Here is a 57,134-nt window from a genome sequence, read left to right on the forward strand (position 1 = left end):
TTCGGTAAGCTCGGACACAGCTGGTTCTGCGGCCTGCCGGGTAACCCGGTGTCTGCCGCCCTGACCTTCTATCAGCTGGTGCAACCGCTGCTGGCCGCCCTTAGCGGTGACCACGCCCCGGCCCTGCCTACCCGCCAGCGCGTGCGTACCGCTTCGCGCCTGAAAAAATCGCCGGGCCGCCTCGATTTCCAGCGCGGTATCCTCGCACGCCACGAAGACGGTAGCCTGAGCGTCACGACTACCGGACACCAGGGTTCGCACATTTTCAGTTCTTTCAGTCAGGGCAACTGCTTTATCGTGCTGGAGCGCGAACGCGGTAACGTTGAAGTGGGCGAATGGGTTGAGGTTGAGCCCTTCACCCATCTGCTGGGAGGACTGTGATGGCCGAGGAGCTCAGCGACAGCGAAATGCTGCGCTACAATCGCCAGATTGTGCTGCGCGGGTTTGATTTCGACGGTCAGGAAGCGCTCAAAGCCGCGCGGGTGCTGGTGGTTGGCCTCGGCGGCCTCGGCTGCGCTGCGGCGCAGTATCTGGCGGCAAGCGGCGTTGGCGAGATGACCCTGCTCGATTTTGATACCGTGTCGCTCTCCAACCTGCAGCGCCAGACATTGCACAGCGAAGCCACCCTCGGTGAACCGAAGGTCGATTCTGCCCGCGCCTCACTGGCGCGGATTAATCCGCACGTGCAGCTTCACACCATCAATGCCCTGCTCGATGACGACGCCCTGGCCGCGCAGATTGCTGCCCACAGTCTGGTGCTCGACTGCACCGATAACGTCGCGATCCGCAATCAGCTCAATGCGCACTGCTTCCGGCATAAAATTCCGCTGGTCTCCGGCGCGGCTATCCGTATGGAAGGACAAATCAGCGTCTTTACCTGGCAGCCGGGCGATGCCTGCTACCGTTGCCTGAGCCGCCTGTTCGGCGAGAATGCGCTGACCTGCGTGGAGGCCGGGGTAATGGCGCCGCTGGTGGGGGTGATTGGCTCCCTGCAGGCGATGGAGGCCATCAAGGTGCTGAGCCACTACGGCACACCGGCGGCGGGGAAAATCGTGATGTATGACGCGATGACCTGTCAATTCCGCGAGATGAAGCTGATGCGTAACCCGGGCTGTGAAGTGTGCGGAGGTTAGCCATTAAAATAATCATCAACGGCAGACGGCAAATTGATTAAACGCAGAATATCCGTACCGAATTAACGATATCTTTCCTCCTGAAATACCCATCATTCAGGATAGATAAATGAGCGACATTATTTATTTAACGCTTGAGGGGGATATTCAGGGGGAAATTTCTGCAGATTGCGGCACGCCGAATTCCGTCGGCAACCGCTGGCAACAGGGCCATGAGGATCAGATCTTCGTGTTCAGCCTGGCGCAGGCCGTCTGCGGGCAACATGGTGGTGTTAGCCACCCTGGGCTGACGTTTTGCAAAACTCTGGATAAAAGCTCTCCGTTACTGTCAAACGCTATTAATAATAATGAAAGTCTGAAGATGACTTTTTATATTTACCGAATCAATCGATACGGTAGACTGGAAAAATATTATTTTCTCGAACTACGTGGTGCGAGGATCCAGGCTATTCAACTCAACAGCATCATGAATAATCCGGATTATGAATATATATCGGTGGATTACGATTATATTCTTTGTCGTCATCTTATCGCCGGTACCGAATTTGAGTATCTGGTCACACCGGATAATTTCTCCACCTTATTCCCGGTGGTGCAGAAGGCGCCGCTTCCCCAGGATGAACCTGAGCGTAAGGTCACCCTGGTGCTGGGGATTTTCTTCGACGGTACCGGCAATAACGCGGTAAACACCGAAAAGATGCTGGAGGCTTGCTCGGCGCAGCACTTTGATATCGATTCCCCGGATGCGGAAAGTATTCTTGCCCGAAATGCATCAGAAAAAATGGGCGTAAGCGGGATCGGCGCGACCAGCTATCTGGGGTATTACACAAATATCCACTGGTTGAATGAGTTGTACGAGCGAAACTTTGCTGAAGACGGTATCTATGTGCAGAAATCCATATATGTGGAGGGAGTTGGCACCCGGGCTGGGCAAGCAGACAGCCAGCTCAGCATGATGTTCGGCACTGACGAGACCGGGGTCATCGCCAAAACCAACGATGCGGTAGCGCAGTTAGCAACAGCGATTAATGCGGCACATAAGCTGCTAAAGGGTAAGTTTGTTGTTGAAACGCTACTGTTCGATATTTTTGGCTTCAGCCGCGGCGCGGCGGCGGCACGTCACTTCGCCAACCGCGTACAGTCGGAAGACCAGGCCATTATTGATGCCATTTCATCCGGACTCGGCGAATATCGCTACCGTGGCGCGCCGGCAGGCAGCAGCCGTTTTATCGGCATTCTGGATACCGTGGCGGCTATCGGCACCCTGACTAACGGTCTGTCGACCCACAGCGCCGACACCGGGGAGGTGAATATTCGCCTGCGCCCGGGCGTGGCGCAAAAGGTCTTTCACATCACCGCCCGGCATGAGTGTCGCTATAATTTTGCCCTCAACAGCGTCTCCCCGGCATGGCCGGAGCTGGCGCTGCCCGGGGTCCATTCCGATATCGGCGGCGGCTATCTTCCGCAGCTGCGCGAAGATCTCTTTCTCTCCTGCCCACAGGTAGAAACGCAGTTGCAAAATCAGCCGGGAACGCAGTCACGTGTTTACCGCAAGGCGCAGGAACAACTGCCCCTGCTGGAAAATGCGCTGGCTATAGGTCCCGTAGTTCGCACCCACTCCGTCACGCCGGAGGTGTGGCAGGATGATTTCGCCCCCGACACCCCATACAGCCAGATGCAAAAACGCACCTTCTCGGCTCTGACTCTGCGACACCGCACCGTCAGGTTCGACTGGTCGAAGGTGGCGCTACGGGTAATGGTCGATGCGGCGAAAGAAGCCGGGGCGCGGTTTATCGATTTTGAACACAACAAAAAATTCCGGCTACCGGATGAACTTCAATCCTTTTGCGAGCACGCCCGTGCGATGGGAAAAGCGGCCCGCCAGCATCGCGTCATCACAGATTTTACCCCTGAGGAGCTGGACATCATTGCCAGGGAGTATATCCACTGCTCAGCGAACTGGAATGCCGTGGCGCTGAACAAGAGCGGGGAATTACAGGGCGGCCCATCACTCTCGAAAACCATCGGCTTTATCAACAGGCCTGACGAAAACTGGATAAGAACGGTCTACAACATGGACGGGAAAGAAAAATGAGCAGATTTAGCATAATAGCGCTGGCGATGCTGGTTATCACCACCGGCTGCAGCACACACAAACCTCAACCTTTGCAGTCGCAACAGGCTGCCAGCGGCGACTGGACGCTGCCATATGATAAGTGGGGTTTTGGCTTTATCACGCCGTGGAAATTACCCGCAGTAGTTACCCATGCCCGTGTTATCGACACGGATGGCTATCTACATACTTTCAATACCCTTGATCCAACTTCTGAAGCCTCAGACTCTGTCGGTAAATGGTTCAACAACCCTCATGGTAGCGGTTTTCAGTTTAACAAAGTCAAAAAGCCACCCCAATATATGATCTTCTGTTGGGAATCCTACATTGACCAAAAAACCTACGAAACCAGCGCCATGTTCGCCCCGGACACCTGGCTACGAATGAAAACACCGGCTTCTGACCCTCATGCCTCGGATGACCCGGTTTGGTTTGACACTATCCTCTTCGGACTTGCCCCGGGCGGTCATGTTAAAACCTGGTTCCCTGCAAAAGGCGATTACCCTGCGCTACCCTTCACACCATTCAAGCTCACCACCCGCTCCGGCAACGAGATGACCCTGTGCAAAAACTACGTTGTACCAGGCGGCTACTACGCGTTCATCCCCGCCACGCAGGATTTTATCAAAGGTAAAACCTACCCCTACGGCAACTGGGATTAACAGGGAAAATGGCTATGAACAAGATGCTAATGCTCATGCTGCTGTTAGCGACCACCGGCTGCAGCTCGCACAAACCTCAACCTTTGCAGTCGAAACAGGCCGCCAGCGGCGACTGGTCTCTGCCATATGATAAGTGGGGTTTTTCATTTATTACCCCCAGAGATTTACCGTCAGCGGTGCTTCACGCCCGGATTATTGATACGGACGGGTATCTGTATACCTTCAACACCCTTGACATCGCCTCAAACGACCCAAATTCCGTCAAGGAATGGTCAGTCAGTGCCCACGGTTTTGGTATGCAATTTAACAGAGCCAAAAAACCACCGCAGTACATGATCTTCTGCTGGGAATCCTATATTGATCAGAAAACCTACGAAACCAGCGCCATGTTCGCACCGGACACCTGGCTGCGGATGAAAACCCCTGCCGATCATACTCGTCCCTCTGGTGCGCCAGTCTGGTACAAAACAATGGTGTTCGGCCTGTCCCCTGGCGGTAAGGTTAAAGTCTGGCTTTCCGATGTCGCCGGGCGTCCCAGCCTGGTGATTAAGCCATTCAAGCTCACCACCCGCTCCGGCAACGAGATGACCCTGTGCAAAAACTACGTTGTACCTGGCGGCTACTTCGAGTTCATCCCTGCCACGCAGGATTTTATCAAAGGTAAAACCTACCCCTACGGCAACTGGGATTAACCGTAGAGGCTTAACCTTCGGCAGGGCATCATACAGCTCAGATTCAGAGCGATGTCCGTCCGAACGCCCCCTGCCAGTCCTGCTCAAACTTTTTGACCGCCGCATCTACCGCCGGAGAAGCGATAAACTGCTGCGCCACGTCCAGCGGTAAGGTGATGGATTCACAGCCCGCCAGCAGGCAATCCAGCGCCTGACGCGGCGTTTTAAAGCTCGCGGCCAGCACTTTAGCGTGCGGAGCGTGCAGGGTTAACAGCAGCTGGAGTTCTGCCACCGTCTGAATACCGTCACCGCCCTGCGCATCCACGCGATTGACGTAAGGCGCGATATACTCCGCCCCGGCAAGCGCCGCCAGCAGCCCCTGCGCGGCACCGTAAACGGCTGTACCGAGCGTTGGGATCCCTTCGGCTTTCAGAAGCTTAATGGCTGCAAGGCCTTCAGCGGTCACCGGCACTTTGACCACCAGGTCGGGCACGATGGCCCGCAGTTTACGTGCGTCCTGCACCATACCTTCGGCGGTAGTCGCCATCACCTGAGCGAACAGCGTTCCGCTACCACCGAGCGCTTCGCGCAGTGCCGGTAACAGACTTTCCAGCGCAACCTTCCCGCTCGCAACAATGCTGGGGTTAGTGGTCACACCGGCCAGTGGAAAAATACGGGCCAGACGTTTTACTGCCGCGACATCGGAGGTATCCAGATAGAGTTCCATTATTCAGCCTCAGGTATTTTGTGAAGTGTGGGTATGGTTCAAAAGTATACGCGGGCGACCTGCCTCCTTTTTGATTTGCGTCAATTCAACTTTCATTCGAAAGTAATTTAATCTTCATACGCAAACACTGAGGTGGTTTATGATCTTCAACATTCAGCGTTACTCGACACATGACGGCCCGGGCATTCGCACCGTGGTATTCCTTAAGGGATGCTCACTGGGCTGCCGCTGGTGCCAAAACCCCGAGAGTCGCTCCACCACGCGCTCCCTGCTGTTCGACCCGCGCCTGTGTCTTGAAGGCTGCGAGCTCTGCCAACAGGCCGCACCGGAGGTCATCACCCGGGCGCTGAATGGTTTGCTTATTCACCGCGAAAAACTTAACAACGACCACTTTACCGCACTCACGGACTGTTGTCCGACCCAGGCACTGACGGTCTGCGGAGAAACGCAAAGCGTGGAACAGATTATGGCCACGGTGCTGCGTGATAAACCCTTCTACGACCGCAGCGGCGGCGGCATTACCCTTTCCGGCGGCGAGCCGTTCATGAACCCTGAACTTGCGCTGGCGCTGCTGAAAGAGAGCCACCAGCAGGGCATTCATACCGCCGTTGAGACCTGCCTGCACGTACCGTGGCGCTATATTGAACCCTGCCTGCCGTACATTGACCTGTTTCTCGCCGATCTCAAGCACGTCGATGGCGATATCTTCAAAACCTGGACCGATGGCTCAGCGAAGCGGGTGCTGGCGAATCTCAAATGCCTGGCCGATGCCGGGAAAACGCTGACCATTCGCGTGCCGCTGATCCCCGGCTTCAACGCCGACCGGGAGTCCATTACCGCTATTACTGAATTTGCCGCCAACGAGCTGCACGTTCGCGATATCCATTTTCTGCCGTATCACACCCTGGGCATGAACAAGTATCACCTGCTCGGCCAACCCTACTCCGCCCCTGACAAGCCGCTGGACAGTCCATCATTGCTGGCCTTTGCGCAAGAAGTTGCCAGCCAACACGGGCTTACCGCGACCTTACGAGGATAAACCGATGACCATTCTGACTCTCAACACCCTGACAGACCGTATCCAGGCCCATAAAAACGCGCTGGTGCACATCGTTAAGCCGCCGGTTTGTACCGAGCGTGCCCGCCATTACACCGAGGCGTATCAGCAGAATATGGACAAACCTGTCGCTGTGCGTCGCGCGCTGGCGTTAGCGCATCATCTGGCGGAACGTACCATCTGGATTAAGCACGATGAACTGATTATTGGTAATCAGGCAAGCGAAGTCCGCGCGGCTCCCATCTTCCCGGAATACACCGTCAGCTGGATTGAAAAAGAGATAGACTCCCTCTCCGACCGTCCGGGAGCCGGGTTCGCGGTAAGCGAAGAGAACAAACGTGTACTGCACGAGGTTTGCCCGTGGTGGCGTGGGCAGACGGTGCAGGACCGCTGCTACGGGATGTTTACCGATGAACAAAAAGCGCTGCTGGCGACGGGCATTATCAAGGCGGAGGGCAACATGACCTCCGGTGATGCCCACCTGGCAGTGAACTTCCCGCTGCTGCTGGAAAAAGGGCTCGACGGGCTGCGTCATAAGGTAGACGAACGTCGTGGTCGCCTTAATCTGACCGTTCTCGACGATCTTCACGGCGAGCAGTTCCTGAAGGGCATCGACATCGTGCTGGCGGCGGTGAGCGAACACATCATCCGCTTTGCCACGCTGGCACGCACGATGGCACAAAGCGAGTCGCGCGCCCAACGCCGCGACGAGCTGCTGATGATGGCTGAAAACTGCGACATCATCGCCCACCAGCCGCCTCAAACCTTCTGGCAGGCGCTGCAGCTGTGCTGGTTCATTCAGTTGATTTTGCAAATCGAATCCAACGGCCATTCGGTATCCTTTGGTCGCATGGACCAGTATCTGTATCCGTACTATCGCCGCGACGTGGAGCTGAACCAGAGCCTGAGCCGCGAGCAGAGCATTGAGCTGCTGCACAGCTGCTGGCTGAAGCTGCTGGAGGTGAATAAAATTCGCTCCGGCTCACACTCCAAAGCGTCGGCAGGCAGCCCGTTGTATCAGAACGTCACGATCGGCGGACAGAACCTGGTCAACGGCCAGCCGCAGGATGCGGTTAACCCACTCTCTTACACCATTCTGGAATCCTGTGGTCGCCTGCGTTCGACCCAGCCAAACCTCAGCGTGCGTTATCACGCTGGCATGAGCAACGACTTCCTCGACGCCTGCGTGCAGGTCATCCGCTGCGGGTTCGGGATGCCCGCCTTCAACAACGATGAAATCGTGATCCCGGAGTTTATCAAACTCGGCATTGAGCCGCAGGACGCTTACGACTATGCCGCCATCGGCTGTATCGAAACCGCCGTCGGCGGTAAGTGGGGTTACCGCTGCACCGGGATGAGCTTTATCAACTTCGCCCGCGTGATGCTGGCGTCGCTTGAGGGCGGTCGCGATGCCACCAGCGGTAAAATCTTCCTGCCGCAGGCGCAGGCGCTGTCCAAAGGGAATTTCCGCAACTTCGACGACGTACTTGCCGCCTGGGATACGCAGATCCGCTACTACACTCGTAAATCGATTGAAATTGAATACGTGGTCGACACCATGCTTGAAGAGAACGTGCACGATATTCTGTGCTCGGCGCTGGTCGACGACTGCATCGAACGGGCGAAAAGCATCAAACAGGGCGGGGCGAAATATGACTGGGTCTCCGGCCTGCAGGTGGGGATCGCCAACCTTGGCAACAGCCTGGCGTCGGTGAAAAAGCTGGTGTTCGAACAAGGAGCGATAGGTCAGCAGCAGCTGGCCGCCGCGCTGGCAGATGACTTCGAGGGGCTGACCCATGAGCAACTGCGTCAGCGCCTTATCAACGGTGCACCAAAATACGGTAACGACGACGACAGCGTCGATGCCCTGCTGGTTCGTGCTTATCAGACCTACATCGACGAGCTGAAGCAGTACCACAACCCGCGCTATGGCCGTGGTCCCATCGGGGGGAATTACTATGCCGGGACTTCTTCCATTTCCGCTAACGTCCCGTTTGGCGCCGCAACCATGGCCACACCGGACGGCCGCAAAGCGGGAACCCCGCTGGCGGAAGGCGCAAGCCCGGCTTCCGGGACCGACCATCTCGGCCCAACGGCGGTGATAGGCTCCGTCGGCAAGCTGCCGGCAGGCTCCATCCTCGGCGGCGTGCTGCTGAACCAGAAGCTGAATCCGGCGACGCTTGAGAATGAATCGGACAAACAGAAGCTGATGGTCCTGCTGCGTACTTTCTTTGAAGTGCACAAAGGCTGGCATATTCAGTACAACATCGTCTCGCGTGAAACCCTGATGGAAGCAAAAAAACATCCGGACCAGTATCGCGATCTGGTGGTGCGCGTGGCGGGCTACTCCGCCTTCTTCACCGCGCTGTCGCCAGATGCACAGGACGATATCATCGCCCGTACTGAACATACGCTTTAACCTCTGCGGCCTGATGCCCCCTCGTTCATAAGGAGAGGGGGCTTTCATTCGAAATAAATTTGTGCAGGCCGTCACATTGTCATTAGAATGTCCTGATATGCAGTGCTATCAGGAGCAGAAGTATGACCGTTAAAGTTATCGTCACTGATATGGACGGAACTTTCCTTAATGACGCCAAGAAGTACGATCGTGAACGTTTCCTGGCCCAATTCCAGCAGTTGAAGCAGCGTAATATCGAATTCGTGGTGGCCAGCGGCAACCAGTACTACCAGCTCATCTCCTTCTTCCCTGAAATCCTGAACGACATCTCTTTTGTCGCCGAGAACGGCGCGCTGGTGTTTGCTCACGGCGAACAGCTCTTTCACGGCGAGCTCACCCGCCATGAATCGCAGATCGTTATCGGTGAATTGCTAAAAGACAGCCATCTCAACTTTGTGGCCTGCGGTCTTGAGAGCGCGTACGTCAGCGACAAGGCCCCCGACGAGTTTGTCGCACTGATGTCGAAACACTATCACCGCCTGAAGCGCGTTGCCGATTATCAGGAGATTGACGATAAGCTGTTCAAATTCTCCCTTAATCTGCCGGACAGCGACATCCCGCAGCTGGTAGACAAACTCCATGTCTCCCTCGATGGCATCATGAAGCCGGTCACCAGCGGGTTTGGCTTTGTAGACTTGATTATCCCCGGTCTGCATAAGGCTAACGGTATCAGTCGTCTGCTGAAGCGCTGGCAGCTGTCACCGCAGGAGTGCGTGGCAATTGGTGACAGCGGCAACGACGCTGAAATGCTGAAGCTGGTGAAATACTCGTTTGCCATGGGTAACGCCGCCGAAGGCATCAAAGCCCTCGCCCGCTATCACACTGACGATAACAACCACGACGGCGCGCTGAATGTCATTCAGGCCGTACTCGATAACGACTCCCCCTTCGACGCCTGATCGAAAAACCGGAGCCCGGCTCCGGTTTCATTTTTTCTCTCCCTTCTGCCATCAACATCAAGTTATTTAACTTGCATTAACTTATTTTTAACTTAAAGTGTCACATGCAATCAAAATTACTTTCGAATGAAAGATAGAGGGGTTTCATCATGGCACTTACCTTTACCAGTACCACCCTGCCCGCCGACCACAAAGCAGCCATCCGACTGATGAAACAGACGCTGCGCCGCCAGATAGGTGATGTGCAGGCGGTCTTTGATAAGCTCAGCGCGCGAATTGAATCACGGCTGGCGGAAATCGATGCACTGAAAGCCAAAGGGGCTACCGTATGGCCGGAGATTGATTACCGCGAGCTGGCACAGGGAAAGGTAAGTGAGGCGCAGCGCGAAGCTATCAAACGTCGCGGCTGTGCGGTGATTAAAGGGCATTTCCCGCGTGAGCAGGCGCTGGCGTGGGATCGCTCGATGCTTGAGTACCTCGACAATAACCACTTCGACGAGGTGTATAAAGGCCCGGGCGATACCTTCTTCGGTTCGCTTGAGGCGTCGCGTCCGGAGATTTACCCGATCTACTGGTCCCAGGCGCAGATGCAGGCGCGCCAGAGCGATGAAATGGCAACGGTGCAGTCGTTCCTGAACCGTCTGTGGACTTTCGAACGCGACGACAAACGCTGGTTCGACCCGGATATCAGTGTCATTTACCCGGATCGCATTCGCCGTCGTCCGCCGGGAACCACCTCGAAAGGACTGGGTGCGCATACCGATTCCGGCGCGCTTGAGCGCTGGCTGCTGCCGGCTTACCAGCAGGTTTTTGCCAGCGTATTCAACGGCAACGTTAACGACTTCGATCCGTGGGATGCGGCGCACCGCACCGAAGTGGAAGAGTACAGCGTCGATAACACCACCAAATGCTCCGTGTTCCGCACCTTCCAGGGCTGGACGGCGCTGTCAGATATGATCCCCCATCAGGGGCTGCTGCACGTGGTACCTATCCCGGAAGCGATGGCGTATCTGCTGCTGCGCCCGCTGCTGGATGATGTGCCGGAAGATGAGCTGTGCGGCGTGGCGCCGGGGAAAGTGCTGCCGGTTTCCGAACAGTGGCACCCGCTGCTGATTAAAGCGCTGACCTCGATCCCGGCGCTCGAAGCCGGGGATTCAGTATGGTGGCACTGCGACGTTATTCACTCGGTAGCACCGGTGAAAGATCAGCTGGGCTGGGGTAACGTGATGTACATTCCGGCAGCGCCGATGTGCGAGAAAAACCTCGCCTACGCGCACAAGGTCAGAAACGCGCTGGAGCACGGGGCATCGCCGGGCGACTTCCCGCGTGAGGACTACGAGGCCAACTGGCAGGGGCGCTTTACGCTCACCGACCTGAATGCCTACGGCCGCCGCGCGCTCGGGATGGACGTTTAGTCGTCATACAAACCTTCCCGTGATACCGGGGTACGCCTGCCGCCCGGGCGTACCCGCCTTACGGAATCCCGCACCACCAGGCTGCCGTTAAGCAACAGCGTCCCCACCGGGGCGTTCGGGCGAATCAGCCGCTGCTGGAGCAGATGCACCGCCTCCGTTCCCAGCTCATCGCGCGGCACGTGCACCGCGGTCAGCGGGACGTCCTGAATCGCCGCAAGGTTGAAGCCATCGATGCTCATCACCGAAACATCCTGCGGCACGCGCAGCCCCCTGCTGTGCAGCGCATTCATCGCCCCCACCGCCATAAAATCACTCCCCACCAGCAACGCCGTCGGCAGAGTTTTTCCGGCAAGATTATCCAGCCATTCGCCCACCAGCGCTTCGGTTTCTTTGGCACTGAAGTTCGACACCAGGATCAGATCCCGCGCGCTCTGAAAACGCAGGTTATGCGTCTGCCAGGCCTCTTTGATACCGGTCAGGCGCAGCTCCATAGTGTAGCGACGCAGGCACAGCACGTTGACCACCGATCGGTGTCCCATCTCGAACAGGTAGTTTGCCGCAAACTGGCCGATGAGCCGGTGATCGGGAGCTATCGACGGCAGACGCATCTTTTCGTCACGGCAGTTAATGAGAACGCAGGGTTTCCCGACGTCCGCCGCCAGATCGTGAATATGGGTATCGTCAATTCCCAGCAGCACCGCCGCCTGGGTGTCGTTTTCATGCATACGGGTCAGAAACAGGTTAGCGTCGCTGTCGTTTTCCTCGAGCGCGCAAAAGCGCAGCCGGACCTCATGAGACGCCAGCGCTTTGTTGATGCTCTGGATAACACGGTAATAGAAGATGTCGGAGCGCTCATCAAAAGCGCGCTGAGGGGCGAACACCAGCAGGCTGTTGAGCAGCATTCTGCCTGCCGCCATCCCCTCCATCACCCCCAGCTCCCGCGCGCAGGCGAGCACTTTCTCCCGCGCGGCTGGGCTGGTATTTGCCTTCCCCGCCAGCACCCGCGACACCGTGCTGGCAGAAAGCCCGGTACGCACGGAGATTTCCGCAATTTTGAGCTTTTTGTCCATTTTGTGATCTGCCTCCAGTTTGCGGATGAAAGAATTTTCACGGTGAAAACTCCCTGATATTCACCATGAGAGTCGATATTACCCGCCATAAATTTTCACACCGTGAAAATTCTTGCATAAAAAGCGCTATTGAGCCGGTTTTTTCTGACCTACTCTGATTTGGTCCGACAACTTCCATACTAGTTATCAGGACAATTTAAACAACAACGATAATATTTTCAAATAGATAGATTAACTGGTGTGACAACTTATGGATAAGTCACCCCATCTTCCCCCTACAATTCCTGGATGGAGATGTCTATGAGTCAGGACATTAATAACACCGTCGCCGCCAGTGGTTCTCGCCGGGTGGTTAAGAACCTGCGCTGGTGGGTGCTGGTCCTCTTTTTACTTGGCGTAACCGTTAACTACATTACCCGCAATTCACTGGGGATCATTGCCCCGGAACTGAAAGACAGCCTGGGCATTACCACCGAGCAGTACTCATGGATCGTTGGCGCTTTTCAGCTGGCCTACACCCTCTTCCAGCCGCTGTGCGGTTGGCTTATTGACGTTATCGGTCTCAAGCTCGGGTTTATGATTTGCGCCACACTGTGGGCCGTGGCCTGTATCGCCCATGCGGGTGCGGGCAACTGGCTGCACCTCGCTATTCTGCGCTTCTTTATGGGCGGCGCAGAGGCGGCGGCAACGCCAGCCAACGCCAAAACCATCGGCGAGTGGTTCCCAAAATCAGAGCGTCCGATTGCCGCAGGCTGGGCAGGCGTGGGTTTCTCCATCGGTGCGATGCTGGCTCCGCCTATCATCTATTTCGCTCACGCCTCGTTTGGCTGGCAAGGTGCCTTTATGTTCACCGGCGTGCTGGCACTGCTGTGGGTGATACTGTGGTGGGCGTTCTATCACAATCCGGACAAACACCCGAATCTGGGTAAGGCTGAGCTGGACTACATCAGGCAGGATAACGAAGCGCCAGCGGTAAAACTGCCGTTCCTGACCGCGCTGAAAACCGTGGGTAAAAACAAGCGCTTCTACGGCATCGCTATTCCGGCCTTTATGGCGGAACCGGCGTGGGCGGTGCTGAGCTTCTGGGTACCGCTGTATCTGGCCAAAGAACATGGCATGGATCTCAAGCAGATTGCCATGTTCGCCTGGCTCCCTTTCCTTGCCGCCGATCTCGGTAGCGTCGCGAGCGGTTACCTGACGAAGCTGTATACCCGCCTGTTCGGTGCTTCCCGCGTCAACTCGATCGTCGCAAGCTCGGTCACCGGCGCATTCCTGATGATTTCGCTGGGAATTGTTGCCATCACCCGTGACCCCTACATCACCATCGTCCTGATCTCCATCGGCGGCTTCGGCCATCAGATCATCTCCTGCATGCTGAGCGCCCTGGTGGTGGAATCTTTCGACAAAGGCCAGATGGCAACCGTTAACGGCATGCGCGGCTCGGCTGCGTGGATCGCAAGCTTCCTGTTCTCCCTGTTAATCGGGGTTACCGCCGACAAAATTGGCTTTAACCCACTGTTCATCGCCATGGGCTTTTTTGACCTGATTGGCGCCGTATTCCTGGTTTCCTTTATCGCTGAACGTCGCGCCAAACGCGCCTGAGAGTGGATGTAAATTATGAAGACGCTTAAACACTGGACATTTGAAACGCAGTCAGCCCATCACGTTGAGCTGAAAGTCGACGGCCAGCACAGACTGTGCCTGTATATGCTGGAACAAAATCTGTTCCGCGTGCTGATTAAACGCAAAGGCGAACTGGCGCTCGACCGTACCTGGAGCATCGCCCCGGCGCAGGATGTGCCGTGGGAAGGTCGCTCCCGTGAAGACTTAAGTGGTTTTACCCTCCCCGCGTGGACGCTGGTTCAGCGGGATAACCAGTTGACGATTGCCACCGAGCAGCTGCGCGTGACCGTCCACCAGCCGCTGTGGCTGGAATGGCATTATCGTGACGAGAGCGGTGAATGGCAGTACCTGACCGGCGACCGCCCGACCAGCGCCTATCTGCTCAACGCCCACGGCGACGGCGCCGCGCACTACCTGAGCCGCCGCAAAGACGAACGTTTTTACGGCCTTGGCGAAAAAGCGGGCGATCTGCAGCGCACCGGTAAACGTTTTGAAATGCGTAATCTCGATGCCATGGGCTATAACGCGGTCAGCACCGATCCGCTGTATAAACATATTCCATTTACGATAACCCAGCGCGCCGATGTCAGCCACGGCCTGTTCTACGACAACCTCAGCAGCTGCTGGTTAGATCTGGGTAAAGAGATCGACAACTATCACACCGCCTATCGCCGCTGGCAGGCCGAAGCTGGTGACATCGACTACTACATGTTTACCGGCAAGCGCGTACTCGACGTGACCAAAACCTTTGTGCGTCTGACCGGCAAAACCTTCTTCGGGCCGAAGTGGAGCCTGGGCTACAGCGGCTCCACCATGCACTACACCGACGCGCCGGACGCACAAAATCAGCTGATGAACTTCATCCGCCTGTGCGAAGAGCATGCTATCCCGTGCGATTCGTTCCAGCTCTCCTCCGGCTACACCTCGATAAACGGCAAGCGCTACGTCTTTAACTGGAACTACGATAAAGTGCCGCAGCCGAAGGTGATGAGCCAGGCTTTCCACGATGCGGGTCTGCACCTGGCGGCGAATATCAAGCCGTGCCTGCTGCAGGATCACCCGCGCTACCACGAAGTGGCTGAGCGCGGTCTGTTTATTCGTGACTCAGAATCCGATATGCCGGAGCGCTCCAGCTTCTGGGATGACGAAGGCTCCAACCTCGACTTTACCAACCCGGAAACCGTGGCCTGGTGGCAGGAAGGCGTCACCACTCAGCTGCTGGAAATGGGGATCGACTCCACCTGGAACGACAATAACGAATTCGAGGTCTGGGACGGCGAAGCCCGCTGCCATGGCTTCGGAAATGAGATTGCCATTAAGCATATCCGCCCGGTGATGCCACTGCTGATGATGCGCGCCTCGATGGAAGCGCAGCAGCGCTTCGCACCGGAAAAACGCCCGTACCTGATTTCACGCTCCGGCTGCGCCGGGATGCAGCGCTACGTGCAAACCTGGAGCGGCGATAACCGCACCAACTGGGATACTCTGCGCTACAACACCCGCATGGGCGTTGGCATGAGCCTTTCCGGTTTGTACAACGTCGGTCATGACGTGGCGGGCTTCTCCGGTGATAAACCGGATGCCGAACTGTTCGTCCGTTGGGTGCAAAACGGCGTGATGCACCCGCGCTTCACCATTCACTCCTGGAACGACGACCAGACGGTCAACGAGCCGTGGATGTACCCGGCGATCACTCCGGCTATCCGCAGCGCGATTGAGCTGCGCTACCGCCTGCTGCCGTACCTGTACACCCTGCTGTGGCAGGCACACGCCGAGGATGAGCCAATGCTGCGCTCCACTTTCCTCGATCACGAACATGACGAGCAGACCTTCGAGGAGTGCGACGACTTCCTGCTGGGTCGCGATATTCTGGTAGCAAGCGTGGTGGAGCCAGGCCAGCGCGAGCGCCGCGTGTGGCTGCCCGCCAATGAAGCCGGCTGGTATGATTTCTACAGCCACGAGTGGTTCTCCGGCGGCCAGTGGATAACTCTCGATGCTCCGCTGGAAAAACTGCCGCTGCTGGTGCGCGCCGGTGCCGGTCTGCCGCTGAGCGAGCGTATTACCTGGGTTAATGCGAAGAAAGATGACCAACGAGAACTGCGCCTGTTCCCGCTGAAAGGCGTGGGGACAACCTCCGGGCTGCTGTTTGAAGACGATGGCGAAAGCTGGGGCTATAAAGACGGCAACGCGCTGTGGCTGGAGTGGGAAATGGCGTGCAGTGCGAATACGGTCAACCTGAAGGTGAGCACCCGCGGTGATTATGTTCCGGCGTGGAAAACGCTGCAGGTAACGCTCCCTGCAGGTGACAAGCGCAAACTGCTGATTAACGGTGTCGCCGCCGATACCTGGGTACGAAACTAAGCCGATAAATTAAGCCGATAGTTTCCATCAGTAACAAAATACGCCATGAGTGTAACTGCTCATGGCGTTTTTATTACGCCAGTTATACCCTCAAAGAGCCCTTTCCCCTGCGGATCCGAGACCATGAAAATAGTAACCGCCGTTTCCATTGCACTACTGCTTAGTTCCACAAGCGCGCTGGCATTTCAGGAAAAACCCGTACAGGAAGTTGCCGCCCAGAGCTCGCAGAAAAATACCCCGGCTCTGAGTCAGTTTTCTGATGACGATAATGATGGTGCAATTGCGCAGGCTTATGGTCCGGCGGCATTCAGTGGCACATCGGTCAGCAGCACTGTTTACCCCATGCCGGTACCACATTCTCAGCGGTAAGTGCCCGAGAAAATGGCACCAGACAGTCCCCTCTCCCTAAGGGAGAGGGTCAGGGTGAAGGGAAGTTAACCGTCGATCCCTTTGCTACGCAGATAATCTTCGTAGTTACCGGTGAAGTCCACCACGCGCTCTGGCGTAATTTCAATCACACGGGTCGCCAGCGAGCTCACAAACTCACGGTCGTGGGAAACGAAAATCAGGGTGCCCTGATACATTTCCAGCGCCATGTTCAGCGATTCGATAGATTCCATATCCAGGTGGTTGGTTGGTTCGTCCATTACCAGGATGTTTGGTTTTTCCATCATCAGCTTACCAAACAGCATGCGGCCTTTTTCACCACCGGAGAGCACTTTGGCAGGCTTTTTGATATCGTCCTGGCTGAACAGCAGACGACCCAGAATGCTGCGCACGGCCTGCTCGTCATCGCCTTCCTGCTTCCACTGGCTCATCCAGTCGAAGACGGTCAGGGAGTTTTCGAACTCATACTCATGGTCCTGCGCGTAGTAACCCACCTGCGCGTTTTCAGACCATTTCACGCTACCGTGGTCAGGCTGAAGCTCGCCCACCAGGGTTTTCAGCATGGTTGATTTACCCACGCCGTTAGCACCGATAATGGCAATCTTCTCGCCCACTTCCAGCAACAGGTTGAAGTTTTTAAACAGCGGGCCGTCCTCAAAACCTTTCGCCAGCGCTTCGACTTCCAGCGCGTTACGGAACAGTTTCTTATCCTGTTCAAAGCGGATGAACGGGTTCTGACGGCTGGAGGCTTTGACTTCGTCGAGTTTGATTTTATCAATCTGACGAGCGCGCGAGGTCGCCTGACGTGATTTAGAGGCGTTGGCACTAAAGCGGCTGACGAAGGACTGCAGGTCTGCTATCTGCGCTTTCTTCTTGGCGTTATCCGCCAGCAGACGTTCACGGGCCTGGGTTGCCGCCGTCATATACTCGTCGTAGTTGCCCGGGTAAACGCGCAGTTCACCGTAATCAAGATCCGCCATGTGGGTGCAGACCATGTTCAGGAAGTGACGGTCGTGCGAGATAATGATCATGGTGCTGTCGCGATCGTTGAGCGTCTGCTCCAGCCAGCGGATGGTGTCGATGTCCAGGTTGTTCGTCGGTTCATCGAGCAACAGGATATCCGGGTTGGAGAACAGTGCCTGCGCCAGCAGTACACGCAGCTTCCAGCCTGGAGCTACTTCGCTCATCGGGCCGTAGTGCTGTTCCACCGGAATACCTACGCCAAGCAGCAGCTCACCGGCGCGGGATTCCGCGGAGTAGCCGTCCATTTCACCGTATTTGACTTCCAGATCGGCCACCTTATAGCCGTCCTCTTCGCTCATTTCTGCGAGGCCGTAGATGCGGTCGCGCTCCTGTTTCACTTCCCAGAGCTCCGCGTGACCCATGATCACGGTATCGAGCACAGTAAACTCTTCGAAGGCGAACTGGTCCTGGCGCAGCTTACCGATGCGCTCGTTAGGATCGAGAGAGACGTTGCCCAGCGTCGGTTCGAGATCGCCGCCGAGGATTTTCATAAAGGTGGATTTGCCGCTACCGTTGGCGCCAATCAGGCCGTAACGGTTGCCGCCGCCAAATTTGACGGAGATGTTTTCGAACAGCGGCTTACTGCCGAACTGCATGGTGACGTTGCTGGAGACTAACACGCGAAATACCCTGAGAGAGATGACAAACGGCATAGTATGCCATCAACCGCACCATATTTCACGGATACGGGCATTTTCTTTCCATTATTCCGAAATGCTTCCAACCGCCCGGGGAATTGCTACAGTTGAAACAAACGTAAAAAAAATGTGATTTAGTACACATCCGAATTCCTTGTTGGCAGGAATGCACATATAATGCGCTCCCATTGATGTTTGAATTCTCAATCAACCGCCTACATGGCCCTGATACTTCGCACACATGAAAATGAAACTCTCGACACTTTTTGCGGCGGCACTCGCCGTTGTAGGCTTTTGTAATACGGCATCAGCCGTCACTTACCCACTGCCAACCGACGGTAGCCGTCTGGTGGGTGAGAACCTGGTGACCACCATTCCTGAAGGCAACACCCAGCCGCTGGAGTATTTTGCGGCGAAGTACCAGATGGGCCTGTCTAACATGCTGGAAGCTAATCCTGGCGTGGACACCTACCTGCCGAAAGGCGGCACCGTGCTGAACATTCCTCAGCAGTTGATCCTGCCGGATACCGTGCATGAAGGTATTGTCATCAACAGTGCGGAAATGCGTCTGTATTACTACCCGAAAGGCACCAATACCGTTCTGGTACTGCCAATCGGTATCGGCCAGTTAGGCAAAGATACGCCAATCAACTGGACGACTAAGGTTGAACGTAAGAAAGCGGGCCCGACCTGGACCCCAACGGCGAAAATGCACGCGGAATATGCGGCAGCCGGTGAACCGCTGCCAGCGGTTGTTCCTGCTGGCCCGGACAACCCGATGGGTCTGTACGCGCTGTATATCGGTCGCCTGTACGCTATTCACGGCACCAACGCTAACTTCGGTATCGGCCTGCGCGTGAGCCACGGCTGTGTGCGTCTGCGTAACGAAGACATCAAGTTCCTGTTCGAAAACGTACCGGTAGGTACCCGCGTGCAGTTCATTGATGAGCCAGTGAAAGCCACTACCGAGCCGGATGGCAGCCGTTATGTGGAAGTCCACAACCCGCTCTCCGTGACGGAAGCGCAGTTCACCGGCGGCGAAATCGTACCAATCACCCTGACCAAAGCGGTGCAGACGGTGACCGGTCAGTCTGACGTTGACCAGAACGTACTGAATCAGGCGATTCAGAACCGTTCCGGGATGCCGGTTCGTCTGAACTAATTCAGACAACAGAGACAAAAAAGGCGGATATTTTATCCGCCTTTTTTATTAGCCGTTATTCACAATCACAATGCCGCCGTGATCGTAGCGGTAGTGGCAATGCGCATATTCCAGCGGCGTACCGTCTTCCAGATACACCACCTGTTCCACCTCCAGCACCGGGTCGGCAGGCTCCTGCACCAGATGCGTTTTATCCAACGCTCCGGCTTTAATTGCCCGAACCACCCGATACGATCCCATGATTTTAAGCTCCAGCGTTTCCTGCACATAGCGAAACACAGAGCTCTCAAGATGACTTTTATTTAGCCCGGGTACCAGCGCCACCGGCATCACGGTCGTGTCGAGAGAAATCACCTCACCGTTGAGCAACCGCAGGCGGACAAAATCATACACCGGCGCATCGGCATCAATCATTAGCGCGGTCTGCTCCTGCTCGGAGGGGAAACGCAGTTCAAAGCGCAGTACCTCGCTGCCCACTTTCCCGAGATGCTCCCAGGTCCTGGTGGCGCCAAAATAGTCGCTGCCCGCCAGATCCCACTGCGAGAGCTGGCGGAAGTTTTTACGCACGAAGGTGCCCTGCCCCTGGCGGGTGTAGATAACCCCTTCGACAATCAGCTGACGCATCGCCTGCTGAATGGTCATCCGGCTGGTCCCAAACTCGGCCGCCAGCGCGTGCTGATCGGGTAGCGGTTCGCCATCGTGATACTGCTGGCTGATTATCCGTTTGCGGATTTCCCGCGCGATGGTGAGATACTTCGCCGCCATGCCTGTTCCTTTCGTGGTAAGTGAGCGCCCGCAGGTTACATTTCTTCGCCGTTGCTGTGAATAGCCCGCTTCAGCCAGGCGTAACTTTTCTTCGGTACGCGTTTCAGGTCTTTGAGGTCGTGGTTATCGCGGTTAACGTACACCACGCCGTAGCGTTTACGCATATCGCCCTGCGAGCTGAGAATATCGATAAGCCCCCAGCCGAGATAGCCGATAACCTCTGCGCCATCCTCCTCCATCGCCGCGCGCATCGCGTTAATATGCTCACGGTGATAGTCGATACGGTAATCATCTTCGACAGGGTTCACCCCATCCCACGCCTCAATCACCCCAATACCGTTTTCAATTGGGAATACCGGCATCCGCCAGTCGTTGTAATAGCGGGTGATGATTGTGCGGAACCCCAGCGGATCTATCTGCCAGTTCCACTCGGTGGCTTTCAGGAACGGGTTACGTTTATCACCAAACAGCATGTAGTTGTTGACCGGGGTCCCTTGCGGAATCGCATCGCTGTCCAGGGTGCGGCTGGCGTAATAGCTGAACGCCAGGTAGTCATTTTTGATGGTGGCGAGCAGCGCCAGATCTTCTTCACGGTAGATATCGTTAAAACCTTCACGCGCCACCAGCGTCAGCACTTCCGGGCTGTAGCCTTCCCCCGCATAGACCCGCAGCAGGTTCTGGTTGAAGAACTCATCTAACTGCTGCGCGCAGAGGTAATCCCGTGGTTTGCAGGTGGCCGGATACACCAGCGCATGCGCCAGCATACCGCCCATCAGCTGCCGCGGGTGCGTCTCATGCAGGTAGTGGGTGAGGTGAGCGTGGGCCATCATCACATGATGCTGGATGGCGTACATGTCGCGCAGGGTTTTGTCACCCCGCGTATAGCCGGAAATCAGAAACGCCTCCGGGCCGTGATAGAGGTTCTGCTCGTTGAAGGTCAGCCAGTATTTCACCTTGCTACCGTAGCAGTCGATCACCTTCTGCCCGTAGCGCACGAACGCCTCCATCACCCGGCGATCGGTGAAGCCGTTATACTCATTTGCCAGATGCAGCGGCATATCGAAGTGATACAGGCAAATCATCGGCTCGATACCGCGGGCAATCAACGCATCAATAAAACGGTGATAGAAAGCAATACCCTCTTCGTTAAACGCCCCATCGCCGGTCGGGCAGACGCGGCTCCAGGCAATCTGGAAGCGATAGCAGTTCATGCCCAGATCTTTCATCAAATCGAAATCTTCTTCGTAGCGATGGTAGGAATCGGTCGCCACTTTCCAGTCTGACGAATTTTCACCCGGCTCGCGAATGTCGTACACCGACATCCCTTTTCCCCCCTCGTTCCATGCCCCTTCGGTCTGCATACTGGATACTGAGTTACCCCATAAAAAATCGGCTGGCAGCTTTTTCATCACGTCGCTCCGTAATATGACTAGTCATTTAACTATAATGACTAGTCATATTAATGGCGAGCAGAAAAACAGCAAAGATCGGGATCGTTTTTTGTGAGCGCGGTTGAAAAATGGGTGAGCCGGGTGAGGCGTTAGCCACACCCGGCAGGATGGAAGGTTACTGCTACTGCTGTGCGAGCTGTTCGCGGCGATAGCCTCCCTGACGCTCCAGCATCCAGCCCGGATACTCGTTCGGCAGAGCGCTAACCGTATCCAGTTGCTTCAGTTCATCCTCAGTGAGACGAATAGCCGTTGCGGCGATATTATCCTGCAGCTGATCCGGACGTTTCACCCCAACGATAACGCTGCTGACCGCCGGCTGATGCAGCAGCCAGGCCAGCGCAATCTGCGCCACAGAAACCCCTTTGTGTTCGGCGATTCGCCGCATGACGTCGATACAGTCGAAAGCCCGGTCCTTATTCACCGGTGGGAAATCGAACTCCTGACGACGGCTTCCGGCCTCACCGCTCTGGCCGTTACGATCGTACTTGCCGCTCAGCAGGCCGCCTGCCAGAGGGCTCCATACCATCAGCCCAACGCCTTCGCTCTGCATCATCGGCACCAGTTCGCGCTCCAGGTCGCGCCCGGCAATGGTGTAATACGCCTGCAGCGAAACAAAGCGTGCCAGTCCCAGGCGGTCAGAAATGCCCAGCGCTTTCATGATTTGCCACGCCGCCCAGTTAGAAACGCCGACGTAGCGAACATGGCCGTGCTGAACCAGATTATCCAGCGCGTACAGCGTCTCTTCCATCGGCGTTGCTGGGTCAAAACCGTGCAATTGGTACAAATCGATATGATCCAGCTGCAGGCGTCGCAGACTTTCTTTGACGCTGTTCATGATGTGATAGCGAGAGCTGCCGCGGGAATTCACCCCAGCGGTGCCGGTTTCACCAAACACTTTGGTGGCGACAACGACGTTTTCGCGCGGCACACGCAGGTTTTTCAGCGCCTGGCCGGTAATCTCTTCTGAACGTCCTTCAGAATAGACGTTGGCGGTATCAATGAAGTTAATGCCGGCATCCAGCGCGCTGCCGACCAACTGTTCAGCCTCCGTCTGGCGCAGCTGACCAATTTTCCCCCACATCCCCTCTTCACCGCCGAAGGTCATGGTGCCAAGGCACAGTTCAGAAACGAACAAACCGGTATTGCCTAATTTCTGGTATCGCATAGGGATCTCCTCGAGATGGCTCATCGTGAGTGCCCTATAGTTATAGCCAGTACAGCCGGTTTGCGAATGTGGTAATTCTGCCCGTTTCTTGCCTGATCCTCTTTATCTCAGTTGAAAGAGCGCGTAGCCGACCAGCGCCGCCCAGAACAGCAGCGGGACAGAATAGAGGTGAAAGCGCCACCAGATGCGGCGATCGTTGGCCATGCGAAGCGCAATCAGGTTCGCCAGCGAGCCGGGCAATAGCCCAAAACCACCGACGTTCACCGCCCAGGCAAGCAGCGCCGAAGGCGGCACCGTATTGAGAAGCAGAATGGTCGCCGGAACGTTGCTGATAAACTGCGACAGGCCGATGGCCGTGAGCCACAGCCCGCCCTCCGAAAGCTGGCTTACGCCGTGCAGGCTCTGCTGCAATATCGGCAGTTGGATCAGCAGGTGTACGTCGATAAACATGGCGATGAACACCAGCAGCAGCGTCCAGTCGACGCTAAAAATCACCCGACGCGCCAACAGAAGGAACCCGGCGGCAATCAGCGCCAGCCCCCACAGCTCCTGCTTCACCTCCAGGGCAACGAGGAACACCACGTACAAACCCAGACAGCTCCACACCAGCCGTGGCGACCACTCCGGCGTGCGGTCACTGCTCTGAAAACGCAGCGCTTTCGCCGGGAAACAGAACCAGCACAGCACCAGCAACGTCAGCATCATCGCCAGCGCTAACGGCAACATCTGGCCGATAAACGCAGTAAAAGAGAGTCCGGAACGCCCCCACAGCAGGATGTTTTGCGGGTTGCCAATGGGCGTCAGCAGCGAGCCAGCATTCACCGCCAGCGCTTCGAAAATGATGATCCGATTGACCGGCAGCGCGCACCACTTCTTTAGCGTGATGGTCAGCGGCACCACGATAAACAGCGCTACATCATTGGTCAGAAAGGTCGACAGCAGCGCGGCGGCCAGCAGCATAAATATCGCCAGCTGGCGTTCGGTGACAAATCGGCGGGCCATTCTGCGGCCCAGCACATCAAAATAGCCGCTTTGTTCAACGCCTTTGGTGAGGAGCATTAACCCGCTCAGGGTGATAATGGTGTGCCAGTCGATGGCGGCCGGCCAGCGAGAAGGGGCGAAGGGAACCAGAAAACTCAGCAGGACGCCAATGATAATCAGCAGGTGCAGAAAGCGATCGCGCGCCAGGGCGCGCAAAATCGGCAGACTCATTCAGCGTTATGCCCGTGTTTTTCGTTGTAGCGACGGAACACTTCCAGCGTTTCCTCACAGACGTGATGCTCTACCCCTTCCGCATCGCGGCGGGCATTTTCCGGGCTGACGCCGATGGTCAGCAGGAAAGTTTCAACTATCTGGTGGCGTTCGCGGCTGGCCTGCGCCAGTTTCTCCCCTTCCGGGGTCAGGAATACGCCGCGCCACGGGATCTGTTCAATCAGGCCAACACCGGCCAGACGCTTGAGCATTTTAGCAACCGTCGGCTGGGAAACCCCAAGACGCGCCGCCATATCGACCTGGCGTGCTTCTCCGGATTCATGGATGAGGTCAGAGATCAACTCAACGTAATCATCAATCAGCTCGCGACGATGCGCTTCACGCACCTGACGAAAGCCTTCAACATGCTCTTCAACATTAACCAACTGCGTCACTTTTTTTGTTATTGGCTTACCTTCGCGACGGCTCATCGTGCTTCCTCATCAGTGTGGCGCGGCCTCGCACCCTATAAAGGACGACCATTGTATAGGATCGTGCTCTGAGCACAAAAAATTAACGTCTTAGCCATAGCTATAAGATATAGCCTGTGCTATATCTGTATACAACACGAACATCCTTCAGGGAGTGAAGGACCAGAAATGACAGGAGGCAATCATGAACGAAATGAAGAGGTGCTTAAGCGTGTTTACTCATTCTCCCTTTAAAGTCCGGCTGATGCTGCTGAACATGTTGTGCGACTACTTCAACAACAAACCGCAGCAGGACAAACCTTCCCACTAACGCGGCGTCGCGGTACGCCGCTTCATTTTATTGTCACAAAACCCTGCCACACTGCGCTGTTGCGCCCAATATCCGCGCCTTTTTTCCGGATTTGTAATCTTTCTCGCAAAACAATTCGTTATGAGTAGTTGACCTTCACATTCACAGGCTCTATCTTCGTGCCATCCTGCACCACTTGCGAACTTCTCACCTTTTTTTTCGCGCTGTCACGGCAGGTTTGAACCCTTGACGCCAGGGGAAGCACATGGCGTTTTTATGATAGCGACCTATGAATTTAACCCTGAAAGACTCACTTGCGGCCCGCGGCGTAAAATTATGCCCGTGGACGGGATTCTACATTTTACAATCTCTGCTGATTAACCTTGCGCTGGGCTATCCGTTCAGCGTGCTGTATACCCTCGCCTTTACCTGCGTGCTGCAGCTGCTGTGGCGCAGCTTCCCTCGCGTGCAGAAGGGGGTGATTGGTATTTATTCATTGCTCGGAGCCTTATATTTCCCGTTTGCTCAGGCCTACGGCGCGCCTAATTTCAACACCCTGCTGGCGCTGCACTCCACCAATATGGAGGAGTCGACGGAAATTCTGACGATTTTCCCGTGGTACAGCTATTTTGTTGGCGTGTTTATTTTTGTCATGGGCGTCATTGCCGTGCGTCGCAAAATTGGCGAACCGCAGCCGTGGGGAAAGTTACAGACGCTGGCGCTGCTGTTCAGCGTTGGAACCTTTTTTGTCCAGCCGGTGCAAAATCTTGCCTGGGGTGGCGTGTTTAAGGTTATCGATTCCGGTTACCCGGCGTTTCGCTTCGTGAAAGATGTGGTGGTGAATAATAACGAAGTGCTGGATGAGCAGGCGCGAATGGCGCAGCTTTCCGGTATGAAAGACACCTGGACCATTACCGCCGTGAAGCCAAAATACCACACCTATGTAGTAGTTATCGGCGAGAGTGCGCGCCGTGACGCCATGGGTGCGTTCGGTGGTCACTGGGACAACACCCCGTTTGCCAGTTCGGTGAATGGCTATCTGTTTACCGACTACATCGCCGCCAGCGGCTCGACGCAAAAATCGCTCGGCCTGACGCTCAACCGCGTTGTCGATGGCAAACCGCAGTATCAGGATAACTTCGTGACGCTTGCCAACCGCGCGGGCTTCCAGACCTGGTGGTTCTCAAACCAGGGGCAGATCGGTGAGTATGATACCGCCATCGCCAGTATCGCTAAACGCGCTGACGAAGTGCATTTCCTGAAAAGCGGTGATTTTGAAGCGGATAAAAATACCCGTGATGACGCCCTGTTAAAGATGACTTCGCAGGTGCTCTCTACCCAGCGTACTCAGCCGCAGATGATCGTATTGCACCTGATGGGCTCTCATCCGCAGGCCTGCGACCGTACTCAGGGGAAATACGCCGAGTTCGTCCAGTCGAAAGAGACCTCCTGCTATCTCTACACTATGACGCAAACCGACGACCTGCTGGCGAAGCTTTACGATCAACTGCGCAACTCGGGCGACAGCTTCTCGCTGGTCTATTTCTCCGATCACGGACTGGCGTTTAAGGAACGCGGCAAAGAGGTGCAGTATCTGGCTCACGACGACCAGTTCCAGCAGAACTTCCAGGTCCCGTTTATGGTGCTCTCAAGCGACGATAAAGCACATCGCATTATCAAAGCACGCCGTTCAGCCAACGACTTCCTGAGCTTCTTCTCACAGTGGACCGGGATCAAAACGCAAGAAATTACCAGCGGCTATCCCTTCATCTCGAACAAGAAGGCCCCACCGGTTTACATCACCAACTTCAAGCTGCAGAAAGTGGATTACAACCACCTCGGCACCGACATCTTCACCACCAACAGTCGATAACCCCGAATCGCAGCCAAAAAAAATCCGCCTCAAGGGCGGATTTTTTATTATCACCGAAGTGATTAGAAACGGTAACCAACGCCTGCGATCCAGGTGCCAACGTCAACGTTACGAATACGAGACTGCTCGTAGGAGAAGTCCAGTGCAACGTTTTCGATCGGGTTGAACTGCAGACCAGCACCGTAGGAGAAACCGTAGTCGCTGGTGTCAGATTTGCTGTTCGGGAAATCAGTTGCCTGGAATTTACCGTAGCCCAGACCGATTACGCCGTAGATGCTAGCCCAATCGTTGATACGGTAAGCCGGACCGGCAGTGATACCGTAGTACTGGCCTTTGTTATACACGCCGTCTTCGGTACGATTTTTTTCAGTGTAAGTAAAGGAACCGATAACACCCAGCGGGTTGCTGTCGTCGAACTCGTAACGGTATTTCAGGTTGAAACCGCCAGCTTTGTTAGCAACGCCCTGCATATCGCTCTGAGCGTAACCACCAGTAACGGTAGAAGTACCTGCAACAGCAGAACCTGCGGAGAAAGCCATAACTACGGCCAGTGCTGAAAGACATGCAATTTTTTTCATAACCACCTCAAATGTGCTTCAAGTAAATCCTAAGTTTTAAATATAACAAAAATTGTTAAGAAACTCTTTCCACTTTGCGCTGTCAAAGGGGTCATTTCATGTAACTAAACGTTTCCACTACTGACTATCCCTTTCAAAAAACAGCGATTTTGCCGAAGAATACGCCATTATGCGGCGCTGATCACGCACCCTTCATCCAGAAAATTCCTAAAACCGTAGCACAAAAGTCCACGCGGGGGCCAAAATTGTACGGATTTCCGGCTCTATATTTTTCAACAATTGTTAAACCGCCCTGCCGTTATTCATTTACACTGGCAGTTTTACTTCCTTTGACAAAAGCTGACAGGAGAACGGATGCCTGGTTCGTCCCGCAAAGCACCAGTCTGGTTTCCCATACTGGTTATCATCATCGCCATGTGTTCCATACAAAGCGGCGCGTCGCTGGCAAAATCGCTCTTCCCCCTTGTTGGCGCACCGGGCGTCACCGCCCTGCGTCTGGCACTGGGTACGCTCATTCTGGTGGTTATTTTTAAACCCTGGCGACTGCGCTTTGAGAAGTCACAGCGCCTGCCGCTGCTGCTGTACGGTCTGTCGCTCGGCACCATGAACTACCTCTTTTATTTATCCATTCAGCGGATCCCGCTGGGGATTGCCGTGGCGCTGGAGTTTACCGGGCCGCTGGCCGTCGCGTTGTTTTCCTCCCGGCGGGCGGTGGACTTCATATGGGTCGTGCTGGCGGTGCTCGGACTGTGGTTCCTGCTGCCGCTCGGTGAGAACGTTGGACATATTGATTTAACCGGCGCCGCGCTGGCGCTTGGCGCGGGCGCAGGCTGGGCGGTGTACATTCTCACCGGCCAGCGCGCCGGAGAGGAGCACGGTCCGGCTACGGTTGCTATGGGCTCGCTGATTGCTGCTATCGTCTTTGTCCCTATTGGCATCATGCAAACCGGTGATGCCATCTGGCACTGGTCTATTTTGCCGCTGGGCCTCGCGGTGGCGGTGCTCTCAACCGCACTTCCTTACTCGTTAGAGATGATTGCCCTGACCCGTCTGCCAACGCGTACCTTCGGCACGTTGATGAGCATGGAGCCTGCGCTGGCGGCGGTATCCGGAATGATTTTCCTGAATGAAACGCTGAACAGCAGCCAGTGGCTGGCGCTGCTCGCCATCATTGCGGCGTCAATGGGCTCGACGCTGACGGCACGTCGAGAAACGCAGATTAAAGAGGTCGATATCAGTTAGTTGGCGGGGGTGATTAGACCGATAGGCACATCCAGCCTGAACGTTCAGACTGGGGTGCTATACTTGTTTTCGGCATTTAATCGGGACAATTCACATCAAGAGGATGAAATTATGAGTACCGCTAAACTGGTCAAAACTAAAACATCGACTCTGCTTTATACCCGTAACGACGTAGCGGATAGCGTTAAAAAAGCGACGGTAGAGCTGTTGAATCGTCAGGTTATCCAGTTCATTGACCTGTCGCTCATCACCAAACAGGCTCACTGGAATATGCGCGGTGCCAACTTTATTGCCGTTCATGAAATGCTGGACGGTTTCCGCACAGCCCTGACCGACCACCTGGATACCATGGCAGAACGTGCCGTGCAGCTCGGTGGGGTGGCACTGGGAACCAGCCAGGTCATCAGCAGTAAAACGCCACTGCAAAGTTACCCGCTCGATATTCACAACGTTCAGGATCACCTGAAAGCGCTGGCAGAACGTTATGCCATTGTGGCTAACGATGTGCGCAATGCGATAACCGAAGCGAAAGATGAAGATACCGCCGATATCTTTACTGCTGCTTCCCGCGATCTCGATAAATTCCTGTGGTTCATCGAAGCCAACATCGAATAATCGCTCCCCCTCAAACCCTCCACTTCGTGGAGGGTTTTGCACATTTACGGTGCGTCACTTCCCTTCATTTCGCTGCAAAGTAAAAGAATTGTAATAATCACTTCACACAATCGTTAACAGAAGATTGTTTTATCACCGTACTTTGCGTTAAAAAACATCGTCACGATTCGCTTTCCCGTCATGCACCAAAATCACGCCCCAAAACGGTGCGCATCCGGGTGAATCTGATCGTTTTTGTGCAACGCTTACCGCTCCAGTTGTTATAAAACAAGGAGTTGTAAAACTGGCACGATTTTTTCATAGAGCAATACGTTCTCGCCGGGGATCGCCCCGTGGATATAAAAGGAAATGCTATGAAGTCTGTATTGAAAGTTTCACTGGCTGCACTGACCCTGGCTTTTGCGATGTCCTCTCAGGCCGCAGAAAAACAACTGATTGTCGCAACAGACACTGCGTTCGTTCCGTTTGAATTCAAACAAGGCGACAAATACGTCGGCTTCGACGTGGATCTGTGGGCCGCTATCGCCAAAGAGCTGAAGCTGGACTACACCCTGAAGCCAATGGACTTCAGCGGCATCATCCCGGCGCTGCAAACCAAAAACGTCGACCTGGCACTGGCGGGTATTACTATCACTGAAGAACGCAAAAAAGCGGTCGAGTTCTCCGACGGCTACTACAAGAGCGGCCTACTGGTGATGGTGAAAGCCAACAACAACGACATCAAGAGCGTGAAAGACCTCGACGGTAAAGTGCTGGCGGTGAAGAGCGGTACCGGCTCCGTTGATTACGCAAAAGCCAACATCAAAACAAAAGACCTGCGTCAGTTCCCGAACATCGATAACGCCTACATGGAACTGGGCACCAACCGCGCTGATGCGGTACTGCATGACACGCCAAACATCCTCTACTTCATCAAAACAGCCGGCAACGGTCAGTTCAAAGCGGTAGGTGATTCCCTGGAAGCACAGCAGTACGGCATTGCCTTCCCGAAAGGCAGCGACGACCTGCGTACCAAAGTGAACGGCGCGCTGAAAACACTGCGTGAGAACGGCACCTATAACGAAATCTATAAAAAATGGTTCGGTACTGAACCTAAATAATAACGTCGTACAGGCAGTCATCTCGGGGGCGCCTTTCGCCCCCCTGTTTTATTTCACGGTAACTGTAACAGGAACAACACACTATGCAGTTTGACTGGAGTGTCATCTGGCCAGCGATCCCGCTGCTGCTGGAAGGCGCCAAAATGACCCTGTGGATCTCCGTCCTCGGTCTGATTGGCGGTCTCATTATTGGCCTGGTGGCTGGTTTAGCCCGTACTTACGGCGGCTGGATAGCCAACCACGTTTCCCTGGTTTTCATCGAAGTGATCCGCGGTACGCCTATCGTTGTGCAGGTGATGTATATCTACTTCGCCCTGCCGATGGCCTTCCCGGACATCCGCATTGATACCTTCACCGCGGCGGTTATCACCATCATGATCAACTCCGGTGCCTACATTGCGGAAATCACCCGTGGTGCCGTGCTGTCGATCCATAAAGGGTTCAGCGAAGCGGGCCTGGCGCTGGGTTTATCTCGTCGCGAAACCATTCGCCACGTGATAATGCCGCTGGCGCTGCGCCGTATGCTGCCGTCTCTGGGTAACCAGCTCATCATCAGTATCAAAGATACCTCGCTGTTCATTGTTATCGGTGCAGCAGAGCTGACCCGTAGCGGCCAGGAGATCATCGCCGGTAACTTCCGCGCGCTGGAAATCTGGACCGCGGTTGGGGTTATTTACCTTATCATCACCCAGGTGCTGAACCTGGTGCTTCGCACCCTTGAAAGAAGGATGAAAATCCTGTGATTGAATTTAAAAACGTTTCCAAGCACTTTGGTCCAACCCAGGTGCTGCACAATATCGATCTCAAGATAAACCAGGGTGAAGTGGTGGTGATTATCGGGCCATCCGGTTCGGGTAAATCGACGCTGCTGCGCTGCATCAACAAACTGGAAGAAATCACCAGCGGCGAGCTTATCGTCGATGGCCTGAAGGTTAACGATCCGAAAGTTGACGATCGTCTGATCCGTCAGGAAGCCGGGATGGTGTTCCAGCAGTTCTATCTGTTCCCGCACCTGACGGCGCTGGAAAACGTCATGTTTGGCCCGATTCGTGTTCGTGGTACGCCGAAAGACGTGGCAGAAAAACAGGCGAAAGAGCTGTTGGCGAAAGTAGGGCTGGCGGAACGTTCGCACCACTACCCGTCCGAGCTTTCCGGCGGTCAGCAGCAGCGTGTGGCGATTGCCCGCGCGCTGGCGGTGAAACCGAAGATGATGCTGTTTGATGAACCCACTTCGGCACTCGATCCGGAACTGCGTCATGAAGTGCTGAAGGTGATGCAGGACCTGGCGGAAGAAGGCATGACCATGGTCATCGTCACCCACGAAATCGGCTTCGCCGAGAAAGTGGCTTCTCGCCTGATCTTCATCGACAAAGGGCGCATCGCAGAAGATGGCGACCCGCAGCAGTTGGTGAAAAACCCACCGAACCAGCGTCTGAAAGAGTTCCTGCAGCACGTCTCTTAAGCCACTCCCCCTCGCTCTCGGGTGAGGGGGATTTTTCTCAAAGTCTTTCCTCTCCCACCCACCTTCTATACTTATCATTTTGCTGATAATTATGAAGGGAGGCTCTCGTGCCGTGGATCCTGTTGCTCATCGTTGCGCTGTTCAGCGCACCACTTCAGGCGGTTTCCATTCCCGGAGTGACGACCACCAACAGTGCGCCCGCCGCCGCCGAGCCCGATGTGGCGCAAAAGAAAGCTGCCTATGCCGCGCTTGCCGACGTGCTGGAAAACGACGCGGCGCGTAAAGAGTTGATTGGTCAGCTCCGCCAGGCCGCTGCCACACCACCGGCGCAGCAGACGCCGAAGATAGTTCCGCCGGAAGTCAAAGAAGAGAAAACGGTACTGGAAAACGTCACCGACGTCAGCCGCCACTATGGCGACCTGCTCTCCTCTCGTTTTGCTCAGCTATGGCGCAATATCACTGACACCTCGCACAGGCCCTTTAACTCACAAACGTTTACTAATGCCCTGACCCATTTTCTGCTGCTCGCCGGGCTGGTCTTTTTGTTTTACTGGCTCCTGCGCCTCGCCGCCCTGCCGCTGTATCGCAAAATGGGCTTCTGGGCACGGAAGAAAAACCGTGACCGTAGCAACTGGCTGCAGCTCCCGGCGATGATCATCGGCGCGTTTGTGTTTGATTTACTGCTGCTGGCGCTGACGCTGTTTGTTGGCCAGATGCTGAGCGACAATCTCAACGCCGGTAGCAGCACCATCGCCTTTCAACAAAGCCTGTTTCTCAACGCCTTCGCGCTCATTGAATTTTTCAAAGCGATTCTGCGGCTGATTTTCTGCCCTCGCGTACCGGAGCTGCGGCCGTTTAATGCCACCAATGAAACCGCACGTTACTGGAATCTTCGCCTGAGCGCGCTCAGTAGTCTGATTGGCTACGGTCTGGTGGTCGCGGTTCCCATCATCTCAAATCAGGTAAACGTGAAGGTCGGCGCCCTGGCCAACGTGATTATCATGCTCTGCATTACCCTGTGGGCACTGTGGCTCATTTTTCGCAATAAGCAGCGGATCACCGAGGCGTTACTACATCTTGCTGACCGCTCGCTCGCCTTCTTCAGCCTGTTTATTCGTGCTTTTGCGCTGGTCTGGCACTGGCTCGCCAGCGCCTATTTTATCGTGCTGTTTTTCTTCTCGCTCTTTGACCCGGGCAATAGCCTGAAATTTATGATGGGGGCGACCGTGCACAGCCTCGCCATTATTGGGATTGCCGCCTTTGCATCCGGAATTTTGTCGCGCTGGATTGCCAAACAGATAACCCTGTCGCCAGAAACCCAGCGTAACTATCCTGAACTGCAAAACCGCCTTAACGGCTGGCTCTCCGTGGCGTTGAAAGCGGCGCGCATTCTGCTGGTGTGCGCGGCAATTATGCTCTTGCTCAGCGCCTGGGGACTGTTTGATTTCTGGGAGTGGTTGCATCACGGCGCCGGTGAGAAGACCGTCGACATCCTGCTGCGCATCGCGCTGATCCTCTTTTTCTCCGCCGTGGCCTGGACGGCGTTCGCCAGCCTGATTGAGAACCGTCTGGTGTCCGATATACACGGACGCCCCCTGCCCAGCGCCCGGGCGCGTACCCTTCTGACCCTGTTTCGTAATGCACTGGCCGTTATCATCAGTACCATTACCGTGATGATTGTGCTTTCCGAAATCGGGGTAAATATTGCCCCGCTGCTGGCGGGCGCCGGAGCGCTGGGGCTGGCAATTTCGTTTGGTGCACAGACGCTGGTGAAGGACATCATCACCGGAATATTTATTCAGTTTGAGAACGGGATGAACACCGGCGATCTGGTGACCATTGGGCCGCTCACCGGCACCGTAGAGAAAATGTCGATTCGCTCGGTCGGCGTGCGCCAGGACACTGGGGCCTACCACATCATCCCGTGGTCATCGATAACGACCTTCGCCAACTTTGTCCGCGGCATCGGCTCAGTGGTGGCCAACTACGATGTTGACCGACAGGAAGACACCGACAGCGCCAACCAGGCCCTGAAAGACGCCGTGTCGGCGCTGATGGAACAAGAGGAGATCCGTGGGCTGATTATCGGCGAGCCCACGTTTTCGGGACTGGTTGGCCTCACCAACACCGCGTTTACGCTGCGGGTATCGTTCACCACTCTGCCGTTGAAACAGTGGAGCGTACGCTATGCGCTCGACGCTCAGGTGAAAAGGCACTTCGATCTGGCTGGCATCCGCCCGCCGGTCCAAACGTATCAGATGCTGCCGTCGGCGGCGGTTCCGGGCGTTTTACACAACCCACCGCCGCCGCAGGAGCCCACCATTTAACGTGGGCGAGAGGCGAAGCGACGACGCTGCTCGTCGTTCATGAAACTCCAGGCAATAAAGCGGCTCTGCTTTTGCCCCTGGCTCATCTCTTTTTTAACCACCTTCACCGCCCCTGCTTCGGTCAGGGCGCGGTAAAGGAACGGCAGGTTGTCGCCACGTGATACCAGGGAGGTAAACCACATGACCTGGCGGCCAAACTGCTGGCTCTCGGCAATCATTTTGCTGATGAAAGCCACTTCGCCCCCTTCGCACCACAGCTCCTGCTGCTGACCGCCAAAGTTAGCGGCATCGTCTTTGTCCTGACCGAGGTTACGTCGTTTTCGCTCGCTGCCCTGGCGGACGGCGGCCTCAGAGTCGTGGAATGGCGGATTGCACATCGTCGCGTCGTACTGTTCATTCTTATGGATAATGCCGACGAGGATCGCCTCCGCTGATTTCTGTCGACGCAGACGGATCTGACGGCTTAACCCGGTATTACCGTTGACGATCGCCTGTGCACTGGCGAGCGCCTGGGCGTTAACTTCACTCCCGGTAAAACGCCAGCCGTACTCATGTGCGCCAATCAGCGGATAGATGCAGTTTGCCCCGGTGCCAATATCCAGCACGCTGGCATTACGTGGAACCTCGCCTGCAGCTTCAGCCAACAGATCGGCAAGGTGGTGTACATAGTCGGCGCGCCCTGGCACCGGCGGGCAGAGGAATCCTTCAGGAATATCCCAGCTTGCAACCCCATAGAAGTGGCTCAGCAGCGCCTGGTTCAGCGCCTTTACCGCCTGCGGGTCGGCAAAATTAATCGTCTGTTCACCGGCCGGGTTCAGCGTCAGGAAAGGACGCAGGGCCGGGTTGGCCGCGCACAGCTCGGTGAGATCATAACGGTTCTGGTGACGATTTCGCGGGTGTAGTCCCGACTTCTGGGCTTTCATGGCATTCTCCTGTTTTCTGCGGCGTAAGATACCCGTTGCCCGCGGCGGGGTAAATAAATAGCGGTATCTCAGGGGGGATTGTTCAAAAAAACGCGGGATCTCCACTCATTTTTTGCGGCAATTCCCTCTTTGTGAGCACCTACACTTTTAGAGTACATCCCGTCGATACTGAGAGGTTGTCACCATGAAAAGTCGTGTTGTGTTGATTGCTGCTGGTGCTCTCGCCCTGCTCTCCTTCGCTGCCCATGCGAAACCGCAGGAGCTGGATCCTGCCAACACCGGACAGCTACGTCCTGCCGGGACGGTCTCTGCAACCGGCGCCAGCAACCTGGACGATTTGCAGGCTAAACTTGCTGCAAAAGCTCAGGCAGAAGGTGCCAAAGGCTATGTAATAACCGGTGCCAGCGGTGAGAACAAAATGTTCGGCACCGCCACCATCTATAAATAGCATTTCGTCCCCCGACCAGAATGCACCCTCCCGGCGGGTGCATTCCCTCCTTGATTGTGCAGAATTCGACCACATATTTAATTCGTACTGACTCACTCACCACAGGAGAACGCTCATGGCTTCCGGCTGGGCAAATGACGATGCCGTACAACAGCAAATTGACAGCACCATCGATGATGCGATCGCCCGCGTCAGAAACGACATTCCAAAGGGAAACAGCCTCAAATTTTGTGAAGAATGCGAAGCACCCATTCCGGAGGCACGCAGAGAGGCCATTCCAGGGGTACGCCTGTGCGTAAAATGCCAGCAGGAAAAAGATTTACACAACCATACATTTTCGGGATATAATCGCAGAGGTTCCAAGGACAGCCAGCTTCGCTGACGTCAATTTACCTAAAATGACAGAATCGATGAGGGGATTTACAAGCACGGTTTTTGGCAAAAATAGTCGCAATCTGTGCCCTTTTTGAGCCTGGAAGATTGTCTCACCATCGATCGCCCGCAGCGGGAAAAATAATTTATTAATAATCAGTAAATTATTTAAGATTCAAATTATTTGATTAAGACTGTCAACGCTATTCGATTTTCTCCCTCGCAGAAAAACGTGATACTCATCACATCGACGAGACATCGTCCCCTGAACAGAACACAACCTGCGAGAACAAAATTATGAAAAACATTAAATATGCTGTTGCTGCTATCGCCCTCACCACTCTGTCCTTCGGTGCTTTCGCTGCAGAAGCCGTTTCCCCGGCTCAGGCTCAGAGCATGAACAAAATTGGTGTCGTTTCTGCTGAAGGCGCAAGCACGCTGGATGGTCTGGAAGCGAAACTGGCTGAGAAAGCCGCCGCTGCAGGTGCTACCGGTTACAGCATCACCTCTGCTAACTCCAACAACAAAGTTAGCGGTACTGCGGTTATCTACAAATAAGTTGTATACCCTCTGATTGACCCCACTGTTATTACCCTTGCTTGCCCGTCCCTGCCACAGGACGGGCTTTTTTATTTAATCCACCAGCACAATCTTCAGCGCAAACAAGAGCGCTACGATCACCACGCAGGCATTGATATCCCGCCAGCGGCCGGTACAGAGCTTCATCACGCAGTAGCTGATAAATCCCAGCGCAATCCCTTCGGTAATTGAAAACGTAAATGGCATCATCACCGCGGTGACAAATGCGGGCACTGCTTCAGTGAGATCGTCCCACATGACCCGCGCCAGGCTTGAGGTCATCAGGACACCCACGTAAATCAGCGCTCCAGCCGTGGCATAGCCTGGCACCATTTCCGCCAGCGGCGACAAAAAGATCATCAGTAAGAAAAGCCCGCCGGTGACCACTGCTGTTAGTCCGGTTCGCCCACCCACGGCTACCCCGGCGGTACTTTCAATAAAGGCGGTCACCGACGATGTACCGATAAACGCCCCGGCCATCGAACTTGCGCTGTCGACATACAGCGCCCGATGCATTTGCGGGAATTTACCGTGCTTATCCATCAATCCGGCTTTATCAGTAACCCCTATCAGGGTGCCGGAGGAATCGAACAAATTAATCAGCATGAAAGAAAAAATAATGCCCAGCAGATCCAGCGACAGTGCGCCTCTGATATCGATTTCACCAATAACCCCGCCAATTGCCGGAGGAACGGAATAGACGCCCTGGAAATGGACGTCGCCGTACCAAAGCCCAAGGCCGGAGGTAATAATAATGGCGACCAGCACCGCGGCGTGAAACTGGCGTGAGGCGAGTACCGCAATAATAAAAAAGCCGACAACGCCCAGCACCACGCTGTGCGAACTTAAATCACCGATGGCAACCAGCGTATCTTTATTCGCGATGATCACCCCGGAATTCTTAAGCCCCATCAGCGCGATAAATAAACCTATTCCGCTGGTGATACCAATACGCAGGCAGAGTGGAATATTCGCAATCATCCAGTAGCGAATTCGCAACAGCGTTAATAAAAAAAGCCCCACGGCGCCCCAGAAAATAGCCCCCATTCCTGTCTGCCAGCTGATACCCATGGCTCCCACCACCACAAACGCGAAAAAGGCGTTAAGGCCCATTGCGGGAGCCAACGCTACCGGGAGACGGGCAATCAGCCCCATCGCGATACTGCCCACTCCGGCAATCAGACAGGTCGTCACAAATACCACACGCGTGTCCATATGCGCCGCCCCGAGGATCTGCGGGTTGACGAATACGATGTACACCATCGTCAGAAAGGTAGTAATACCGGCGATAGTTTCCGTTCGAACCGAAGTGCCATAATGCGCTAATTTAAAATAACGCTGCAGCCAGCCAGGATTCTGCTGTGAAAGCAAATTAATATCATTATTCATGTTCTTACCCATTGATCCGAGTGATGTATCTATTTTCAAAGGAGAAATTTATTTTCCTTTTTACGCGACACAACGCCTGGCTTCAGTGATTAAGGTCACAGCCACTTATTTAATTAACTCGTAAACTGTTCCAGAAAATTATTTATTTTCATCACAGCAATAATCAATTTGATAAAATCATAATGAGAATTGAGACATGGAAAATTATATTCATGGATGTCCCAACACGATAAACCGTGATGAATTACTGACATTACTGGCCGTTTCTCGCGGTGATGCGGTTGCCGATTATATTATTGAGAATGTCACCCTGCTTGATCTGGTGAACGGCGGTGAGATTGCCGGTCCCATTGTGATAAAAGGCCGCTGGATAGCCGGTATCGGTGAAGCGTATGAGGATGCCCCTGCCCGTCAGCGAATTGACGCACAGCACGCGGTCGCGGTGCCGGGCTTCATCGATGCTCATCTGCATATTGAGTCGAGCATGATGACCCCGGTTACCTTCGAAACCGCTACCCTGCCTCGCGGTCTGACAACGCTTGTGTGCGACCCCCACGAAATCGTCAACGTGATGGGAGAGTCGGGGCTGGCGTGGTTTCTACGCTGCGCCGAACAGTCTCACCAGAATCAATACGTGCAGATAAGCTCGTGCGTTCCTGCGTTGGCCGGGAGCGACGTCAACGGTGCCGACTTCCCCCTTGAACAGATGTTACGCTATCGCCACCATCCGCTGGTTGCCGGGATAGGTGAAGTCATGGATTTTCCGGCAACCATTGCCGGAAGCAGCGCACTACTCGATAAGCTTGACGCCTTCCGTCACCTGACTCTCGACGGCCACAGCCCGATGCTGAGCGGCAAGGCGCTGAATGCCTATATCGCCGCCGGTATTGAAAACTGTCATGAATCACACACGCTGGCTGAAGGACGGGAAAAGCTCGCCCTCGGCATGGCATTGATGATCCGTGAAGGCTCTGCGGCACACAATCTGGATGCCCTCGCGCCGCTTATCACCGATTTCAGCAGCCCCCAGTGCTTGCTCTGCACCGACGACCGAAACCCGTGGGAAATCGCCCATGAAGGGCATATTGATGCGCTAATACGTCGTCTGATTCAGCATCACCATATTGCCCCACACCTCGCCTATCGCGTGGCCAGTTGGTCTACCGCCCGGCATTACGGCTTTAAGCATCTGGGGCTACTGGCGCCAGGAAAGCAGGCCGACATCGTGTTGCTGAGCGACGTAGAAGCAGTAGAAATTCAGCAGGTCTGGATGAAGGGTAAACCGGTTGACGAACGACTGTTGCAACAGGAAGAAGCCCAGCGTCTGCAGGCTACAACACCACCGCTGGCGAACACGGTAAGGCGCAAACCGGTACAGGCCGAGGATTTCAAATTTACCTTTGTCAGCGGAAAGCATTACAGGGTGATGGAGCTAATCCCCGGCGAACTCATCACCCGGGCCGGGGTTTGTCAGCGCACCGAAACCGGCTTCGATCGCGAGGATATCTGCTTTCTCGCGGTACTTGACCGTTACGGTCATGAACTCCCGCCAGCGCTCGGGCTGATAAGCGGCTTTTCGCTTGAAAATGGCGCACTGGCCGCCACGGTAAGCCATGACAGCCACAACATCGTGGTGATGGGACGTGATACGAAAGAGATGGCTATCGCCGTCAATCAGGTGATCCACGACGGCGGTGGGCTTTGCGTGGTGCAGCATCAGCAGGTCGTGAGCCACCTGCCGCTGCCCATTGCCGGGCTGATGAGCAGCGAGCCCGCAGACGTACTGGCGCAAGAGATCGACGCGCTGAAAGCTGCCTGCAGGCGCTGCGGTATCCCGCTGAACGAACCTTTTATCCAGATGGCGTTTCTGTCGCTGCCGGTGATCCCCTCACTGAAACTCACCAGCAAGGGGCTGTTCGACGTTGATACGTTTACCTTCACGCCGCTGGAGGTCGCCCACTAAGCCGCTACCAGTTTTCGGCGACGCGGGCCAGACCCGCGTCGAGGGTTGCCACTTCTCCGGCCGCCAGCAAGCAGCAGGCCAGCTGAATTTTCAGGGAGTGCGGTACCGGCTCGCTCCCGGTGACGCAGCGTTCAATCCAGCGGGCGGTGACCAGCGGATCTTTTGATTCTGGCAACGCTACCCCGGCGTTGTCTGCCAGCTGACGCTCCACCAGTACCTTCACCCCTTGCGCGTCAATCAGGTTAATCTGCGGACAGCGCTGTGGGTTGGCGTACACCTCGCCTTCGGTACCGTGCATCAGCAGGCCACGCCCGCAGATATCGCTAAAGAAGGTCGCGACACGCTGAATATATTCCGGATGTGAGACGCTCGACAGCCGCAGCGCGGCGTCTTCAGCAAACGGCGTGGCAAGCTTCGCCAGCGTATGTGCACTGTTACGCACCCCCATCCGCCAGCGCATACCCAGCTGTTTCTCCATCGGCGGGCACAGCGCGCTAATCGGCATATACACCGGCTGATGGCCTTCGAGCTTCGCCTGCGCCTGGCCGGCGTGTCGGGTGGCTTCAACGCCTAATAGTTCGAAAATGGTTTCCGTCAGTACACGGGTGGGATCTTCGCTAACGCCGTGTACCACCACCGGGAAGCCAAGTTTGTTCAACAGCATCGCGAGCAGCGGCGTCAGGTTGGCCTGTTTACGCGCGCCGTTATAGCTCGGAATGACGACGGGCACAGGTTTGTTAACCGGCGGCGTCAGGCTAATGGTTTGCTGCTGCATGGCTTCATAAAACCCACGCATTTCCGCCTCGCCTTCGCCCTTCACCCGCAGGGCGATAAGGATCCCGCCCATTTCGAGATCCGGGACTTCATCGTTGAGCATTCTGGTGTATAAACCGCGTGCGGTATCAATATCCAAATCGCGGGCATGGTTCTTCCCTCGCCCCACTTCTTTAATGATTTTGCGGTAATCCATGGATCCTCCTTGCCTGAGGCTAACGTTTTTTACGCCGACTCGGTTTCGCTTTGCTTTTTACTATAACCTCTGGCACATCAGGTTGCTCAATAGGAAATACCGGTAGCGCGTTGAGCAGCCGTTTGCCATAGCTTTTGCTCAGCAGGCGCTTATCGTAAATCACCACTTCCCCCCAGCAGGTGTGGCTACGTATCAGGCGTCCAACCTGCTGAATGAGGTTAAACGAGGCGCTTGGCAGGCTCTGCACCTCAAAGGGGTAACGGTTGAGGCTTTTCAGCCACTCGCCTTCGGTAATCACCACCGGGCTATCAATAGGCGGAAACGCGATTTTGTGGATGTGTACCTGGCTTAGCAGCTCGCCTTTCAGATCCAGACCCTCGGCGAAAGACTGAAGCCCCACCAGCACGCTGCGCTCACCGTTTTCCACCCGCTTACGATGAAGCTCCACCAGCCGGTAGCGCGGTTGATCTCCTTGCACCAGCAACAGCAGGCGCAGGTCGGTCACGTGTTCAAGAAAACGCTGCATTGCCCGCCCGCTGGCGAACAGCACCAGCATACCGCGATGCGCCTCGCTCTCAAGACATTGGCGGAAGTATGCCGCCATCTCGGCAATATGCTGCTCTTCGTTTTCCATCAACGGCTCGTAGCGCATCTGCGGGATAATGATTTTGCCCTGTTCAACGTGATTGAAAGGGGAATCCAGCGCCACGAAGCGATCGCCCGCTTTCTCTTTTAGCCCGCTCATCTCCTGCAGGCGCGAAAAGCTGTTCAACGAACGTAACGTCGCCGAGGTGACAACAATGTGCGGCACGCTGCGCCACAGCAGCTTTTCCAGCTGATCGCTAACGCGAATACCCACGCAGTGGAACCAGATATGAATTTGACCATCGCGTACTTCGCGGGTCGCCCACTTGCTGACCGGCGCTCCCGAAGCCTGCGCCATCGCCGCAAGTCGCCACAGCTTGCTCTGGCTTTCGAACATGCCGAGCGCACGGTTCATCTGCAGCAATACCCGATGCAGGCGCACAATATCGTGGCTACCGGTTTTTTCACTAAGATCGTTGAGGAAAAGCTCGGAAAGCCCGCGCAGCTGCTCGGTCAGCTTTGCCAGCCGCTGGCAGATCTCCATGACTTCGTCAGGAAGCTCGCCCATCGGGAAGCGATGTTCGGCCTCCTGCACGGCGGGCATATACAGGTTCAGGATATTGTTGAGCGACGCAATCAGTTCGTACAGCTCTTCGCAGTGGGCGTTGAGCCTCTCGGGCAGCGCCAGCGGCGGCGTGGTTTTTGGCCGGAACTGCTCAAGGCAGGTCGCGACCAGCTTGCTGAAGAGATCTAACTGCAGCCGATACCATGGGGCGGTTATCTCGGCGCTCATCTCCAGCGCATCGCGGGCAACATCCGGCAGATGATGGCCTTCATCCAGCACCAGCAGCAGGTTTTTCGGCTCCGGCAAAACCGCCTCGCTCTCCATTGCCGCCATCACCAGCGCGTGGTTGGCAACCACCACTTCGGCTTCCTGAATTTCGCGACGGGCAACAAAAAACGGGCACTCCCGGTAATAGTGGCAGTTGCGGTTCAGGCAGCTCGCTTTATCGGTGCTGAGGCGACGCCAGAGGTCGTCATCAATTGCAACATCAGTATGGTCCCGCAGACCATCCCATTTGTAGCTATCAAGAGAGGTTTTGAGCTTCGCGCAGCGCTTCTGCTCTTCCTGATTGTTGGGCGTCAGTTCATCGTCCAGAAACGCCAGCAGATCCTGCTGGGTGGGTTCAGTGCTGGCAAGCGCCGCCAAATTGCGTGGGCAGACGTAACGCCCGCGACCAAACGCGGCGGTAAAGCGGAGATCGGGAATGATTTTCTTTAAAAGCGGCAGATCTTTACTGTAGATCTGATCCTGCAAGGCAACGTTGGCGGTGCTGACCACCAGCGTTTTTTGTTCTTCGCGGGCGATGGCGATCCCGGGGATCAGATACGAGAGCGTTTTCCCGACGCCGGTCGGGGCCTCAATGGCCAGATGTCTCCCTTCCTCACCCGCGAGCGTTTTTGCCACATCGGCAATCATTTGTCGCTGCGGTGGGCGCGGAATAAAATCGGGGATCTGCTCCTGAAGCGCCTTATACCAGGCGGCAATCTGCGCCTTCAGCGCGGCGGTAAGTGACATCGGAAAACCTGAGTACTGTATAAACAGCCACTATTGTGGCACTTTCCGGGCGGCAGGGCAAAGTAAAAGCCCGGCTTTTCGGCCGGGCTCGCAAATTACTCTGCAATCTTACGTGGGCGACGACGGCGTGGTTTCTCACCAGTCGGTTTATCATCCTGACGACGCGGCGCTTTTGGTTTTGCGCTTGCGCCTTCGTTACGGCGCTGCTGCTGGCCGCGGCTCTGATTCTGCCCCTGGCCCTGGCCTTGACCACGACCGCCACGGCCCTGGCTCTGGCGACCGTTCTGGATAGGTTCAGCCTTGATAGACGGATCCGGCTCGTAGCCCGGTACCGCAATACGCGGGATCTCTTTTTTCAGCAGACGCTCGATGTCGCGCAGCAGTTTGTGCTCATCAACGCACACCAGGGAGAGTGCTTCACCGGTTGCGGCAGCACGGCCGGTACGGCCAATACGGTGCACGTAATCTTCCGGTACGTTCGGCAGCTCGTAGTTCACGACGTGCGGCAGCTCTTCGATATCAAGACCACGCGCGGCGATGTCGGTTGCTACCAGTACGCGGATATCACCGGATTTAAAGTCGGCCAGCGCACGAGTTCGCGCTCCCTGACTTTTGTTACCGTGGATAGCCGCGCTGCGGATCCCGTCTTTGTTCAACTGCTCAGCCAGATGGTTTGCGCCGTGTTTGGTGCGGGTAAATACCAGCACCTGCTGCCAGTCGTCTTTACCGATAAGGTGCGACAGCAGTTCCCGCTTACGCTTCTTATCAACGAAGTGTACGTGCTGTGTTACCTGCTCGGAGGCGGTGTTACGGCGGGCAACTTCGATTTCCAGCGGGTTATGCAGCAGCTTTTCAGCAAGCGCTTTAATGTCGTCGGAGAAGGTCGCGGAGAACAACAGGTTCTGGCGCTTCGCCGGCAGCTTCGCCAGCACGCGGCGAATGTCGTGGATAAAGCCCATGTCGAGCATGCGGTCGGCTTCGTCCAGCACCAGCACTTCAATGCTGTCGAGCTTGAGTGCATTTTGATGTTCAAGATCCAGCAGACGGCCCGGCGTTGCCACCAGCACATCAACACCACCGCGCAGTTTCATCATCTGCGGGTTAATGCTGACGCCACCGAAGACCACCAGCGAGCGGATGTTCAGGTATTTGCTGTAGTCGCGAACGTTTTCGCCAATCTGCGCCGCCAGCTCACGAGTTGGGGTCAGGATCAGCGCACGAATTGGGCGACGCCCCTTCGCGTGCGGTTCACGGGAAATCAGGTGCTGCAACAGTGGCAGGGTAAAACCCGCCGTTTTACCGGTACCGGTCTGGGCACTCGCCATCAGGTCACGGCCCTGCAGTACCGCAGGGATTGCCTGCTGCTGAATAGGGGTAGGTTCGCGGTAACCCTGCTCTGCAACAGCGCGCAGGATCTCCGGGTTCAGGCCAAGGGTATCAAACGACATAACAACTCCGAACCGCCCCGACCATTGCAGGTGTAGTTTTCAGGGTGATAAGTAACGAAACAGGTGACAAAAACCACAATGTCAGAAAGACGCGGAGTGTAGCAGCTTTTGTGACATACCGCATAAAATATCCCACAAGGATGAATTGACAGAAGACAAACTGGACAAGATGAAAAAACGCTCATATTATTAATCAATCGATTGATTAATTTTTTGATGTTCTATGAATGCAACCCCCATTACGAGTAAAGGCGAACAGGCAAAAAGCCAGCTGATTGCCGCTGCCATTGCCCAGTTTGGTGAATATGGGCTGAACGCCACCACCCGCGAGATTGCTTCACAGGCCGGGCACAATATTGCAGCCATCACCTACTACTTTGGTTCAAAAGAAGATCTTTACCTCGCCTGTGCGCAGTGGATTGCCGATTTCATTGGCAGTAATTTCCGACCGCACGTCGAGGCCGCAGAGCGTCTTCTGGCGCAGCCTGACCCGGATAGAGCCGCGCTTCGCGAGCTTATCCTCGGCGCCTGCAAAAATATGATCCTGCTGCTGACGCGCGATGAAACCGTCAACCTCAGCAAGTTTATCTCCCGTGAACAGCTGGCGCCGACCCAGGCGTACCATCTGGTGCACCAACAAGTCCTGGATCCGCTACATAGCCATCTGACGCGCCTCATCGCCGCCTATACTGGTTGCGACGCCGGTAATACCAACATGATTTTGCACACCCATGCGCTGCTCGGTGAGGTGCTGGCGTTCCGCCTTGGTAGAGAGACGATACTGCTGCGCACCGGTTGGGCACAGTTTGATGAGCAAAATACCGAACAGATTTACCAGGTCATTACCAGCCACATCGATTTTATTTTGGAAGGATTAACGCAAAGGAGCCTGAAGTCATGAAGAAGCCTGTCATCGTCGTCCTGATTATTGCCGTAGTCGTTGCCGCCGTGGGTGGCGGAGCGTGGTGGTATCAAAGCCGACAGGATAAGGGCCTGACCCTGTATGGCAACGTTGATATCCGCACGGTGAATATGAGTTTCCGCGTCGGTGGTCGTCTGCAGTCGCTGAATGTCGATGAGGGGGATGCCATTAAAAGTGGCGAACCTCTCGGCGAGCTGGATAAAGCCCCTTTTGAAAACGCCCTGATGCAGGCAAAAGCCAACGTGGCAACCGCCCAGGCGCAGTACGACCTGATGATGGCCGGTTACCGCGCCGAAGAGATTGCCCAGGCCGCCGCCGCGGTGCGTCAGGCACAGGCCGCCTACGACTACGCGCAGAACTACTACCAGCGCCAGCTCGGGTTATGGCAAAGCCGGACGATTTCCGCCAACGATCTGGAAAACGCCCGTTCTTCCCGCGACCAGGCTCTGGCGAGCCTGAAATCGGCGCAGGATAAACTGAGCCAGTATCGTGCCGGTAACCGTCCGCAGGAAATTGCCCAGGCGAAAGCCAATCTTGAGCAGGCCCAGGCACAGCTGGCGCAGTCACAGCTCGACCTGCACGATACCACGCTTACCGCCCCTTCTGACGGCACCCTGCTCACCCGCGCCGTCGAGCCAGGCAGCATGCTGAACGCTGGCAGCACCGTAATGACGCTGTCGTTGACCCGCCCGGTATGGGTTCGTGCTTACGTCGATGAGAAGAACCTGAACCAGGCACAGCCGGGCCGTGAACTGCTGCTCTACACCGACGGCCGCCCGGATAAGCCGTATCACGGTAAAATCGGTTTCGTCTCTCCCACCGCCGAGTTCACCCCTAAAACGGTCGAGACTCCAGACCTGCGTACCGATCTGGTCTATCGTCTGCGCATTATCGTAACCGATGCCGACGACGAGTTACGCCAGGGAATGCCGGTGACGGTACGTTTTGGCAACGGAGAGTGACATGACGGACGCGGTGATTGCCCTGAACGGGCTGGTCAAACGCTTTGCCGGGATGGATAAGCCCGCCGTTGCCCGACTGGATTGCACCATTCAATCCGGTTACGTCACCGGGCTGGTCGGCCCGGACGGTGCGGGGAAAACCACGCTGATGCGGATGCTCGCCGGGTTGCTCAAACCCGACGAAGGCAGTGCCACGGTGATTGGTTACGATCCGGTGAAAGACGACAGCGCGCTGCATGCCGTACTCGGCTACATGCCGCAGAAGTTTGGCCTGTATGAAGATCTCACGGTCATGGAGAACCTCAACCTTTACGCCGACCTGCGCAGCGTAACCGGCGAGGTGCGGCAAAAAACCTTTGCCCGACTGCTGGAGTTTACCTCCCTTGGCCCCTTTACTGGCCGTCTTGCCGGGAAACTCTCGGGCGGGATGAAACAAAAGCTCGGCCTCGCCTGCACCCTGGTTGGGGAACCGAAGGTATTGCTGCTTGATGAACCCGGCGTTGGCGTTGATCCCATCTCCCGCCGTGAACTGTGGCAGATGGTGCACGAGCTGGCAGGCGACGGCATGCTGATCCTCTGGAGCACCTCGTACCTCGATGAAGCAGAGCAGTGCCGTGATGTGCTGCTGATGAACGAAGGGGAACTGCTCTATCAGGGAGAGCCTACCGCGCTCACCCAAAGCATGGCCGGGCGCAGTTTTCTGCTCAACAGCACTGAAATGAATAATCGCAAGCTGCTGCAGCGGGCGCTGAAGCTGCCGCAGGTCAGCGACGGTATGATTCAGGGGAAGTCGGTTCGTCTGATCCTGAAAAAAGAGGCGAGTGCGAGCGCGCTTGCCGCCGCCCCGGAAATGCCCTCTTCTCTCAATATCGAAGAGACTGCACCGCGCTTTGAAGATGCCTTTATCGATTTGCTCGGCGGTGCTGCCACCTCTGAATCTCCGCTGGGAGCCATTCTGCACACCGTTGAAGGCAGCGCCGACGAAACGGTGATCGAGGCGATATCGCTAACCAAAAAATTCGGTGACTTTGCCGCAACCGACCACGTCGATTTCAGCGTGAAGCGCGGTGAGATCTTCGGCCTGTTGGGGCCAAACGGTGCCGGAAAGTCGACCACCTTTAAGATGATGTGCGGTCTGCTGGTGCCTACCTCCGGGAAGGCGCTGGTGCTGGATATGGATCTCAAAGTGAGCTCCGGCAAAGCACGGCAGCATCTTGGCTACATGGCGCAAAAATTCTCCCTTTACGGCAACCTGACCGTCGAGCAGAACCTGCGCTTTTTCTCCGGCGTTTATGGTCTGCGCGGCCAGGCGCAGGCGGAGAAAATCGCCCGCATGAGCGATGCCTTCGGACTGAAAAGTATCGCCAGCCACGCCACCGATGAACTGCCGCTGGGCTACAAACAACGACTGGCGCTGGCCTGTTCGCTGATGCATGAGCCGGATATTCTGTTCCTTGATGAACCGACCTCCGGCGTTGACCCGATTACCCGCCGCGAGTTCTGGCTACATATCAACAGCATGGTGGAAAAAGGGGTGACGGTGATGGTCACCACGCACTTTATGGATGAAGCGGAGTACTGCGACCGCATTGGCCTCGTTTACCGCGGCAAGCTCATCGCCAGCGGGACACCAGACTCGCTAAAAGCGCAGGCGGCAGACGCCGCCACCCCGGACCCCACCATGGAGCAGGCGTTTATCACCCTGATCCACAACTGGGATAAGGAGAATGGGAATGTCCAGTAAAGTCATTTCCTGGCGGCGGGTGCGCGCGCTGTGCGTCAAAGAGACGCGACAGATTGTCCGTGACCCGAGCAGTTGGCTGATTGCGGTGGTGATCCCCCTGCTGCTGCTGTTTATCTTCGGCTACGGCATCAACCTCGACTCCAGCAAGCTGCGGGTTGGGATCTTGCTTGAAGAACAGAGCAAAGAGGCGCTGGATTTCACCCATGCCATGACCGGCTCGCCCTACATTGATGCCACCATCAGCGATAACCGCCATGAGCTTATCGAGAAAATGCAGGCCGGGCGTATTCGCGGGCTGGTCGTTATCCCAGTAAATTTTGCTGCCCAGATGGCACGGGCAAACGACACTGCGCCGATTCAGGTGATCACCGACGGCAGTGAGCCCAACACCGCTAACTTTGTGCAGGGCTACGTTCAGGGCATATGGCAGCTCTGGCAGTCACAGCGGGCGGAAGATCAGGGGGAAACCTTCAAACCGCTTATCGACGTGCAGACCCGCTACTGGTTCAACCCCGCCGCCATCAGCCAGCACTTTATTATTCCGGGGGCGATTACCATTATCATGACGGTGATCGGTGCGATCCTCACCTCGCTGGTGGTTGCTCGCGAGTGGGAGCGTGGCACCATGGAGGCGCTGCTTTCCACCGAGATAACCCGCGCCGAGCTGTTGCTGTGTAAGCTCATCCCCTATTACTTCCTGGGGATGCTGGCGATGCTGCTCTGCATGGTGGTGTCGGTGTTTATTCTTGGCGTGCCGTACCGGGGCTCGCTGGTGATCCTGTTTTTCATTACCAGTCTGTTTTTACTGAGCACGCTTGGGATGGGGCTACTTATCTCGACCATCACCCGTAATCAGTTTAACGCCGCTCAGGTGGCGCTGAACGCGGCGTTCCTGCCGTCGATTATGCTCTCTGGTTTTATCTTCCAGATAGACAGTATGCCCGCCATTATTCGCGCGGTGACCTACGTTATCCCGGCGCGCTATTTCGTCAGCACGCTACAGAGCCTGTTCCTGGCCGGGAATATCCCCGTCGTGCTGCTGGTGAACATCCTGTTTTTGATTGCCTCGGCGGTAATGTTTATCGGCCTGACCTGGGTCAAAACTAAACGGCGACTGGATTAAGGAGGACGCATGTTTCATCGCTTATGGACGCTAATTCGTAAAGAGCTGCAGTCGCTGCTGCGCGAGCCGCAGACCCGGGCCATCCTGGTGCTTCCGGTACTGATTCAGGTGCTGCTGTTTCCCTTTGCCGCCACCCTTGAGGTCACGAACGCCACGATCGCCATTTACAACGAGGATAATGGCCAGCACTCGGTTGAGCTGACCCAGCGTTTTGCCAGGGCTAAGGCGTTTACGCATATTCTGCTGCTGAAAAGCCCGCAGGAGATTCAGCCCACAATCGATACGCAAAAAGCGCTGCTGCTGGTGCGTTTCCCGGCCGACTTTTCACGCAATCTCGATTCCTTCGAAACCGCGCCGATGCAGCTCATTCTCGACGGACGAAACTCCAACAGTGCGCAGATTGCGGCAAACTATCTGCAGCAGATAGTGAAGGACTACCAGCAGGAGCTTCTCGATGGCAAGCCAAAACCCAACAACAGCGAGCTGGTGATCCGCAACTGGTATAACCCAAACCTCGACTACAAATGGTTTGTGGTGCCATCGCTCATCGCCATGATCACCACCATCGGGGTAATGATTGTCACCTCGCTCTCGGTGGCGCGTGAACGGGAACAGGGCACGCTGGACCAGCTTCTGGTATCACCGCTGGCGACCTGGCAGATTTTCGTGGGTAAGGCGGTTCCGGCACTGATTGTCGCCACTTTCCAGGCAACTATCGTGCTGGGTGTCGGCATCTGGGCGTATCACATCCCCTTTGCCGGATCGCTGGCGCTCTTTTACTTCACCATGGTGATTTACGGGCTTTCGCTGGTCGGATTTGGTCTGCTTATCTCGTCGCTTTGCTCAACCCAGCAACAGGCCTTTATCGGGGTATTTGTGTTTATGATGCCGGCCATTTTGCTCTCCGGTTATGTATCACCGGTGGAAAACATGCCGGTGTGGCTGCAAAATCTGACGTGGATAAACCCGATCCGCCACTTCACGGATATCACTAAGCAAATCTATCTGAAGGACGCGAGTCTGGAGATTGTGTGGGGAAGTTTGTGGCCGCTACTGGTCATAGCGGCCACGACGGGCTCAGTGGCGTACGCGATGTTCCGCCGGAAGATCGCGTGATTTTTTGTCTTTCGCGAGTAAAGACACCACCGCCGGGCCGGCAAGAATGACAACGCCGGCCAGCGCTAACAGCAGGTTGTTGTGCAGCACGCGTGACAGCAGCCACAGCGCAATCATGGCGGCACCGAAATACCAGGTGGTGGTGAGCTCTTCGAGCACATCACCCACTTCACGCCAGCGCGCCTCATGGTGGCGCTGCAGAATCAGCATGGTCACTACGGTCACGCAGTACAGGGCGCACAGGCCTAAACCCACGTGCACCAGCAGGTTGCTTGTCCATGCCATGACCACTATCGCCACAACCAGCAAATGCAACATTATCTGCCAGCAACTAAGTCCCGTTGCGACACGAACGCGTTGTTGCCACTTCATGGCTTCTCTCCTGAAGTATTTTCATCTGACTATTCAGAGTACCGCACTTTACGGAAAATTCCGTTCCACCGCATCTTTTTGTGACGACTACTACACTATTTTCATCAGGATAGTGACGTCGACAGGAAAAAAATGACATGGCTTACAGCTGGCGTAGTGGCAATCGCATTACACTTCTGGAGAATGGAGAACAATATTATCCCGCCGTTTTCCAGGCGATTAAGCAGGCAAAAAGCAAGGTCATCCTCGAAACCTTTATCTGGTTTGAAGATAAGTTGGGCAAACAGCTCCAGCAGGCATTGCTGCGCGCCGCACAGCGTGGGGTCGAAGTCGAACTGCTGATCGATGGTTTTGGCTCTGCCGATCTCAGCGACAAATTTATTGGTGAACTGACGGCAGCCGGCGTGATTTTCCGCTTTTACGATCCCCGCCCGCGCTTACTGGGGATGCGTACTAACCTTTTTCGCCGGATGCACCGTAAGCTGCTCGTGATTGACGCCAGCGTCGCTTTTATCGGTGGGATCAACTACTCCGCCGATCACCTTGCCGATTTCGGTCCCGAAGCCAAACAGGACTACGCCGTGCGCGTGGAAGGCCCTGTCGTGCTCGATATGCTGCAATTTGCCCAGGAAAACCTGCCGGGGATCAAACGAAACTTCCGCTTCTGGCGCCATCGCCAACGGGTGGAGGAGACTCGTGAACCAGGCGAAGCGCAGGCGCTGTTCGTCTGGCGGGATAACGATGAACATCGTACCGATATTGAGCGTTATTATCTGAGAATGTTGCGCCGCGCCCGCCGTGAAGTGATTATCGCCAACGCCTATTTCTTCCCCGGTTATCGGCTGCTGTACGCTATGCGCACCGCCGCGCGGCGGGGGGTGAGCGTCAAACTCATCATTCAGGGTCAGCCGGATATTCCCATTGTGAAAGTGGGCGCCCGCTTGCTGTACGCCTGGCTGGTGAAAGGTGGGGTGAAAATCTTTGAATATCAGCGACAGCCGCTGCATGCCAAAGTCGCGCTGATGGACGACCACTGGGCAACGGTCGGTTCAAGCAATCTGGATCCGCTTAGCCTGTCGCTTAACCTTGAAGCCAATCTGATTATCCACGACCGCGTGTTTAATCAAACGCTACGCGACAACCTGACGACGATTTTGCATAGGGACTGCCAGCAGATAGAGAGATCTATGCTACCAAAGCGGACGTGGTGGAATCTGGCGAAAAGCGTGCTGGCGTTCCATTTTCTGCGTCATTTCCCGGCCTGGGTGGGCTGGTTGCCGGCTCACGCACCCGTACTGAGTGAAGTGAAGCCCCCTCACCCGCAGGATGAGGGGGAGAACGTCTAGCGACGGTTGCCGAGAATACGCAGCATCATCAGGAACAGGTTGATGAAGTCGAGGTACAGCGTGAGGGCACCGAGTATGGCGTACTTGCGCAGATTACCGCTGTCACGGGTATCGATTTGCTCACCGATGTTTTTAAGTTTTTGGGTGTCATACGCCGTGAGGCCTACGAACACAAGCACCCCGATATAGGTCACCGCCCACATCAGCGCTTCACTCTTCAGCCAGAGGTTGACGAGCGATGCCAGAACAATCCCGATAAGCGCCATAAACAGCATACTACCTAAGCCACTGAGGTCACGCTTAGTGGTGTAACCATAGAGGCTCATCACGCCAAACATCCCGCCGGTCACCACGAAAGTACTGGCGATAGAGGAGTAGGTGTAAACGATAAATATGCTGGAGAGCGTTAGTCCGGTCAGCGCCGAATAGAGCATGAACAGGGTCGTCGCCATTCCGGCGCTCAGACGCTGCACCATGCCGGAGAGCACAAACACCAGCGCCAGTTGGGCGATAATCAGCCCGAAGAAGGTGATTTTGCTGGAGAAGATAAACATCATCAGCGACGGCGTGTTGGCCGCATACCAGGCGATAAACGCCGTCAGCAGCAGACCGCAGGTCATCCAGCCGTACACCTGCGCCATATAGGTTTGCAAACCCGTACGCGCCTGTACGATAGAATCGGAACGCGGGAATCGATCCATGATACTAACCTCAGAAATGTAATGTGTGTGTTGTAAGACTAACACATCCTGGAATGACCGCGAATGTCCCGGAACCGACTTACCAGCGGCTGGCCGCCGCTTTGTCGCTGTCGCGTGATTCCACCCAGCGATCGCCTTCTGGCGTAGCTTCCCGTTTCCAGAACGGTGCCTGCGTTTTCAGGTAGTCCATAATGAACTCGCCGGCGGCAAACGCACTACCGCGATGGACGCTGGTCACGCCAACAAAGACTATCTCTTCGCCCGGCCACATTTCACCAATGCGGTGAATGACCGTGACACGTCCGAGCGGCCAGCGCTCCCGTGCCTGCACAACAATATCGGTCAGTGATTTTTCGGTCATCCCCGGGTAGTGCTCAAGGGTCAGCGCCTTAACGCTGTCGCCGAGATTATGGTTGCGTACTTTGCCAGTGAAGGTCACTACCGCGCCGTCTTCGTCGCGTTCGGCAAGCCATTGATACTCGTCACCGACGCTAAAGCGCGCCGTTTCAACACGAATTCGCGTCTCGCTCATCTTAGCCTCCCGTCACCGGCGGAAAGAACGCCACTTCATCACCGGACGCCAGCGGATGGTTGAAATCGACCAGCGTCTGATTCACCGCCGCCAGCAGCTTTCCCTCTTCCAGTGCTAATGCCCAGCGATCGCTTTGGGCAGCCAGATGCTTGCGCACCGCTTCAACGGTGGTAAAAGGGGCATCCAGCGTCAGGCTGTCTGTCCCGACCAGCTCACGGACTTGTGCAAAAAATAGGATTTTAATCATCAGTTTCTACCCTGAAATCACCTGACTTACCGCCGCTTTTCGCCAGCAGGCGAACCGGCCCGATAACCATGTCCTTCTGTACCGCTTTGCACATGTCGTAAATGGTCAGCGCCGCGACGGAGGCCGCCGTCAGCGCTTCCATTTCCACGCCGGTTTTCCCGGTAAGGCGGCACAGCGTCTCTACGCGTACCCGGTTATGCTCCGGCTGCGCCTGCAGATTCACTTCGACTTTGCTGAGCATCAGCGGGTGACACAGCGGAATGAGGTCCCAGGTGCGCTTCGCTGCCTGGATCCCGGCAATACGCGCGGTAGCAAAGACGTCGCCCTTGTGGTGGCTACCGTCAATAATCATGGCGAGCGTTTCGGGTTGCATGGTGATAAAAGCCTCGGCGCGCGCTTCGCGAACGGTTTCGGCTTTGGCAGAGACATCCACCATATGCGCTTCACCGGCGGCATTAATATGGGTCAGTTGTGACATCGCTTACTTCTTCAAATGAGGATGAAAGTTACACGGACGCGTACGGGCATCCAGCTGCGGGGCAATAATGTTTTCCCAGGCAGTAGCGCAGGCTTTGGTGGAGCCCGGCATGGCGAAAATCAGCGTTTTGTTGGCAATACCGGCCACAGCGCGGGACTGCAGCGTCGAGGTGCCAATCTCCTCGAAAGAGAGCATACGGAACACTTCACCAAAGCCTTCAATCTCACGATCGAACAGCGGCAACAGCGCTTCCGGCGCCTGATCGCCATCGGTCAATCCGGTTCCACCGTTGATAAGCACCACCTGGACATCGTCGCGGGCAATCCACGCCGACACCTGGGCACGAATGGCGTAGCGATTCTCTTTGACGATGGCTTTATCGACGACCTGATGCCCGGCTTCAAGCGCGGCATCACGCAGGAAATGCCCGGAAGTGTCATCCTCTTCACCACGACGGCTGGAAACGGTAAGTACGGCAATACGTGCCGGAATAAATTCAGCGCTAACCTGACTCATCATTGCTCCTGTGTAGCAGAAATACGATTACCCGCCGTTACCCGCCTATGTAGGAAAGATTCTGGGTAATCCCGGTATTGCCCTGATGAAGGAAGTGGGTCTGTTTTTTCGTGGCCAGCGCATCAGCAATACGCATTTCCAGCGCCTGCTGCTGCTCATCTTCCGCCAGTAAATCGCGAAGATCGACCCCGCCATCACCGAACAGGCACAGATGCAGTTTCCCCACAGAGGAGACGCGCAGACGGTTGCAGCTGGCGCAGAAATCTTTCTCATACGGCATGATTAAGCCGATCTCCCCTTCGTAATCGGGGTGACAAAAGACCTGCGCCGGGCCGTCGCTACGCTGACGGATCTGGTGGATCCAGCCGCGTCTTAGCAGCTCGTCGCGTAGCACCATGCCGGAGATGTGGTGTTTGCGGAACAGCTCGCTGCCCTCACCGGTTTCCATCAGTTCAATAAATCGCAGTTGAATGCGGCGCGGTTTGATCCACGCCAGAAAGGTGTCGAGCTGATGATGATTCACGTCGCGCATCAGCACGGTATTGACCTTCACTTTGTCAAAGCCGGCGGCAAAGGCAGCATCTATACCGTCCATTACCTGCTGAAACTTATCCTGCCCGGTAATCGCATGAAACTGACGCGCATCGAGGGAATCGACGCTCACGTTCACCGCCGTCAGGCCGGCATCACGCCAGTTTTGCGCATCGCGCGCCAGACGGTAGCCGTTGGTGGTGACCGCAATTTGGCGGATAGCTTCATTTTCACGAACGGCGGCGATGATGTCGGTAAAATCACGACGCAGCGACGGCTCACCGCCGGTGAGACGCACTTTTTCGGTGCCAAGAGAGGAAAATGCGCGGGTGACGCGACGCACTTCATCGACCGTCAAAAAACCGTTGTTGCTGATACCGCTCGGCTTATAGCCGTTCGGCAAACAGTAGGTGCAACGGAAGTTACACACATCGGTAATCGACAGACGCAGATAGAAAAACTTGCGCGCGAATGCATCAGTTAATTGAGCCATGTACACCTTTCCAAATACGGGAGGCACAGTTATTTCTTCCTGTACCCTGGTGGCTGTTGCCACGGCCGGAGCGCCATATCGTGTGACTTAGGCGCAAGGGCTAGAGTGTTTTTTTCTTAGCAATGCACTAAGACTGGTATGCCGATAGTAGCCTGAAATGAAGGCTTTCGCCAATTTCAGCAACGCTATATAATCTTGTATATAGCGACACGATCGTGCATTTTCGATCCAGAATACGCAAAAATCATACTTTTGCTTTGATATGGGTCATTTTACGCCAGTTGGAGTGTCGTCTTTTAGGGGTAGATCGAGTATTTTAAGCGGCTTAACTGATTGAAGGAATTTGTATGCGCAATCGCACTCTTGCGGATCTCGACCGGGTTGTGGCACTGGGCGGTGGTCATGGGCTGGGACGGGTTATGTCGTCGCTCTCGTCGCTTGGCTCCCGGCTTACCGGTATTGTCACCACCACCGATAACGGCGGATCCACAGGACGAATCCGACGCTCCGAAGGCGGTATCGCCTGGGGCGACATGCGCAACTGTCTTAATCAGCTAATCACTGAACCAAGCGTTGCTTCGGCGATGTTTGAGTACCGTTTTAGCGGTAATGGCGAACTTTCCGGGCATAACCTCGGAAATCTGATGTTAAAGGCGCTGGATCACCTGAGTATCCGCCCTCTCGAGGCCATTAATTTAATCAGAAACCTCCTTAAAGTAGACGCTTCGTTAATCCCGATGTCGGAATCACCGGTCGACCTGATGGCTATCGACCACGAGGGCCATGAAATCTACGGTGAAGTGAATATTGACCAGCTCTTAACGCCACCAAAGGAGCTGCTGTTGTCGCCGAACGTCAGCGCCACCCGTGAAGCGGTACAGGCCATCGCCGAAGCCGATCTTATCCTGATTGGCCCGGGAAGTTTCTACACCAGCCTGATGCCGATTCTGCTGGTCGAAGAAATGGCTCAGGCGCTGCGCCGAACGCCCGCCCCCATGGTCTATATCGGTAACCTTGGGCGCGAGCTGAGCCCGGCTGCCGCCAGCCTGACACTTACCGATAAGCTTTCACTTATGGAGCACTACGTCGGGCGTAAAATCATCGATGCGCTGGTCGTGGGACCAAAGGTCGATACCCGCGACATCAGCGACCGTATCGTCATCCAGGAAGTGCTCGAAGCCAGTGATATTCCCTACCGTCATGACCGTGAGCTGCTGCATATCGCGCTGGAAAAGGCGGTCCAGGCGCTGGGCTAAGCCCGCGAAATGATTAAAATCTTAAGGTTGTCTTAAAAAACCGCTGGCACTATGGCGCGATTATTTTTAGCGGATCCTGGTCATGCGTTTATTTTCACGCCGCCCACGCCTTGGGCGGATTGCTTATCTCGTGCTGTTTGCACTGTACATTGCGCTGTTTCTTAACGTCGCCTTTTACCAGCAGGCCTTCTCCGAGCTTCCGGTCAATAATCTGCGTAACGCCCTGGTCTTTCTGACCATGCCGGTGGTGCTGTTCTGCATTATCAATATTCTGGTCACGCTGGCCTCATTTTTATATCTCGACCGGGTACTGATTACGCTCTTTATCCTGGTCAGCGCCGCCGCACAATATTTCATCCTGACCTTTGGGGTGATTATTGACCGCTCGATGATCACCAACATTCTTGATACCACGCCGGCAGAAAGCTATGCGCTGATGTCGACGAAAATGGTGCTGACGCTGCTGCTATCGGGTTTACTGGCGATCGTTATCGCATGGTGGATTAAGATAACCCGCCCAACGCACGCCTGGCGCGGCATTATTACCCGCGCTATCAGCATTACGCTTTCGGCACTGGCAATCGTGCTTGT

Annotated in this window: 54 protein-coding genes and 1 riboswitch (2 of these 55 running past the window's edge); of the genes, 33 read left to right on the forward strand and 21 right to left on the reverse strand. The window is 55.5% G+C overall.

The window, feature by feature from the left end; translation table 11 throughout:
* The 5 genes from moeA to GYRE_RS22630 all read left to right on the forward strand — a co-directional run.
* On the forward strand, window positions 1-381 hold the 3' end of the coding sequence (moeA, locus tag GYRE_RS22610) for a molybdopterin molybdotransferase MoeA (protein ID WP_038258750.1). The gene continues 855 nt to the left of window position 1, outside the view; the window shows 381 of its 1,236 coding nt (coding positions 856-1,236); the start codon falls outside the window, past its left edge; the stop codon is at window positions 379-381.
* The gene (gene moeB / locus GYRE_RS22615) at window positions 381-1,133 is read left to right on the forward strand and encodes a molybdopterin-synthase adenylyltransferase MoeB (RefSeq protein WP_038258752.1); all 753 of its coding nucleotides are present in this window, start codon (window positions 381-383) and stop codon (window positions 1,131-1,133) included. The genes moeA and moeB overlap by 1 nt, the downstream gene beginning before the upstream one ends.
* A 109-nt stretch (window positions 1,134-1,242) precedes the next feature.
* On the forward strand, window positions 1,243-3,228 hold the full coding sequence (gene tssD / locus GYRE_RS22620) for a type VI secretion system tube protein TssD (protein ID WP_038258754.1): 1,986 nt from the start codon (window positions 1,243-1,245) through the stop codon (window positions 3,226-3,228).
* Window positions 3,225-3,908 carry a DUF2931 family protein gene (locus GYRE_RS22625; RefSeq protein WP_038258756.1) on the forward strand — a complete coding sequence of 228 codons (684 nt, stop codon included), beginning with the start codon at window positions 3,225-3,227 and terminating at the stop codon, window positions 3,906-3,908. The genes tssD and GYRE_RS22625 overlap by 4 nt, the downstream gene beginning before the upstream one ends.
* Window positions 3,909-3,916: 8 nt before the next feature.
* Window positions 3,917-4,600, forward strand: coding sequence for a DUF2931 family protein (locus GYRE_RS22630; RefSeq protein WP_038258762.1), 684 nt, complete (start codon window positions 3,917-3,919; stop codon window positions 4,598-4,600).
* A gap of 43 nt (window positions 4,601-4,643) precedes the next feature.
* Here the strand turns inward: GYRE_RS22630 and fsa are convergent, their stop codons facing one another.
* Window positions 4,644-5,306, reverse strand: a complete 663-nt coding sequence (gene fsa / locus GYRE_RS22635; protein WP_006819174.1) for a fructose-6-phosphate aldolase — start codon at window positions 5,304-5,306, stop codon at window positions 4,644-4,646.
* Window positions 5,307-5,445: 139 nt separating this feature from the next.
* Here fsa and GYRE_RS22640 point away from each other — a divergent pair, with 139 nt between their 5' ends.
* The 4 genes from GYRE_RS22640 to GYRE_RS22655 all read left to right on the forward strand — a co-directional run bounded on the left by GYRE_RS22640 (window position 5,446) and on the right by GYRE_RS22655 (window position 11,135).
* Entirely contained in the window at window positions 5,446-6,345 is a 900-nt protein-coding gene (locus tag GYRE_RS22640) for a glycyl-radical enzyme activating protein (RefSeq protein WP_038258764.1), read from the forward strand.
* A 4-nt stretch (window positions 6,346-6,349) separates the two neighbouring features.
* Window positions 6,350-8,782 carry a formate C-acetyltransferase/glycerol dehydratase family glycyl radical enzyme gene (locus tag GYRE_RS22645; RefSeq protein WP_038258766.1) on the forward strand — a complete coding sequence of 811 codons (2,433 nt, stop codon included), beginning with the start codon at window positions 6,350-6,352 and terminating at the stop codon, window positions 8,780-8,782.
* Between the two features lie 122 nt (window positions 8,783-8,904).
* Window positions 8,905-9,720, forward strand: coding sequence for a Cof-type HAD-IIB family hydrolase (locus GYRE_RS22650; RefSeq protein WP_006819171.1), 816 nt, complete (start codon window positions 8,905-8,907; stop codon window positions 9,718-9,720).
* 149 nt (window positions 9,721-9,869) lie between these two features.
* Window positions 9,870-11,135, forward strand: a complete 1,266-nt coding sequence (locus tag GYRE_RS22655) for a DUF1479 domain-containing protein (protein WP_038258768.1) — start codon at window positions 9,870-9,872, stop codon at window positions 11,133-11,135.
* Here GYRE_RS22655 and GYRE_RS22660 read toward each other — a convergent pair.
* Window positions 11,132-12,205, reverse strand: coding sequence for a LacI family DNA-binding transcriptional regulator (locus GYRE_RS22660; RefSeq protein ID WP_038258770.1), 1,074 nt, complete (start codon window positions 12,203-12,205; stop codon window positions 11,132-11,134). The two genes, GYRE_RS22655 and GYRE_RS22660, sit on opposite strands and share 4 nt — an antisense overlap.
* A 300-nt stretch (window positions 12,206-12,505) precedes the next feature.
* Between GYRE_RS22660 and GYRE_RS22665 the strand changes: the two genes are divergently transcribed.
* The 3 genes from GYRE_RS22665 (at window position 12,506) to GYRE_RS22675 (ending at window position 16,558) form a co-directional block, all read left to right on the forward strand.
* The gene (locus GYRE_RS22665; RefSeq protein ID WP_038258772.1) at window positions 12,506-13,807 is read left to right on the forward strand and encodes an MFS transporter; all 1,302 of its coding nucleotides are present in this window, start codon (window positions 12,506-12,508) and stop codon (window positions 13,805-13,807) included.
* Between the two features lie 15 nt (window positions 13,808-13,822).
* A complete protein-coding gene (locus tag GYRE_RS22670; protein ID WP_038258774.1) occupies window positions 13,823-16,189 on the forward strand; it encodes a glycoside hydrolase family 31 protein in 2,367 nt (788 codons plus the stop codon).
* A 123-nt stretch (window positions 16,190-16,312) separates the two neighbouring features.
* On the forward strand, window positions 16,313-16,558 hold the full coding sequence (locus GYRE_RS22675) for a hypothetical protein (RefSeq protein WP_006819165.1): 246 nt from the start codon (window positions 16,313-16,315) through the stop codon (window positions 16,556-16,558).
* Between the two features lie 65 nt (window positions 16,559-16,623).
* Here the strand turns inward: GYRE_RS22675 and GYRE_RS22680 are convergent, their stop codons facing one another.
* On the reverse strand, window positions 16,624-18,219 hold the full coding sequence (locus GYRE_RS22680; protein WP_038258854.1) for an ABC-F family ATPase: 1,596 nt from the start codon (window positions 18,217-18,219) through the stop codon (window positions 16,624-16,626).
* Between the two features lie 259 nt (window positions 18,220-18,478).
* Between GYRE_RS22680 and ldtB the strand changes: the two genes are divergently transcribed.
* Window positions 18,479-19,399 (forward strand): L,D-transpeptidase, encoded by a 921-nt coding sequence (gene ldtB / locus GYRE_RS22685; RefSeq protein ID WP_006819163.1) that lies wholly within the window; start codon window positions 18,479-18,481, stop codon window positions 19,397-19,399.
* Between the two features lie 48 nt (window positions 19,400-19,447).
* Here the strand turns inward: ldtB and GYRE_RS22690 are convergent, their stop codons facing one another.
* The 5 genes from GYRE_RS22690 to mntR form a co-directional block, all read right to left on the reverse strand.
* Window positions 19,448-20,164, reverse strand: coding sequence for a GntR family transcriptional regulator (locus tag GYRE_RS22690; RefSeq protein WP_006819162.1), 717 nt, complete (start codon window positions 20,162-20,164; stop codon window positions 19,448-19,450).
* Between the two features lie 35 nt (window positions 20,165-20,199).
* Window positions 20,200-21,576, reverse strand: a complete 1,377-nt coding sequence (locus GYRE_RS22695) for a glycoside hydrolase family 1 protein (RefSeq protein WP_112471427.1) — start codon at window positions 21,574-21,576, stop codon at window positions 20,200-20,202.
* Between the two features lie 160 nt (window positions 21,577-21,736).
* Window positions 21,737-22,780 (reverse strand): aldo/keto reductase, encoded by a 1,044-nt coding sequence (locus GYRE_RS22700; protein WP_038258779.1) that lies wholly within the window; start codon window positions 22,778-22,780, stop codon window positions 21,737-21,739.
* 102 nt (window positions 22,781-22,882) lie between these two features.
* A complete protein-coding gene (locus GYRE_RS22705; protein ID WP_038258782.1) occupies window positions 22,883-23,992 on the reverse strand; it encodes an anion transporter in 1,110 nt (369 codons plus the stop codon).
* Window positions 23,989-24,462 carry a manganese-binding transcriptional regulator MntR gene (mntR, locus tag GYRE_RS22710; RefSeq protein WP_006819158.1) on the reverse strand — a complete coding sequence of 158 codons (474 nt, stop codon included), beginning with the start codon at window positions 24,460-24,462 and terminating at the stop codon, window positions 23,989-23,991. The genes GYRE_RS22705 and mntR overlap by 4 nt, the downstream gene beginning before the upstream one ends.
* A 184-nt stretch (window positions 24,463-24,646) precedes the next feature.
* Between mntR and mntS the strand changes: the two genes are divergently transcribed.
* On the forward strand, window positions 24,647-24,772 hold the full coding sequence (gene mntS / locus GYRE_RS22715) for a manganase accumulation protein MntS (RefSeq protein ID WP_006819157.1): 126 nt from the start codon (window positions 24,647-24,649) through the stop codon (window positions 24,770-24,772).
* 268 nt (window positions 24,773-25,040) lie between these two features.
* Complete coding sequence (locus GYRE_RS22720; RefSeq protein ID WP_006819156.1) at window positions 25,041-26,624, forward strand: phosphoethanolamine transferase; 1,584 nt, start codon at window positions 25,041-25,043, stop codon at window positions 26,622-26,624.
* Window positions 26,625-26,686: 62 nt separating this feature from the next.
* On the opposite strand, the gene ompX is transcribed toward GYRE_RS22720, so the two are convergent.
* Window positions 26,687-27,202, reverse strand: coding sequence for an outer membrane protein OmpX (ompX, locus tag GYRE_RS22725; protein ID WP_006819155.1), 516 nt, complete (start codon window positions 27,200-27,202; stop codon window positions 26,687-26,689).
* A 354-nt stretch (window positions 27,203-27,556) separates the two neighbouring features.
* On the opposite strand from ompX, the gene rhtA reads away from it, so the two are divergent.
* The 6 genes from rhtA to ybiO all read left to right on the forward strand — a co-directional run bounded on the left by rhtA (window position 27,557) and on the right by ybiO (window position 33,948).
* Window positions 27,557-28,444, forward strand: coding sequence for a threonine/homoserine exporter RhtA (gene rhtA, locus GYRE_RS22730; RefSeq protein WP_006819154.1), 888 nt, complete (start codon window positions 27,557-27,559; stop codon window positions 28,442-28,444).
* A gap of 111 nt (window positions 28,445-28,555) precedes the next feature.
* Window positions 28,556-29,059 (forward strand): DNA starvation/stationary phase protection protein Dps, encoded by a 504-nt coding sequence (gene dps, locus GYRE_RS22735; protein ID WP_038258784.1) that lies wholly within the window; start codon window positions 28,556-28,558, stop codon window positions 29,057-29,059.
* Between the two features lie 353 nt (window positions 29,060-29,412).
* Window positions 29,413-30,159: a glutamine ABC transporter substrate-binding protein GlnH gene (glnH, locus tag GYRE_RS22740; RefSeq protein WP_006819152.1), complete on the forward strand. Its 747-nt coding sequence runs from the start codon at window positions 29,413-29,415 to the stop codon at window positions 30,157-30,159.
* Window positions 30,160-30,242: 83 nt separating this feature from the next.
* A complete protein-coding gene (glnP, locus tag GYRE_RS22745) occupies window positions 30,243-30,902 on the forward strand; it encodes a glutamine ABC transporter permease GlnP (RefSeq protein ID WP_006819151.1) in 660 nt (219 codons plus the stop codon).
* Complete coding sequence (gene glnQ / locus GYRE_RS22750) at window positions 30,899-31,621, forward strand: glutamine ABC transporter ATP-binding protein GlnQ (protein WP_006819150.1); 723 nt, start codon at window positions 30,899-30,901, stop codon at window positions 31,619-31,621. Before glnP ends, glnQ begins: the two co-directional genes overlap by 4 nt.
* Window positions 31,622-31,728: 107 nt before the next feature.
* Window positions 31,729-33,948 carry a mechanosensitive channel protein gene (gene ybiO / locus GYRE_RS22755; protein WP_038258787.1) on the forward strand — a complete coding sequence of 740 codons (2,220 nt, stop codon included), beginning with the start codon at window positions 31,729-31,731 and terminating at the stop codon, window positions 33,946-33,948.
* On the opposite strand, the gene rlmF is transcribed toward ybiO, so the two are convergent.
* Entirely contained in the window at window positions 33,945-34,871 is a 927-nt protein-coding gene (gene rlmF, locus GYRE_RS22760; protein ID WP_006819148.1) for a 23S rRNA (adenine(1618)-N(6))-methyltransferase RlmF, read from the reverse strand. The two genes, ybiO and rlmF, sit on opposite strands and share 4 nt — an antisense overlap.
* Window positions 34,872-35,055: 184 nt before the next feature.
* Between rlmF and bhsA the strand changes: the two genes are divergently transcribed.
* From bhsA to ybiJ, 3 genes are all read left to right on the forward strand, one after another.
* On the forward strand, window positions 35,056-35,319 hold the full coding sequence (bhsA, locus tag GYRE_RS22765; RefSeq protein ID WP_006819147.1) for a multiple stress resistance protein BhsA: 264 nt from the start codon (window positions 35,056-35,058) through the stop codon (window positions 35,317-35,319).
* A gap of 115 nt (window positions 35,320-35,434) precedes the next feature.
* A complete protein-coding gene (locus GYRE_RS22770; protein ID WP_006819146.1) occupies window positions 35,435-35,701 on the forward strand; it encodes a DksA/TraR family C4-type zinc finger protein in 267 nt (88 codons plus the stop codon).
* Between the two features lie 287 nt (window positions 35,702-35,988).
* Window positions 35,989-36,249 carry a DUF1471 family protein YbiJ gene (ybiJ, locus tag GYRE_RS22775; RefSeq protein ID WP_006819145.1) on the forward strand — a complete coding sequence of 87 codons (261 nt, stop codon included), beginning with the start codon at window positions 35,989-35,991 and terminating at the stop codon, window positions 36,247-36,249.
* Window positions 36,250-36,324: 75 nt separating this feature from the next.
* Here ybiJ and GYRE_RS22780 read toward each other — a convergent pair whose 3' ends face one another.
* Window positions 36,325-37,659 (reverse strand): NCS2 family permease, encoded by a 1,335-nt coding sequence (locus GYRE_RS22780; protein ID WP_038258789.1) that lies wholly within the window; start codon window positions 37,657-37,659, stop codon window positions 36,325-36,327.
* Between the two features lie 196 nt (window positions 37,660-37,855).
* Here GYRE_RS22780 and adeD point away from each other — a divergent pair, with 196 nt between their 5' ends.
* Entirely contained in the window at window positions 37,856-39,622 is a 1,767-nt protein-coding gene (gene adeD, locus GYRE_RS22785; RefSeq protein ID WP_038258791.1) for an adenine deaminase, read from the forward strand.
* 4 nt (window positions 39,623-39,626) lie between these two features.
* Here the strand turns inward: adeD and ybiB are convergent, their stop codons facing one another.
* From ybiB to rhlE, 3 genes are all read right to left on the reverse strand, one after another.
* Window positions 39,627-40,592 carry a DNA-binding protein YbiB gene (gene ybiB, locus GYRE_RS22790; RefSeq protein ID WP_038258792.1) on the reverse strand — a complete coding sequence of 322 codons (966 nt, stop codon included), beginning with the start codon at window positions 40,590-40,592 and terminating at the stop codon, window positions 39,627-39,629.
* Window positions 40,593-40,611: 19 nt separating this feature from the next.
* Entirely contained in the window at window positions 40,612-42,756 is a 2,145-nt protein-coding gene (gene dinG, locus GYRE_RS22795) for an ATP-dependent DNA helicase DinG (RefSeq protein ID WP_038258793.1), read from the reverse strand.
* 95 nt (window positions 42,757-42,851) lie between these two features.
* Entirely contained in the window at window positions 42,852-44,204 is a 1,353-nt protein-coding gene (gene rhlE / locus GYRE_RS22800) for an ATP-dependent RNA helicase RhlE (RefSeq protein ID WP_006819139.1), read from the reverse strand.
* Window positions 44,205-44,427: 223 nt separating this feature from the next.
* Here rhlE and cecR point away from each other — a divergent pair, with 223 nt between their 5' ends.
* Genes cecR through GYRE_RS22825 form a run of 5 tightly spaced genes read left to right on the forward strand, consistent with a single transcriptional unit; the run spans window position 44,428 to window position 50,071 of the window.
* Window positions 44,428-45,105 (forward strand): transcriptional regulator CecR, encoded by a 678-nt coding sequence (gene cecR / locus GYRE_RS22805; RefSeq protein ID WP_038258795.1) that lies wholly within the window; start codon window positions 44,428-44,430, stop codon window positions 45,103-45,105.
* Entirely contained in the window at window positions 45,102-46,088 is a 987-nt protein-coding gene (gene hlyD, locus GYRE_RS22810; protein WP_006819137.1) for a secretion protein HlyD, read from the forward strand. The genes cecR and hlyD overlap by 4 nt, the downstream gene beginning before the upstream one ends.
* A 1-nt stretch (window position 46,089) precedes the next feature.
* On the forward strand, window positions 46,090-47,832 hold the full coding sequence (locus GYRE_RS22815) for an ATP-binding cassette domain-containing protein (RefSeq protein WP_006819136.1): 1,743 nt from the start codon (window positions 46,090-46,092) through the stop codon (window positions 47,830-47,832).
* Window positions 47,822-48,955: an ABC transporter permease gene (locus GYRE_RS22820; protein WP_038258797.1), complete on the forward strand. Its 1,134-nt coding sequence runs from the start codon at window positions 47,822-47,824 to the stop codon at window positions 48,953-48,955. Before GYRE_RS22815 ends, GYRE_RS22820 begins: the two co-directional genes overlap by 11 nt.
* A gap of 9 nt (window positions 48,956-48,964) precedes the next feature.
* Window positions 48,965-50,071 carry an ABC transporter permease gene (locus GYRE_RS22825; protein ID WP_006819134.1) on the forward strand — a complete coding sequence of 369 codons (1,107 nt, stop codon included), beginning with the start codon at window positions 48,965-48,967 and terminating at the stop codon, window positions 50,069-50,071.
* Here the strand turns inward: GYRE_RS22825 and GYRE_RS22830 are convergent.
* Window positions 50,033-50,443 (reverse strand): YbhQ family protein, encoded by a 411-nt coding sequence (locus tag GYRE_RS22830; RefSeq protein ID WP_006819133.1) that lies wholly within the window; start codon window positions 50,441-50,443, stop codon window positions 50,033-50,035. The genes GYRE_RS22825 and GYRE_RS22830 overlap by 39 nt on opposite strands.
* 137 nt (window positions 50,444-50,580) lie before the next feature.
* Here GYRE_RS22830 and clsB point away from each other — a divergent pair, with 137 nt between their 5' ends.
* Window positions 50,581-51,789 (forward strand): cardiolipin synthase ClsB, encoded by a 1,209-nt coding sequence (gene clsB / locus GYRE_RS22835; RefSeq protein ID WP_038258799.1) that lies wholly within the window; start codon window positions 50,581-50,583, stop codon window positions 51,787-51,789.
* On the opposite strand, the gene GYRE_RS22840 is transcribed toward clsB, so the two are convergent.
* From GYRE_RS22840 to moaA, 6 genes are all read right to left on the reverse strand, one after another.
* Window positions 51,786-52,490, reverse strand: coding sequence for a Bax inhibitor-1/YccA family protein (locus GYRE_RS22840; RefSeq protein WP_006819131.1), 705 nt, complete (start codon window positions 52,488-52,490; stop codon window positions 51,786-51,788). The genes clsB and GYRE_RS22840 overlap by 4 nt on opposite strands.
* A 79-nt stretch (window positions 52,491-52,569) precedes the next feature.
* Window positions 52,570-53,022, reverse strand: coding sequence for a molybdopterin synthase catalytic subunit MoaE (gene moaE, locus GYRE_RS22845; protein ID WP_038258801.1), 453 nt, complete (start codon window positions 53,020-53,022; stop codon window positions 52,570-52,572).
* Window position 53,023: 1 nt separating this feature from the next.
* Window positions 53,024-53,269, reverse strand: a complete 246-nt coding sequence (moaD, locus tag GYRE_RS22850) for a molybdopterin synthase sulfur carrier subunit (protein ID WP_038258803.1) — start codon at window positions 53,267-53,269, stop codon at window positions 53,024-53,026.
* Window positions 53,262-53,747: a cyclic pyranopterin monophosphate synthase MoaC gene (gene moaC, locus GYRE_RS22855; RefSeq protein WP_006819128.1), complete on the reverse strand. Its 486-nt coding sequence runs from the start codon at window positions 53,745-53,747 to the stop codon at window positions 53,262-53,264. The genes moaD and moaC overlap by 8 nt, the downstream gene beginning before the upstream one ends.
* Before the next feature lie 3 nt (window positions 53,748-53,750).
* Window positions 53,751-54,263: a molybdenum cofactor biosynthesis protein B gene (moaB, locus tag GYRE_RS22860; protein ID WP_038258805.1), complete on the reverse strand. Its 513-nt coding sequence runs from the start codon at window positions 54,261-54,263 to the stop codon at window positions 53,751-53,753.
* Window positions 54,264-54,300: 37 nt separating this feature from the next.
* Complete coding sequence (gene moaA / locus GYRE_RS22865) at window positions 54,301-55,287, reverse strand: GTP 3',8-cyclase MoaA (RefSeq protein ID WP_038258807.1); 987 nt, start codon at window positions 55,285-55,287, stop codon at window positions 54,301-54,303.
* A riboswitch (molybdenum cofactor riboswitch) is annotated at window positions 55,275-55,407 on the reverse strand. (Overlaps the previous gene by 13 nt.)
* A gap of 227 nt (window positions 55,408-55,634) precedes the next feature.
* On the opposite strand from moaA, the gene yvcK reads away from it, so the two are divergent.
* Window positions 55,635-56,543 carry a uridine diphosphate-N-acetylglucosamine-binding protein YvcK gene (yvcK, locus tag GYRE_RS22870; RefSeq protein WP_006819125.1) on the forward strand — a complete coding sequence of 303 codons (909 nt, stop codon included), beginning with the start codon at window positions 55,635-55,637 and terminating at the stop codon, window positions 56,541-56,543.
* Window positions 56,544-56,625: 82 nt separating this feature from the next.
* A protein-coding gene (gene eptA / locus GYRE_RS22875) for a phosphoethanolamine transferase EptA (RefSeq protein ID WP_038258809.1) crosses the window boundary here: on the forward strand, window positions 56,626-57,134 show its start. 1,132 nt of this gene lie beyond the right edge of the window; 509 of the gene's 1,641 nt are visible here — the first part of the coding sequence; its start codon is at window positions 56,626-56,628; the stop codon falls past the right edge of the window.

Source organism: Yokenella regensburgei ATCC 49455 (genome assembly GCF_000735455.1).
In the GTDB taxonomy this organism is placed as follows: domain Bacteria; phylum Pseudomonadota; class Gammaproteobacteria; order Enterobacterales; family Enterobacteriaceae; genus Yokenella; species Yokenella regensburgei.

What these genes read in the sequence shown, in the direction of transcription:
- moeB (WP_038258752.1), top strand. Translation starts at nt 381, where the DNA reads ATGGCCGAGGAGCTCAGCGACAGCGAAATGCTGCGCTACAATCGCCAG.
- tssD (WP_038258754.1), top strand. Translation starts at nt 1,243, where the DNA reads ATGAGCGACATTATTTATTTAACGCTTGAGGGGGATATTCAGGGGGAA.
- GYRE_RS22625 (WP_038258756.1), top strand. Translation starts at nt 3,225, where the DNA reads ATGAGCAGATTTAGCATAATAGCGCTGGCGATGCTGGTTATCACCACC.
- GYRE_RS22630 (WP_038258762.1), top strand. Translation starts at nt 3,917, where the DNA reads ATGGCTATGAACAAGATGCTAATGCTCATGCTGCTGTTAGCGACCACC.
- fsa (WP_006819174.1), bottom strand. Translation starts at nt 5,306, where the DNA reads ATGGAACTCTATCTGGATACCTCCGATGTCGCGGCAGTAAAACGTCTG.
- GYRE_RS22640 (WP_038258764.1), top strand. Translation starts at nt 5,446, where the DNA reads ATGATCTTCAACATTCAGCGTTACTCGACACATGACGGCCCGGGCATT.
- GYRE_RS22645 (WP_038258766.1), top strand. Translation starts at nt 6,350, where the DNA reads ATGACCATTCTGACTCTCAACACCCTGACAGACCGTATCCAGGCCCAT.
- GYRE_RS22650 (WP_006819171.1), top strand. Translation starts at nt 8,905, where the DNA reads ATGACCGTTAAAGTTATCGTCACTGATATGGACGGAACTTTCCTTAAT.
- GYRE_RS22655 (WP_038258768.1), top strand. Translation starts at nt 9,870, where the DNA reads ATGGCACTTACCTTTACCAGTACCACCCTGCCCGCCGACCACAAAGCA.
- GYRE_RS22660 (WP_038258770.1), bottom strand. Translation starts at nt 12,205, where the DNA reads ATGGACAAAAAGCTCAAAATTGCGGAAATCTCCGTGCGTACCGGGCTT.
- GYRE_RS22665 (WP_038258772.1), top strand. Translation starts at nt 12,506, where the DNA reads ATGAGTCAGGACATTAATAACACCGTCGCCGCCAGTGGTTCTCGCCGG.
- GYRE_RS22670 (WP_038258774.1), top strand. Translation starts at nt 13,823, where the DNA reads ATGAAGACGCTTAAACACTGGACATTTGAAACGCAGTCAGCCCATCAC.
- GYRE_RS22675 (WP_006819165.1), top strand. Translation starts at nt 16,313, where the DNA reads ATGAAAATAGTAACCGCCGTTTCCATTGCACTACTGCTTAGTTCCACA.
- ldtB (WP_006819163.1), top strand. Translation starts at nt 18,479, where the DNA reads ATGAAAATGAAACTCTCGACACTTTTTGCGGCGGCACTCGCCGTTGTA.
- GYRE_RS22690 (WP_006819162.1), bottom strand. Translation starts at nt 20,164, where the DNA reads ATGGCGGCGAAGTATCTCACCATCGCGCGGGAAATCCGCAAACGGATA.
- GYRE_RS22700 (WP_038258779.1), bottom strand. Translation starts at nt 22,780, where the DNA reads ATGCGATACCAGAAATTAGGCAATACCGGTTTGTTCGTTTCTGAACTG.
- GYRE_RS22705 (WP_038258782.1), bottom strand. Translation starts at nt 23,992, where the DNA reads ATGAGTCTGCCGATTTTGCGCGCCCTGGCGCGCGATCGCTTTCTGCAC.
- mntR (WP_006819158.1), bottom strand. Translation starts at nt 24,462, where the DNA reads ATGAGCCGTCGCGAAGGTAAGCCAATAACAAAAAAAGTGACGCAGTTG.
- mntS (WP_006819157.1), top strand. Translation starts at nt 24,647, where the DNA reads ATGAACGAAATGAAGAGGTGCTTAAGCGTGTTTACTCATTCTCCCTTT.
- GYRE_RS22720 (WP_006819156.1), top strand. Translation starts at nt 25,041, where the DNA reads ATGAATTTAACCCTGAAAGACTCACTTGCGGCCCGCGGCGTAAAATTA.
- ompX (WP_006819155.1), bottom strand. Translation starts at nt 27,202, where the DNA reads ATGAAAAAAATTGCATGTCTTTCAGCACTGGCCGTAGTTATGGCTTTC.
- rhtA (WP_006819154.1), top strand. Translation starts at nt 27,557, where the DNA reads ATGCCTGGTTCGTCCCGCAAAGCACCAGTCTGGTTTCCCATACTGGTT.
- dps (WP_038258784.1), top strand. Translation starts at nt 28,556, where the DNA reads ATGAGTACCGCTAAACTGGTCAAAACTAAAACATCGACTCTGCTTTAT.
- glnH (WP_006819152.1), top strand. Translation starts at nt 29,413, where the DNA reads ATGAAGTCTGTATTGAAAGTTTCACTGGCTGCACTGACCCTGGCTTTT.
- glnP (WP_006819151.1), top strand. Translation starts at nt 30,243, where the DNA reads ATGCAGTTTGACTGGAGTGTCATCTGGCCAGCGATCCCGCTGCTGCTG.
- rlmF (WP_006819148.1), bottom strand. Translation starts at nt 34,871, where the DNA reads ATGAAAGCCCAGAAGTCGGGACTACACCCGCGAAATCGTCACCAGAAC.
- bhsA (WP_006819147.1), top strand. Translation starts at nt 35,056, where the DNA reads ATGAAAAGTCGTGTTGTGTTGATTGCTGCTGGTGCTCTCGCCCTGCTC.
- GYRE_RS22770 (WP_006819146.1), top strand. Translation starts at nt 35,435, where the DNA reads ATGGCTTCCGGCTGGGCAAATGACGATGCCGTACAACAGCAAATTGAC.
- ybiJ (WP_006819145.1), top strand. Translation starts at nt 35,989, where the DNA reads ATGAAAAACATTAAATATGCTGTTGCTGCTATCGCCCTCACCACTCTG.
- GYRE_RS22780 (WP_038258789.1), bottom strand. Translation starts at nt 37,659, where the DNA reads ATGAATAATGATATTAATTTGCTTTCACAGCAGAATCCTGGCTGGCTG.
- adeD (WP_038258791.1), top strand. Translation starts at nt 37,856, where the DNA reads ATGGAAAATTATATTCATGGATGTCCCAACACGATAAACCGTGATGAA.
- ybiB (WP_038258792.1), bottom strand. Translation starts at nt 40,592, where the DNA reads ATGGATTACCGCAAAATCATTAAAGAAGTGGGGCGAGGGAAGAACCAT.
- dinG (WP_038258793.1), bottom strand. Translation starts at nt 42,756, where the DNA reads ATGTCACTTACCGCCGCGCTGAAGGCGCAGATTGCCGCCTGGTATAAG.
- rhlE (WP_006819139.1), bottom strand. Translation starts at nt 44,204, where the DNA reads ATGTCGTTTGATACCCTTGGCCTGAACCCGGAGATCCTGCGCGCTGTT.
- cecR (WP_038258795.1), top strand. Translation starts at nt 44,428, where the DNA reads ATGAATGCAACCCCCATTACGAGTAAAGGCGAACAGGCAAAAAGCCAG.
- hlyD (WP_006819137.1), top strand. Translation starts at nt 45,102, where the DNA reads ATGAAGAAGCCTGTCATCGTCGTCCTGATTATTGCCGTAGTCGTTGCC.
- GYRE_RS22815 (WP_006819136.1), top strand. Translation starts at nt 46,090, where the DNA reads ATGACGGACGCGGTGATTGCCCTGAACGGGCTGGTCAAACGCTTTGCC.
- GYRE_RS22820 (WP_038258797.1), top strand. Translation starts at nt 47,822, where the DNA reads ATGTCCAGTAAAGTCATTTCCTGGCGGCGGGTGCGCGCGCTGTGCGTC.
- GYRE_RS22825 (WP_006819134.1), top strand. Translation starts at nt 48,965, where the DNA reads ATGTTTCATCGCTTATGGACGCTAATTCGTAAAGAGCTGCAGTCGCTG.
- GYRE_RS22830 (WP_006819133.1), bottom strand. Translation starts at nt 50,443, where the DNA reads ATGAAGTGGCAACAACGCGTTCGTGTCGCAACGGGACTTAGTTGCTGG.
- clsB (WP_038258799.1), top strand. Translation starts at nt 50,581, where the DNA reads ATGGCTTACAGCTGGCGTAGTGGCAATCGCATTACACTTCTGGAGAAT.
- GYRE_RS22840 (WP_006819131.1), bottom strand. Translation starts at nt 52,490, where the DNA reads ATGGATCGATTCCCGCGTTCCGATTCTATCGTACAGGCGCGTACGGGT.
- moaE (WP_038258801.1), bottom strand. Translation starts at nt 53,022, where the DNA reads ATGAGCGAGACGCGAATTCGTGTTGAAACGGCGCGCTTTAGCGTCGGT.
- moaD (WP_038258803.1), bottom strand. Translation starts at nt 53,269, where the DNA reads ATGATTAAAATCCTATTTTTTGCACAAGTCCGTGAGCTGGTCGGGACA.
- moaC (WP_006819128.1), bottom strand. Translation starts at nt 53,747, where the DNA reads ATGTCACAACTGACCCATATTAATGCCGCCGGTGAAGCGCATATGGTG.
- moaB (WP_038258805.1), bottom strand. Translation starts at nt 54,263, where the DNA reads ATGAGTCAGGTTAGCGCTGAATTTATTCCGGCACGTATTGCCGTACTT.
- moaA (WP_038258807.1), bottom strand. Translation starts at nt 55,287, where the DNA reads ATGGCTCAATTAACTGATGCATTCGCGCGCAAGTTTTTCTATCTGCGT.
- yvcK (WP_006819125.1), top strand. Translation starts at nt 55,635, where the DNA reads ATGCGCAATCGCACTCTTGCGGATCTCGACCGGGTTGTGGCACTGGGC.